Here is a 49,383-nt window from a genome sequence, read left to right as displayed (position 1 = left end):
CACCTACGCCGCCCTGCCGCCCGAATGGCTCTCGCTGGCCCAGCGGCCCAAGCCCGCCGCCGGCTTCCCGGCCGAGTTCGGCTACAACGCGCTGCGCCTGCCGCTCTATCTCCTGCGGGCAGGAGGGGGGATCCCGATCTCCTGCGCAAGCTCACGGCGGGAATGACAGACGCGAATGGCAACCTGCGGATCGTGGATCTCGCCAGTGGCGCGACCAAGGAAACGCTCAGCGACCCCGGCTATCGCATCATTCCGGCCGCTGTCGCCTGCGTGCTGGACGGAGCGCCCGTGCCGGAGAATCTGCGCGGCTTCGCACCGACGCTCTACTATCCTTCGACCCTGCACCTTCTCGCCCTCGACATGCTCAACGAGAGGCATCCCGAATGTCTGCGCTGAAGACCCTCGCCGCGTTCTCCGCGATTGCCGGCCTGTCCGTCGCCATGCATGGCTGGCGCGAGGGCTACGACCTGTCGCCGCCTACCGCGCCGAGCACCGCCATGGCAGCCGAGCCGAGCGGCGCGCTCGTCGCGCAGGCGCAGACATCGAACCCGGCGCAGGCTCTGGTTCCGGCGCAGGCCGCGTCGCCACCGCCCGCATCGTCTCAACCCGCCCCCAGTGAGCCAGCCGCCGCGCCGCCGCAGGTCGATCTGACGGCGCTGCGCTATTTCGCGCAGCAGGGCGATACGAGGCGTCTGGAAGCGGAAATCGCGCGGCTCAAAAGCCTGTATCCCAACTGGCAGCCGCCCGAGAATCCGTTCGATCTGCCGGCCGCCGCCCCGGCCGGCGACCCCGAGCTGGACCGCATCTGGCAACTCTATGCGCAGGGACGCCTGGGCGAGGTGCGCGAGGCCATCGCGGCGCGGACTGAGAGCCAGCCCGGCTGGCAGCCACCCGCCGATCTTCTGGAGCGGGTCGCGGTGGCGGAAGCGCGCCTGCAACTCGTCAACGCCTCGAACCTCCAGCAATATGAAAGTGTCATCCGCATCGCGGCCTCGACCCCGAGCCTCCTGACCTGCTCGGAGGTGGACAGCCTCTGGCGCGTGGCGCGCGCCTTTGCCGAAACCAAGCGCCCCGAGCGCGCGAAGGACGCCTATCTCTACGTCCTCACCCATTGCGACAATGCCGGCGAGCGTCTCGCCACGATCCAGATGGCGAGCCAGCGGCTGGCCCGCGCCGATCTCGAACCGCTCTTGGCGGCCGAGCGCAGCGGGCCGGACGGGGTCGGCGAGTTCGCCGCGCTGCGCGCCGATCTCGCCCGCGCGAGCCTCGCCAAGGCGGCGGACGATGCGTCGGTGCAGGTCTCCGACGCCGATCTCGCGTTGATCCGCAAGTTGGTCGATGCGCCCGAAGGCCGGGCGTCCGATGCCGAACTTCTGGGCTGGTATGCGCTGCGCCGGGGCGATGCGGCAGGGGCCTTGCCGAATTTCGAGCGAGCCCGCGCCAGGGACGACAGCGCCACGATCTCGCAAGGCTATGCCCTGTCCCTCATTCCGCTCGGCCGCTTCGCCCAGGCCGAAAGCGCGATGGCGCACGGCGTCGGACGGGGCGCGGGCCGTGTATCTTGCGGCCGCCGCCAATCTTCTGGCGGCGAGCGGGGGCCAAATCATTCAGCCCGATGTGCTCGCGCGCATCACCGCCGCCGTCGGGCAGGCGCGCGATGGCGGGAGCGCCCAGCAGCTCGGCTGGTATGCCTATGGGCTGAACCAGTTTGTGACCGCCGGCCAATGGTTCGCCGCCGCGCTCGACTTCCGGCGCGGCGACGAGCCGTCCGCCTATGGTCTGGCGCTGGTGCGCCAGCGCCTCGGCGATCAGCTGGGTCTCGCCAGCCTCCAGCGCGCCTTCGGCCCCCGCTCGCCGCGCATCGCCGCGATCGGCCGCCCCGATCAGGCGGAGGTCGCGGCCGCTCAGGCCGCGCGCGACGGCGGCACCGTTCCCCCCACGGCCTATGCCGCCGCGCAGCCGGGCGCGTCGGCGCAGGCCATGGCCGGGATGGCGGGCGCGGGGGCGTCTTATGCGGGCGCGCCATCCGGCACCTCCGCGCAGCCGGGCGGAGCGATGGTCGGTCCAGCCGGGGCGAATGCCCCCGCCGCCGGTTTCGCCACCGCGCAGCCGAGTTCCTCCATAAGCGGTGCCACGCAGATGGCGGGCTCACATCCCGGAGCTTCGATGCGTGCGGGACCTGCGGCTGAGATGTCCGGCGAAGCGGGAGCCGGTTCGTTCGTCTCCGCCTATGCGGGCGTGCCGGCCGCGGCAGTGATGGGAGCCGGTGCCGGCTCGCAGGGGATGTCCTCCACTTCGCCGCAGCCGGGCAGCAGCGCCATGGCGCAAGGCCAGACGCCGCCTGCGACACGCCGCGCCTACGTCGCGCCATCCGCCCGATCCGCGCCCGCCGCCAGCGCCCCGTCCGCCCGGCGCGTGGCATCAAAGTCCGCATCCTCAAGGGGATGCGGCGGCGCGGAGATCGATCCGTCGACGCTTTCGCCGGAGGCCGCGATGGCGCGCGGCTGGTGCCTGCTCGACCTCAACCGCCCGCGGGAAGCAGCCGGAGCGTTCGAGAGCGCGGCGCGGCGGGGCGAGGGGCGCACGCGCCAGGACGCGTCCTATGGCGAGAGTCTGGCCTATCTGCGCCTCGGCGTCGGAGACCGCGCCGCCATCGCGGCCACACGCTCGCTTCAGCCTGCCGCGCGCCGCATCGAGCTGGACACCGCCATCCTCTCGGCCCGCGCCACCAGCGCCTTCGAGGCCAAGCGCCCGGTGGAGACCTTGCAGGCGCTGGACGAGCGTGCTCGCATCGCCTCCGAGCGGCTCGACCTCATGGTTCTGCGCGGCTATGCCTATCTGGAACTGCGCCGCTGGGCCGATGCGCGGCAGGTCTTCTCGGCCGTCGCGCGCACCGGCAACCGCGAAGGCGTTCGGGGCCTCGCCGCCCTCGATCAGGCGCGGGGCCGCTTCCCGAACGACGGCTGAGGCGATGGGCTGTAGCTGATCGCCTTCGGGCGGCGGTGGGGCGCACGGAGGATGGCGGCTGGTGTCATGCCTGCTCGCCAACCGGGTGTTCGGGCCGTGAACCGCGCTCTCCTCGCGGCCGCTTCCACGCCCTTCAGGCAGCACCGGATGAAAGCCGTTCCCGGCCCTCCCTTGCGAGGGCTCGGAACAGGACGTCAGCCCCCAACCGTCTACGCGTCCGTCGCGGCGCTGCCGAGGCGATCGAGCATTCGAATGAGATCGGCCAGGGATTTCGCCTGCATCTTGCGCATGGCATGTCCGCGCCGAACCTTGACGGTGATCTCGCTGAGGCCGAGTTCGCCGGCGATCTGCTTGTTGAGAAGACCGCGACCGACCATCACCATGACCTGACGCTCGCCCGGCGACAGCGACTGCCAGTTGCGATGGAGATCCGCGAGCGCGCCGTCGGCTTCGAGCCGCGCCCGATCCCGCTTCAGCCCCTCCTGGATCGCGTCGATCAAGTCCTGGTCGCGGAAGGGCTTGGTGAGGAATTCGATCGCCCCGTTCTTCATGGCGCGCACCGACATTTCGATGTCGCCATGGCCGGTGATGAAGATGACGGGCATCCGCAGGCCCTTCGCGCCCATATCCTTCTGGAATTCGAGGCCGCTTTGGCCGGGCATTCGGATATCCAAGACGAGGCAGCTCGGGATGCTCGGCTGCTCGGCGGCGAGGAACTGCGCCACCGAGCCGAAAGAGCGCGCTTCGAGATCGACCGAGGCCAGGAGATCGGCCACCGCCTCGCGCACGCTCGGATCGTCGTCCACGATGAAGACGAGGGGCGCCTGCGGGGGCGGGGTCATGCGTGGTCCTTTTCGGGCAGGGGCAAGGTGCAGCGGAACACGGCGCCCGGTCGCGGCTCGGAGGTCACCCAGATGCGCCCGCCATGCGCTTCCACGATCGAGCGGCTGATGGTGAGGCCGATGCCCATGCCCCCTTCCTTGGAGGTCCAGAAGGAATCGAACAGATGTTCGAGCGCGTTCGCCCCGAGGCCGACGCCCGTGTCGGTGATGGAAAAGCCCAGATGCCCCGAATCCTCGCGGAAGGAGGCGATGGCGAGTTCGCGCCTGGTGGGGGGCACCGCGCTCATCGCCTCGATGGCGTTGAGAAGCAGATTGGCCGCGACCTGCTGCATCTGCACCTCGTCCGCCAGGATGGGCGGCAGCGCGTCAGTGAGATCGAGCGTCACCGCAATGCCGTTGCGCTCGATCTCGGCTTGCGCGAGATCGAGCGCCGTCAGGAGCATGGCGTTGAGGTCGAGGCGCGTCTTGTGTGGCTTCTCGCCCTTGGCGAGGCCGCGCACGCGCAGGATGACGTCGCTCGCCCGGCTGGCCGCGTCGATGACGCGATCGAGCGCCGCGCGGGCGCGCTCGGGCTCGGGCGGCTCGCGGTCCAGCCAGCGGCGCGCGGCCTGAGCGCTGGTGGTGATGACGGCGAGCGGCTGGTTGACCTCGTGCGCGATGGAGGCGGTGAGTTCGCCGAGCTGCGTCAGGCGCGCCATCTGCCCGAGCTTGGCCTGCGCGGCGAAGACGGCGGCCTTGGCGGCGACGAGTTTCAGCGAGAGATAGGTGGTGACGGCGATGGCGAGAACGCTGATCACGCAGTTGGCGAGCCCCGAGTCGAAGGCCCCGGCGCGTGTCAGAAACAGGCTCAGCACCGTCAGAAAGGCGCAGAACCAGGCGAGCGCCACGACGCCCCGCACCGACAGCGCATCCACCGCCAGTAGGATCACCGCCGTATAGAACACCGCGACGGCGATCTCGAAATGCGTGGCCGTGTCGGCGATGAAGATGAGGGCCGTGAGAAGAGCCAGCGCGGCCAGACGCCAGCGCGGCCGTCTGGCCGCCTCGCGTCTCGTCTCCTCCGCACCCGTCTGCATTGCGCCTGCCTTCATGCCAGCTTTCGAACCTCAGACGCGCTCGAACCGCCAGCGCGCGGAGGTGACGAGCGGCTCCAGGCTCAGCCGCCCGATCATCTGCTCCACCAGGCGGTCCTGCCGCTGGTCGGCGCGCATGATCGCGTTGACCTCCACCCGGTTGGAGTCTTCGATATCGGTGCTTTCGATTTCCTGAATGTGGAGATGGGTTCCCACATCGCGCAGCAGCAGGCCGCGCACATCGGCCTCCCGCTCGCCATGGCAGACGATCGAGATCGTGTAGAGACTCTTCAGATCGGGCGCGAGCGGCAGGCGCAGTTCGATGGCGCGCACCAGAGGGCGCAGGAGCAGGTTCACGCAAATGACGAAGAGCGTGCAGACGGCGGCATGCGGATAGAAGCCCGCGCCGCACAGCGTGCCGACGCCCGCCGAGCACCAGAGCGTGGCGGCCGTGTTGAGGCCGCGCACGTTCAGCCCTTCCTTGAAGATGATGCCCGCGCCCAGAAAGCCTATCCCTGAGACGACCTGCGCGGCCATGCGCGTCGGGCTGGATTCGCCCGGAAAGAGCGCGGCGAAGGTGACGAAGATCGCGGCGCCGATCGCCACCAGCGTGTTGGTGCGCAGGCCCGCCATGCGCTGGTGCCATTGCCGCTCGAAGCCGATCGCGCATCCGAGCACCAGAGCCGCGAAGAGATTGAGCGCCGTTTCCGGCAGATGGTCGAACATGGGTGTCGGTCCCGAAGAAGGGGAAGGCGGGATGAAGCTCATGGCAGAGCTTCATCACAGGCGCGTGTCAGGCCCGTTGACGCTTCCCTTCAGCTGGGATTGTCCAGGCTGAAGAGGTCCGCGCCTTCGTCATAGGCGAAGGTCTCGGCATAGCGGCCCCACTGGATGATCGACTTCAGCGTCTGCGCGGCGTCCTCTTCCGTCATCGTGTCTTCCAACTCGTCGCGGAAGCGGCGGGCGGGGGCGTGGTGGGTCGGGCGGTCGTCCAGCACCCGGCGCACATGGGCCGCCAGCGGCACGTAGCTCAGGAGATGCTGGGCGAAGATCTGCTTGCGCTGGTCCACCTCCGCCTCGACATAGCGCCGCCCGGCGACCAGCAGCCTGATGTCGCCATTGCCGAGTTCGGCAAAGCGCAGGAGCTGCAGCACTTCGGCGATCGGGAACAGATCGTCCGCCTCGTATTGCAGCTCGGCCGCGAGCCGGGGTAGATCGGCCTCTCCGTGATAGGGCGGGGCGGCGATGGCCTCCATCAACCCGGCGAGCGAGTTGGTGGAGACGCGCGGCAGCGCCATGCCGATGCCTGTGCCGGGGAAGAGCCCTTCCTTGTGATGGTCGGCCTCGTGGCGGGTGGTCATGCGCACATAGATGTCCTCGACCATAGCGCGGAAGCTCGGGTCCTGCCGGTTGCGCGGCTGCGGCAGGTCCACCTTGATCTCGGCGATGACGCGGCCGGGATTGGAGGAGAAGACGCAGATGCGGTCGCACATCAGCACCGCTTCCTCGATATTGTGCGTGACGATCAGGATCGACTGGATCGGCATGCGCCCTTCGCACCAGAGGTCGAGGAGATCGGTCCGCAGCGTTTCGGCGGTCAGCACGTCGAGCGCCGAGAAAGGCTCGTCCATCAGGAGGATCGCCGGATCGACCACGAGGGCGCGGGCAAGGCCGACGCGCTGGCGCATTCCGCCCGAAAGCTCCTTGGGATAGGCGCTTTCGAACCCGTCGAGGCCGATCAGGTCGATGGCGGCGAGCGCCCGCTTGCGCCGCTCCTCGCGTGGCACGCGCTTGGCTTCCAGCCCCGCCTCGACATTTTCGAGAACCGTGAGCCAGGGAAAGAGCGCGAAGCTCTGGAACACCATGCCGACGCTGGTCGGGCCATTGGCCTTGGGAAAGGTGACGCTGCCCACATTCGGCTGGATCAGCCCGGCGATGGAGCGCAGGAGCGTGGACTTGCCCGAGCCCGAGCGGCCGAGCAGGCCGACGATCTCGTTGTCGTAAAGAGTGAGGTTCACGTCGTCGAGGACGAGGGTTTCCGCTCCGTTCGCCTTGCCATAGGCATGGCGCACACCGCGCACTTCGACGAGGGGCTGGGTCTGGATCGCGTTCATGGCGCGCACTCCCGCTTGGAGATCAGTTGAGGCGAAGGTGCCGCTCGGCATAGCGGTACATCGGCCGCCAGACGGTGCGGTTGAAGAGGATGACGAAGAGGCTCATCATGGCGATGCCGAGCGCGACGCGCGGATAGTCGCCGGCCGCCGTGGCATTGGCGATATAGGAGCCGAGGCCCGCCGCCTCGAGTTTGGTGTCGCCCCACGAAACTGTCTCGGCCACGATGCTGGCGTTCCAGGAGCCGCCCGACGCCGTGAGCGCGCCGGTGACGAAATAGGGAAAGATCGCCGGCAGTGCGAGCTGGCGCCACCATTGCCAGCCCCTGATGCCGAAAATGCCGCTGGCTTCCTTCAGGTCGGTCGGGATCGCGGTCGCCCCGGCGATGACGTTGAAGAGAATGTACCATTGCGTGCCCAGCACCATCAGGACCGACAGCCAGATGTTGGGGTCGAGATGCAGCGTCGAGATCGCGACCACGGCGAAGGGAAACAGGACATTGGCAGGGAAGGCCGCGAGAAACTGCGCCGCCGGCTGCACCCGCTCGGCCCATTGCGGGCGCAAGCCGACCCAGACGCCGACCGGCACCCAGATGACGCTGGCGATAACCGTGAGCACCGCGACACGGGCGAGCGTGGCAAGGCCCAAGAGAAAGGCTTCTTTGATATCGCCCATCGTCAGGCTGTCGGTGATGAAGGACGCGAGTTGCCACAGCCCCCAGGCGCAGCCCAGGAGCACCAGCCCGACCCAGGCCCGGTTGATCGCCCCGGCCGTGGTGCGCCCGATCGCGGGAAGGCGGGGGTGGGGCAGGGACGGCAGGCGGAGAGTTTCGACCAAGCGGAAGGGCGCGGCGAGAACAAAGGCGAGCTTCTTCACGAGGCGCGTGCGCCGCACGAGATCATAGGCCCAGCTTTTGGGCCGGGTCTGCGAGGCCGTCTGCTCGAAGCGGAACTTGTCGGCCCAGGCGACGATCGGCCGGAACAGGAGCTGGTCGTAGAGAAGGATCACCACCGCCATCGCGCCCACGGCCAGCGCCACCGCGCCAAAATCCTTGCGCTCGATCGCGACCGCCAGCCAGGAGCCGATGCCCGGCAGCGTCACGGTCTTGTCGCCGACGGTGATGGCCTCGGACGCCACCACGAAGAACCAGCCGCCCGACATGGACATCATCATGTTCCAGACGAGACCGGGCATGGCGAAGGGCAGGTCCAGCCGGATGAAGCGCCGCCAGGCCGAGAAGCCGAACTGGCGCGACACCTCGTCGAGATCGGCCGGCACGGTGCGCAGCGATTGGTAGAAGCTGAACGCCATGTTCCAGGCTTGGCCCGTGAAGATCGCGAAGATCGAGGCGCATTCGGCCCCGAGCTGCTGACCGGGAAACAGGCCCATGAAGAAGGTCACCGTGAAGGTGAGAAAGCCCAGCACCGGCACCGATTGGAGAATGTCGAGGGCTGGAACGATGATCAGTTCCGCCTTGCGGCTCTTGGCGGCCAGCGTCGCGACCGTGAAGGTGAAGAGGAGCGAGGCGGCGAGGGCTGCGAACATGCGCAGCGTCGTGCGCAGCGCATAATCGGGCAGGCGGGCGGGATCGAGCGTGATCGGCAGCTGCTGCAACAGGTCGAGCGGCTGGCGCGCTTCCTCCGCGCCATGCACCACCATCACCGCCACACCGGCCAGCAGCACGAGCGCGGCGGTATCCGCCCAGATGCTGGCCTTGCCCAGCGACGACACGATGCCCGTCGCCCCGCCGGCGCGGGAGGGCGCGAGAAAGAAAGCCATGATCCCACCTCCTTTGGACCCCTCGCGCCCAAACGCCGGCGACCCCGCCAGCCAGCGGCCGGGGGCGTGTCACGTCAGGAATGGGCGGTTCGAGCGGTCGATTGGTCGCGAGCGCTCAGGCCGGGGCGGCGAGAGCGTCCGCGCATGAAGAGCCCGCACCGCGCGAGCCCGGTCTGCCGGAGCATGGAAGCCCTGTGCGGGCGACTTCCTTCCTCGGCACACCTGCCGGACAAGCGCGTTGCAGCTGCCGAACTCCTAGCACCGCGCCAGGCCTCGGCCGAGCGGGCATTGGGTCAATCCGACTATACGTCGGTATATCCGGCACGGCATTCAGGCGGAGGGCATCGCGCCCGGACGCCAAGGTCTCCGGCCGGCCATCCGTCCGCGAACGTGCGCTTTCAATTCCCCAGACGGCGCGCCAGGGTCTGAGCGGCCGCGCGAATGTCGGCTCCGAGCTTCCCCAGAGTCGGCGCGTTCGCCTCGCCGGGGATGAGACTTACGGCGATGCCGGCGATGGCGCGGCCGGAATGGTCCCGGATCGACGCGCCCAAGCAGATCATGCCCTCGCGCCGCGGCCATCGTCATCGCAAAGCCGCGCTGCCTGAGGAGATCGGTCTCGCCCGCGAGTTGGCTTTGGTATCCCACCGCTGATCTCGGTCCGGCCGAGGAAACCGCTCGCCCAGCGCATCTGCCAAGGGCCGGGACGAGACCGCCGGTCCGCAGCCGCGTCGCCAGCTCGAACTGAGGGCGTGGTCGCAGTCGGCCTATAGGCAGAGCTTTTGATGAAGCCCAGTTCCCACGCAATATCGGTCGCCGCGAGCGGCTTCGACGCGCTTTCCGGGGAGGCCCTGCACCTCGGCTGGGCGTCGAAGCGCCAGCGGTTGCCAGGTTGCCGGCCTGCGTCAAAGCGCGCGACCCCGGCTTGACAATTCCTTTCATGGCAAACAGTATCGGTTCACAGAGTGGAGCTTTGTTCCATTAGCCGAACTTGAGTGTCGAGTCAGCCGGAGGTTCCCTTGGTTCAGCTTCGATCTCCGCATCTCTTGCGAGACGCTTGCCTCATCGACGGCGCTTGGTCGAGCGCTTCGAGCGGTGCCACGATCGAGGTGCACGATCCCGCCGATGGGTCGCTGATTGCGCGCGTTCCCTCGCTGAGCGCGGCGGAGGTCAGCCAGGCGGTCGAGGCGGCGGGCAGGGCTTTCAAGTCCTGGGGCGGGCTCGCCGCGCAGGAGCGCGCCAGGATCCTGCGCCGTTGGTTCGAACTGATCGTGGCGAATGCCGACGATCTCGCAGCGCTGATGACGGCCGAACAGGGCAAGCCGCTGGCGGAAGCCAGGGGAGAGGTTCTCTACGCCGCGTCCTTCATCGAATGGTTCGCCGAGGAGGCCAAGCGCGTCTATGGCGAGGTCATTCCCGCGCCGCAGGCCGACAAGCGGCTGATGGTGCTGAAACAGCCGGTCGGCGTTTGCGCGGCCATCACGCCCTGGAACTTCCCCGCCGCCATGATCACCCGCAAGGCCGCCCCCGCGCTCGCGGCGGGCTGCGTCATGATCGTGAAGCCCGCCGAGCAGACGCCGCTGACCGCGCTGGCGCTCGGCGTTCTGGCCGAGGAAGCGGGCATCCCGGCCGGCGTTCTGCAGATCCTCACGGGCGAGTCGCGCACGGTCGGCGGCGTGCTGACGGGCAGCGACACGGTGCGCAAGCTCTCCTTCACGGGCTCGACCGAGGTCGGGCGCATCCTGATGGCCGAGTGCGCGCCAACCATCAAGCGCCTGTCGCTGGAACTGGGCGGCAACGCGCCTTTCATCGTCTTCGACGATGCCGATCTCGACGCCGCCGTGGAAGGCGCGATCGCCTCCAAATACCGCAATGCCGGCCAGACCTGCGTCTGCGCCAACCGGCTCTACGTGCAGGCCGGCGTGTTCGACGTCTTTGCCGAGAAGCTCGCCGCCCGCGTGGCCGCGCTTCCCGTCGGTCGCGGCACCGAGCCGGGCGTCCTGATCGGCCCCTTGATCGACGAAGCGGCGGTAGAAAAGGTCGAGAGCCATTTGGCCGACGCGCTGGCCAAAGGGGCGCGCCTTGTCACCGGCGGCAAACGCCATCCGTTGGGCGGGCTCTTCTTCGAGCCGACCGTGCTCGTGGGCGCGACATCGGAGATGCGTGTCGCGCGCGAGGAAACCTTCGGCCCGGTCGCGCCGCTCTTCCGCTTCGAAACCGAGGAGGAGGTGATCGCGCTCGCCAACGACACCGAGTTCGGCCTTGCCTCCTACTTCTACACCGAGAATGCCAAGCGCGCATGGCGCGTCGCCGAAGCGCTGGAATACGGCATGGTCGGCCACAACACAGGCTTGATCTCCAACGAGGTCGCGCCCTTCGGCGGCGTCAAGCAGTCCGGCCTCGGGCGCGAAGGCTCGCATCACGGCATCGAGGAATATCTCGAGGTGAAATACTGGTGCTCGGCGCTGCGCTGAGACGCGCCGCACCAACATCCGTTTCGAAGCGCTGCCGCCGGCCGAGCGGACGGTCGTGGCCGCGCTGAACCCATCGGTTGGGAGGCCTTGATGACCATCAACAGTTTCGAATTTCGCACCGTGCCGGCTATCCAAGTCGAATGGTCGGGCGCGCAGCATCTCGGCCAGCGCCTGGGCGACCGCTTCGCGGCGCGGCGCGCGTTTCTCGTCACCGATGCGGGGCTGGTGAAGGCCGAGCTGATCGCTCCGATCGCGGCCGATCTTCAAGCCGCCGGCTTCACCGTCACGATCTTCGACGCCGTGGTGGCCGATCCGCCGGAAGCCGTTCTGCTGGACGCCGTGGCAAAGGCCAAGGCGGCGGCTTGCGACATCGTGGTGGGGCTCGGAGGCGGCTCCTCGCTGGACGTGGCCAAGCTCGTGGCCGTTCTTGAGGTGTCCGAGCAGCCTCTCTCGGAGCTTTACGGTATCGGCAACGTGAAGGGCTCGCGCCTGCCCCTCGCCTTGGTGCCGACCACGGCGGGCACGGGATCGGAGGTCACCAATATCTCCATCCTAACCACCGGCGAGACAACAAAGATGGGCGTCGTCTCGCCCCAGCTCTATGCCGATTACGTGCTGCTCGACGGCGAGCTGACGGTCGGCCTGCCAGCGATCCACACGGCTGCCACCGGCATCGACGCCATGGTCCATGCGATCGAGGCCTATACGAGCCGGCACAAGAAGAACCCGCTCTCCGACGCGCTCGCGCGGGAGGCGCTGCGCTTGCTCGGCGCCAATCTCGTGGCCGCCTGCCGCGACGGCTCCAACCGCGCGGCGCGCGAGGCGATGCTGCTCGGCGCGATGCTGGCGGGGCAGGCCTTCGCCAACTCGCCGGTCGCGGCGGTCCACGCGCTCGCCTATCCGTTGGGCGGCCATTACCATATCCCGCACGGGCTTTCGAACGCGCTGATGCTGGGGCCGGTGCTGCGCTTCAACGCGGCAGCCGCAGCGCCACTTTATGCCGAGCTGGCCGATGTTCTCGGCGTGCCGGGCGCGGGCGATGCCTCCGCGCGCTCCGACGCTTTCGTTGCCGCCATGCAGAGCCTGATGGACGAGAGCGGCGCGCCGCGTCGCCTGCGCGATGTCGGCGTCACGCAAGACAGCCTGCCGCTTCTGGCGTCCGACGCCATGAAGCAGACGCGGCTTCTCGTGAACAATCCGGTCGAGGTCACGCAAGCCGACGCGCTCGCGCTCTACACCGAGGCGTTTTGACGCCTTTCTCCAACACCCATACATGGTCTCCAGGGAGGAAATGAATGACGGACATCCGGCTCTACATGCTTCAGTCGGGAACGCTGAAGTGCAAGGTCCACAACATCAAGATGAACCAGGGCAATGGCGCGGATTACGAGATCCCCGTTCCCTTCTTCCTGATCACCCATCCCAAGGGGCATACGATCATCGACGGCGGCAACGCCATCGAGGTGGCGAGCGACCCGCGCGGCCATTGGGGCGGCATCTGCGATGTCTATTGGCCGGTCCTGGACAAGGACCAGGGCTGCGTCGATCAGGTCAAGGCGCTGGGCTTCGACCCCGCCGACGTGCGCTATGTCGTGCAGTCGCATCTCCATCTCGACCACACCGGCGCGATCGGGCGCTTCCCCAACGCCACGCATATCGTCCAGCGCTCGGAATACGAATATGCCTTCACGCCGGACTGGTTCGCGGCGGGCGGCTATATCCGCAAGGATTTCGACAAGCCCGGCCTGAAATGGCAGTTCCTGAACGGTGAGGCGGACGATTATTACGACATCTATGGCGACGGCACGCTGACCACGGTCTTCACGCCGGGCCATGCGCCGGGTCATCAGTCCTTCCTCGTGCGCCTGCCGCAGTCGAAGCCCATGCTGCTCACCATCGACGCCGCCTATACGCTCGACCATTGGGACGAAAAGGCGCTGCCAGGCTTCCTCGCCTCCACCGTGGACACGGTGCGCTCGGTCCAGAAGATGCGCACGCTGGCCGAGCGGACCGGCGCGACGGTTGTGACGGGGCACGACCCGGACGCCTGGCCGACCTTCAAGCACGCGCCCGACTACTACGCCTAACCGGCGAAGCATCGGGCTGACCCGCCGCGTTGCCCTCTCGTTTCGAGGGGGCGATGTCGTTTGACGGCAGTGACCGCCTCACGGCTACACGCAGCCAAAGCGGCGTTCCAGCGTGGCGAGGACGCCCATCTCCGCGATGTCGGACACCGCCTCTCGAAGCGCGGCGGCGAAGCTGTCGTTCTGCATGAGATCACGGCCGAACACGGCTTCGAAGCCGAGAAAGGCCGAGGCTTCCTCAGCGGGCGCGAGTGGCTGTTTCGGGCGGCCAGCCCAGGCCATCAGCGCGGGATCGCTGACCGGATAGGAGGTGCCCGCGTCGTTGACGCCGCCGCACGATCGGACCCAGGCGGCGATGGCGCAGGTCAGCGCTTCGACGCTTTCGCCCCGCGCCAGCCGCTCGCGCAGCGGCGCAACGAGGCGCTGGGGCACTTTCAGCGAAGCGTCGGTCGCGATCTGCGCGGTGCGATGCGGCAGCGCCGGGTTGGAAAAGCGCGGCAGCAACGCCTCGCGATAGGCGCGCGCCATGGTGGGGTCGATCGAAAGCGTCGGCTCGGCCTCGGCCCAGAAGCGCGCCAGAAACGCTTGGACGGCCGGATGCCGGACGGTCTCGGGCACGGTCTCCAAACCGGCCAGCCTCCCGATCGCGGCAATCGCGGTGTGCGCGCCGTTCAGAAGCCGCAGCTTCATATGCTCGTAGGGCTCGACATCGCTCACGAAGCGCACGCCGCTTGCCTCGAAAGGCGGGCGGTCCCCGACGAAGCGATCCTCGATGATCCAGTCGAAGGCCGGCTCGGCCAGAACCGGCCAGGCGTCATCAAGCCCGGTCAGCGCGCCGATCACCTCGCGGTCGGCATCTGTCGTCGCGGGCACGATCCGGTCCACCATGGAGGAGGGGCAGGCGATCTCGCGCTCGACATAGTGCCCCAGCGCTTCGTCCTTCTCGGCGGCGAATTCGCGGAGAACGCGGTGCAGCATCTCGCCATTCTTCGGCAGGTTGTCGCAGGAAATGAGGGTGAGGGGCGGCGCGCCGGCCAGCCGACGCCGGTCGAGCCCCGCCGCGAGAAAGCCCAGCACCGTGGAGGGTATGGCGCCGGGGCGAAGATCGGCCGCGATGCCTGCTTCCGCCCGGTCCAGCCCGCCGGTCGCGCGGTCGATGCCATAACCCTTCTCGGTCACGGTCAGCGTCACGATCTTCACATCCGGGTCGGCCAGCGCGGCGACGAGCGCCTCCGGGTCTTCGGGCGCGACGAGGATGCGCAGGAGCGAGCCGATGACGCGCGCCTCGACCTTGGCCCCGTCCCTGAGAGCAAAGGTGTAGAGCCCGCCCTGGGGCGCCAGCGCGTCGCGCGTTTCGGGCGAGCGCAGCGAGGCGGCGACCACGCCCCAGCCCATCTCGCCCCGCGCCAGAGCATCGTCGGCAAAAACGGCCTGATGCCCGCGATGAAAGGCGCCGAGGCCGAGATGCACGATGCCGGCCCGCGCTGCGCCCCTCTCATAGGCGACGCGCCCGATGCCGGGCGGCAGAAGCGGCAGCGTTGCGTCGGACAGGCGGGGGCGGTCGGTCATGGCGATCTCGGCAGGATGAAGAGGAGGGAGGGCGAGCGAGCGGGCTCAGCCGAATTCCATGCCGCCGTTCATGTCGATCACCTCGCCGGTGATGAAGCCGGCGAGTGGCGAAACGAGGAAGGAGACGGCATGGGCCACTTCCTCGGGCTGGCAGAGACGGCCGACCGGGATGGCCTTGCGCTGGCGCTCCAGCGCCTCGGGCGTCAGCTGGTCGAGGATCATGGGCGAGACGACATAGGCGGGCGCGACGGCATTGGCCGTGATGCCCGAACCCGCGAGTTCGCGCGCGAGCGAGAAGGTGAGCCCGACCAGCGCCGTCTTCGACACCGAATAGGCCGTGCCGGCGGTGAGGCCGCCGGACTTCCAGGCATAGGACGAGATATTGACGAGCCGGCCCCAGCTTTTCGCCTTCATGCCCGGCACGAAGGCTTGGGAGAGAAGCAGCGCCGCGTCGAGATTGACCGCCATCAGCGCATGCCAGTGCTGGAGCGTCACCGCGTCCAGCTTGTCGGGCGAAAGAATGCCCGCATTGTTGACGAGAATGTCCACCGTGCCGAAGCGCTGGAGAATGGACGATGCGCCCGCCTGAACGGCCTCCGGGTCGGCGAGGTCCATGGCGAAGCCCTCGGCCTCGACGGGAAGCTCGGCGCACAAGGCGGCAAGGCTCGCGGCCTCGCGGTCCACCAGCGCCAGCCGCACGCCCGAGGCAGCCAGCGCCTGAACGATCGAGCGCCCGATGCCGCCACACGCGCCCGTGACCACCGCCACCTTGCCGTTGAGTTCCATAGGCTCGCGCCCTTCCTGGTTGGATGAGGTCAAGGTTCGAAATGCCGACGTTCCTCGTCGGGCATGTGTTCGAACAGGATGAAAATCTTATCGAGATGGGCGGTGAGCGCCGCCTCCGCCGCGTCGGCATCTCGCGCGCCGAGTGCTTCTCCGATGCGCCGATGCTCCTCCACCACGACGGGCAGGCGCTCCGAATTGCCGGAAAAGCGGATGAAGCGGGTGAGCTGCGCCTTGGTCGCCAGAATATGCGGCCAGACACCCTCGCGCCCGGCCTCGACGGCGATCAGCTGATGGAAGCGTTCGTCCTCGCGGTGGAACCCGTCCACGTCGCCCGCCGCGATACTGTCTTCCTGTGCGCGCAGGATGGCGCCAAGGCGCGCCCCGGCCTCCGGCGTCCAGCGCGCTGCGGCCTCGCGCACCAGCGCGATTTCCAGCGTGCGGCGCACGAAATGGCTGTCGTGGATGCCGCCGATCTTGATGCGCGACACGAAGCTGCCCTGCTGGGGGAAGACATCCACCAGCCCTTCTTCGGACAGGCGCTGGATCGCCGCGCGAACCGGCGTGCGCGACACCTCGAACTGGCGGCAGATCGAGTTCTCGCTGATCGCCGCGCCGGGCGTCAGCGACACGTCGAGAATCGCCTTGCGCAGCGCGGCATGCACCTGATCGGCCACCGAGCCGCGTCGGTCGAGCACCAGCGCGAGCTGGCCCAGGCCGCCATCCTGCGGCGCGCCCGAGGGCCGTTCGGCGACCTGTTGGCCGGCTGTCGAGCGCGTCATGAGAAAATCCCGTTGCAGCTTGGATACAAGGATACTAGGATTGCAGAGTGAGATGCAAGCCGGTTCGGTGGGCTCTGGGAGGCCGGAGTGGAACGGGGCAGCGACCAAGAGACGTCAGGGAGATCGATCATGCGCCATTTCAATCGCTGTCTCATGGGAGCGGCTTTCCTTCTGGGCTGCGGCTCGGCCGCTTTGGCCGCCGACGATAGCCGCATCGGGCTGGTGCCGGGCGGCCCTCATCCGTATTTTTCGGCCTGGGATCAGGCGGCCAAGGACGCGGCGAAGGATTTCGGTCTGGCCGGCGCGGACTACAAGGTTCCCCAGAAATGGGAGCTGAGCCAGCAGAACCAGCTGCTCGAAAGCATGTTGAGCCAGGGCTATAACGGCTTCCTGATCTTCCCCGGCGACAGCGTCGGCACGGCCTCGACGGTTTCCGAACTGGTCGGCAACGGCGCGCCCGTCGTGACTGGCGCGGGCTGCCTGAAGGACCCGTCGGAAGCCGCCTTCTGCTTGGGCACCGACACCGGCAATTCGGCCTATCTCGGCACCAAGGAGCTTCTGAAGGTTCTGGGTCCGGGCAAGCGCATCGCCCATTTCACCGGCTTCCTGGTCGACCCCAACACCCAGCTGCGCATCGACGCGGTGGAAAAGGCGGCCAAGGAGGGCGGCGCGACGGTGGTTCAGGTCATCGCCGATATCGACGCGCCCGAGCCCGCCGAAGAGAAGATCAACGCCTATCTCGCGGCGCACGCGAGCGAGGTGGACGGCATCGTGACCACCGCCTGGGTGCCCGCCGTGGTCGCCTCCAACGCGCTGCGCAAGATCGGCGACAAGCGCATCAAGATGGTCGGCATCGACCATGATGAGGTGGTGCTGAAGGCGATCAAGGACGGGTTCGTGTCGGGCACCATGCTCCAGAATCCCTATGGCCAGGGCTATATCGGCGCCTTCGCGCTCGACAAGCTGCGCAACGGCTGCACGGTCAAGGCCGACGCGCCCTTCAAGGCTAACGCCCTGACATCGAAGTTCATCGATTCCGGCACGATCTTCGTCGCCGCCGATCAGGTGGACACCTATGTCGACGCCATGCGCGACAAGACCAAGACGCTGCTCGCGGACTTCGCGACCACCTATCTGACCTGTCCCTGAGGCCAGTGCTCCGGCGGGCGGGGGAGGGGCGAATGCACCTGATCCGGCCCGCCGCCTGAAGCGGGCGATGCCAAGCGCTGTTGCCGCCGAGGCATGATCTCGCCTTCGCCGCGAGAGGCGGCGGAGGCTTGGTGAACGCGCCGCCGCCCTCCCGCTCCAAAGCTCCCAGCCGCTTTCGCCCCCGCCTTCCGGCGCGGCCCCGCCTCCCATCGGCGCGGGGGCCACCCGCCGACCGAACGAATTTTTCGCAGGAGCCACGCGATGACTCTCGACGACGCCAAGGCCTTGAGCCCCGGAAGACCGCGAACCGGCCCCGGCCTGCTTCTGTCCAACGAGTTCGGCCTTCTCGTCCTGATCCTCCTGTTCGGCTTAGGGTTCGCGAGTTTCGCCAACGGCTTCCTGTCCCCCTTCAATCTCTTTACCCTGGGGCGCACGGCCGCGGTCGGCATCGTGATCGGCCTGTCCATGATGGCCGTGATCGTGACGGGCGGGCTGAATCTCGCGGTCGGCGCGATCGGCGTCTGCGCGGCCATGAGCTTCGGCTTCGCGGTGGAGCGTCTCGGCCTGCCCTGGCCGCTGGCGGTTCTGGTCGGGCTCGGCACCGGCGCGGCGCTCGGCTTCGTCAATGGCTGGACCGTGGTGCGCACGGGCCTGCATTCCTTCATCATCACGCTGGCGACGATGAGCATCTTCTTCGGCGCGATGATCTATCTCACCCGCGCCGAGTCCTTCCGTCAATTGCCGCCAGACTTCCTCGCCCTCGGCCGCGCCAAGATCGCGGGCTCGGTCTCGCCGCTGCTTCTGGTGACGCTCGCGGTCATGCTGGCGCTCGTCTATCTCTATCGCTTCACCGCGCTCGGGCGCGAGATGCTGGCCGCCGGCGCGCGGCCCGAAGCCGCCGAGCTGTCGGGCGTGCGGGTCGGGCGCGTGTTCATTCTCTGCCATGTCCTGTCGGGCGTGTTGGCGGCCGTCGCCGCCCTGATGCTGGTCGCGCGCAACGGCGCGGCGATCCCCTCCATGGCCGGCCAGCTCGGGCAGGATTGGCTCCTGCCGGCCTTTCTCGGTCCGGTTCTGGGCGGCACGCTGCTCAACGGCGGCAAGGTCTCGGTCACCGGCACGGCGCTCGGCGCGCTGCTCGTCACGCTTCTCACCAGCGGCCTGCTTCTCCTCCAGCTCGGCGAATTCTGGATTCAGTCCTTTCTGGGGCTTCTGCTTCTCTTTGCCGTGCTGATCGACAAGTCCCGCCGCTCCTTCCTCGCGCGAAGGAATCTCGCATGAGCCTGTCCGCTGCCTCACCGCAAACCGCGGCCTCGCGCCTCCTGCGCGCCGACTGGTTCGGCCCCGCCGCCGTGCTCGTTGCGACCATGGGTATCGCCGGCGCGCTGGCCCCGTCCTTCCTGTCGCCGCTCAACATCCAGGTTCTGCTTCTCGCCGTCGCGGTGAACGCGCTGATCGCCTTTTCGCAGATGATCATCATTGCGATCGGTCAGATGAACCTGTCGATCGGCGCGATCGGGGGGCTCGCCGCCATCACCTTCGCCGGGCTGATGGACCAGTTCGGCGTTCCCGCGCCGCTGGCCGCGCTGGCGGCGCTGGCGCTCGGCCTCGGCTGCGGGCTGCTCAACGGGCTCTTCATCAACTGGACCGGCATTTCCGCCTTCGTCATCACGCTGGCGAGCCTGTCCATCTTCAAGGGCATCAATCTCGGCATCACGCGCGCCGAGCCCTTCTATGGCGTGGCCGACAGCGTGAAGAGCTTCGGTCAGGCGCTTCTGATCGGCCCGGTGCCCTGGCTGATGGTGCCGACCATCCTCGCCGCGCTCGGCCTCTGGTACGCACTTTCGCGCCTGCCGATCGGCCGCTTCATCCTGGCGGTCGGCGGCAACAGCCACGCCGCCGAACTGTCGGGTGTCTCGGTCGGGCTGACCGTGACGGTCGCCCATGCGGCCTCGGGTTTTCTGGCGGCGCTCGCCGGCGTCCTTCTCGTCGCGCGGCTTCAGATCGGCCAGCCGACGATCGGCGACGACTGGCTGATCCTCTCCTTCGCCGCGCCCGTGATCGGCGGCGCGGTTCTCTCGGGCGGGCATGTCAGCGTCGCGGCGACGCTCTTCGGCACGGCCATCGTCGCCGTCATCACGCAGCTTCTGGTTCTCTTCAACTTCGACCCGTTCCTGGTGCAGATCGTGCTCGGCGCGATGATCCTCGCGGCGGTCGGCCTCAATCGCCTGCGCGAAGCGCGCCTTGCGCGGGCTCTGAAAGGGGGCGCACGATGAGCGCGGTGTTCGAGGCGCGCGGCGTCGAGAAGTCCTTTCCCGGCGTCAAGGCGCTGAAGGGCGTCTCCCTCTCGCTGGAGACCCATTCGATCCACGCGCTGCTCGGTGAAAACGGCGCGGGCAAATCGACGCTGATCAAGATCATCACCGGCGTTCACCGGCCCGATGGCGGCGCGCTCGTGCTCGACGGACAACCCGTCAGCTTCGGCAATCCGCGCGAGGCGATCGCGAACCGGATCGGCGTCGTGCATCAGGAGCGCAATCTGATCGGGCGTTTCTCGGTGGCCGAGAACATCCATCTGGAACAGATCGCGGGCTTTCTCGTGAAGCCCGTGGACTATGCCGCCTTGAACGCCCAGGCCGAGCGCTGGCTGGAGATGCTCGGCCTCGACATCGACCCGCGCACGCCCGTCTCCCGCCTCAGCGTCGCGCAGATGCAGATGGTGGAGATCGCCAAGGCCCTGTCGTCCCGTTCGCGCGTCCTGCTCCTGGACGAGCCGACGGCTTCGCTCACCTCTAACGAGACCGACCGCTTGTTCTCGTTCCTCAAGAAACTGCGCGAGGGCGGCGCGAGCCTCGTCTTCGTCAGCCACAAGCTGGAGGAGGTGCAGGAGATCTGCGACCGCGTGACCGTGCTGCGCGACGGCGAAAACGCCTGCCCCAGCCGCTCCATGGAGGGCATGGGCCGGCAGGACATCGTGCGCCTGATGATCGGGCGCGCCGAGCGCGAAGCGCCGCGCCGCGCCGAAGCGACCCAGCGCCGCACGGCTGCTCCGCTCCTGCGCCTTTCGGGCGTGTCCACAGCGCTCGGCCATCGCGACATCGACATGGAGGTTCGGCCGGGCGAGATCGTCGGGCTTTACGGGCTGGTCGGGGCGGGGCGCACGGAACTTGCCCATTGCATCATCGGCCAGTCCGCCATTACGGCCGGCACGGTGGAAGTGGCCGGCGCGCCCGTCCATATTTCGCATGTCTCGGAAGCGATCCACCAACACGGCATCGGCTATGTCAGCGAGGACCGCAAGGGCAACGGCCTCGTTCTCGCCCATTCGGTTCTGGACAATGCGGGCATCGCGATCTGGCGCCGGCTGGCGGGGCGCTTCGGCTTCCTGACGGATGGGCGCGTGCGCGAGGCCGTCGAGCCGTTCATCACCAAGCTGGAGGTGAAGACGCCGAGCCTGTCGCAGACGGTCGGCAATCTGTCGGGCGGCAACCAGCAGAAAATCAGCGTCGCCAAATGGCTGGCGGCGGGCGTTCGCATCCTGATCGTGGACGAGCCCTCGGTCGGCATCGACATCAAGACCAAGGCCTATCTGCACGATCTCCTGCGCGAACTCGCCGATGCCGGCACGGCCGTGATCGTCATCACCAGCGACATGCCCGAGATGATCGCGCTGGCCGACCGTATCCTGGTGATGGACGCCTATCGTCTGCGCGGCGAGGTGCCAAATGACGGCGACTATTCCAGGATGAGCGGGGCGATCATGGGGCTGATCCACCGCACGGAGCCTTCACCGGGCGTCGCGGCGTAGACGGGCGCGTGGGCCGACCGGGACGACGCGCGACCTATCGCAGCTTGCCCTTTCTGGACCATGTCGGAAAGCCGAACCGGTCCTTGCCGCGCTCGACCTTTGCCGAGCGCACGCCGGGGCGCGTGGCGAGAACGGACGTGCGGTCGCGAATGGCTTGCGGCGCGACACGCACGAGATGCAGGAGGAGATCGTCCTTGCCATCCGGCCCGAGTGTCTGGGTGATGCGCTTGATCTGGCCGTTGCGCACGCGCAGACATGTCTTGATGTCATGCAGCGACAGGGCGTCCCGATCGGCCCGGATATGCACGAAGCAGGCTTGCAGCCTTGTGCGGTACATGTCCTCCAGCGGCTTGATGCCGGCAAGGATGATGAGAATGATGGCGGTCGCCATGAAGGCCGCCACATAAAGACCGCCGCCCGCCGCGAGCCCCAGCGCCGCAACGGCCCAGATGCTGGCCGCCGTGGTCAGGCCGCGAACGACATTCCCTTTCAGAAGGATCGCGCCCGCGCCCAGAAAGCCGACGCCCGAGACGACCTGCGCGGCGATGCGCGAGGGATCGAGCGTGACATGCTCCATCGCGGTGGCGTTCTGGAAGCCATAGGCTGAGACGATCATGATCAGGCAGGCGCCGACGCAGACCAGCATATGGGTTCGGATGCCTGCCGACCATAACAGGCGCTCGCGCTCCAGTCCGATCAGGCTGCCGAGCGCGGCGGCTGCGAGAAGCCGCAGAAGGATGTCGCCGTTCGAAATCATACCTTGCTAATGGTCACGGGTTCGTGAGGTTCCGAGCCGGGCGCTCAGGGGAAGAGCTTGTGCTTCTCCCACTCTCCCAGCGGGATCGGTGTCTTCGAGATGACGTCGTAATGGAGGTTTTCGACCTGGAGGCGGTCCGGCGTCACCGCGCACCGGAAGCGAAGCCGGAACCACTGCCCTTTGTCCCGGAAGGCTGCGCCGTCGGCGCGCAGCGAACGCCCGTCGATCTCGCCGCGCGAGAAGGCGTCCATCATGACGCGGTCGACATTGCGATAGGCGGTTTCGCGGGAGATGCGGTCTTCGAGCTTCAGAAAGCAGACCTGGATCATGCGGTCGGTGGGGGTCAGCTGTTTCATCTCAGCCAGCTCCCGCGCGCTCAGCGCGTAGGCCGGGGAGAGGCTGATCAAGAGAACGAAGCCAGTCAAAGCGAATGCCGAACGGACGGTTCGGCGGGCAAGAGCGGAGTTTGAAGTCATCCGCTTTAATAAGCGAGGCAAAGCAATAGGGGCAACCCCTCGCCGTTCCAACACAGCGCGAGAACAGGGCCGCGTCGCCCCGCCAGTCGCGCTGCCGGCCAGATCGAAGCGAGGAATGGGGCGGCGCGCAACAGTTGGTTGCTGCGCGACAGTATAGTTTTCCAGAATTCAGATGATCGGAATGTCACTTCTGCAAAGTAACTTTAATGGAATGGTAATGAAACTCGGTTTTTGCGCCGATGTTATTCCCTCGAACTCGATGACCACGGAATTGCTGGTCGCAACGGAGTAACCACGGGTTCAAGTCATTCGATAGGAGAAGCACGATGAAAGCGTATCAGATTGTTGCCGCCGTTCTGCTGGCCAGCACCGCCGTTGGGGGCGCTTATGCCGCCGACCAGGCCGCCAAGGCCGAGCCCGCCGCCGTTGTCGCGGCGGAAAAGACGGCGGACAAGGATGTCGGCAAGCTGTCGGCAGACGGGGCGCAGGCCTTCCGGGATATGCATGACGCGCGGCTGGCCATCTTCAATGCCGATCCGAAGGACGCCAAGACCCTGATCGCCAAGGCCGAGAAAGCCATCGACAAGGCCAAGACCGACGATGCGGTGTTCTGGAAGGCCGAGAACAAGCTCGACGCCAAGCTGAACCAGATCGCCGAAAAGACCAAGGGCTCCGCCAAGACCGCGACCGACGATGTGACGCAGGAGGTCGCCTGGTTGCCGATCGACGGCCAGCTCGTCTTGGGCGAGGATTTCGTGGCGACCCCTGAAAAGGCCGCAGCCATCAAGAAGGCCAACGAAAGCGTCCAGAAGGGCGACCGCAAGGCCGCGCTGGAAACGCTGAAGCTGGCCGATGTGAATGTCGGCTTCTCCATGGCGGTGCTGCCGCTGGACAAGACAGCCCATGACATCGGCGAGGCGGCCAAGCTGATCGACGGCGGCAAGTTCTATGAGGCGAACGCCCTTCTGAAGGGGACCGAAGAGCGCATCCGTTTCGATGTTCTGGACGTGAACGCCGTGCCGGTCGCGCATCAGGCCAAGGCGACGACGGCCGACACGAAGGAAACCACGTCTTCGACGGTTGCCACCACAACCAAGTAAAGTTCCGCCTCGCTCCAGGGGGCTGACAAAGAGGGCGCGTCCGCCTCGCGCTCTCCTGAAAACCGCTCTCGTCAGCCGGTCGCAGTTCCCCCCTGCGGCCGGCTTGCGGCGTTGAGATCGGTTGCAGGCCGCGCTGCCGCCGATGCAGGGGCCTGCGAGTTGGCCTCTGACAACTCGCGCTCCGCTGGCGAGCGCAGCGCGCTCGTCAGACGGTGGCCATGGCTGTCGCTTCGACCCTTTGGCCCGTCGCACTGTCGAAGAGGTGAGCCCGTGCCGGGTCGCCCGCCACCGACAGGCGCTCGCCCACCTGAACCGAGCTGTCGCGCGGGAACTCGACCGTGATCGGGCGTTCGCCGCCCGCTTCGAGATAGCCGAAGGTCTGGCTACCCAAACGCTCCACCATCGCCAGCTCGCCGGTGAACCACGCCTCGTCGAGCGAGGACAGGCGGAGGTCTTCCGGGCGGATGCCGAGCGTCAGCCGCTCCGGCGCGGGGGAGGCGAGGGCAAGCGGCAACTGGATTTCGCGCTGGGGAAGACGCAGGCGCAGCGCGCCCGGCCCCGCACTCGGCGCGCCGCAATCCAGCGTGTTCATGGTCGGGCTGCCGATGAAGCGGGCGACGAAGAGCGTCTTCGGCCGGTGGTAGAGTTCGAGCGGCGGCCCGACCTGTTCCATATGGCCGCCATTCATCACCACGATCCGGTCGGCCAGCGTCATCGCCTCGGTCTGGTCATGCGTCACGTAAACCGTCGTCGCCTTCATGCGTCGGTGCAGACGCGCAATCTCGAGGCGCATCTCGACACGGAGCGCGGCGTCGAGATTGGAGAGGGGCTCGTCGAACAGGAAGGCATCGGGTTCGCGCACGATGGCCCGGCCCATGGCGACGCGCTGCCGCTGGCCGCCCGAAAGCTGCGCCGGGCGTCGGTCCAGAAAGGGCTCGATCTTCAGGATGCCGGCCGCGCCCTTCACCTTGGCGTCGATCCCGGCTTTGTCCGCGTCCCGCATCTTCAGGCCGAAGCCCATATTCTCCTCGACGCTCATATGCGGGTAGAGCGCGTAATCCTGGAACACCATCGCGATATTGCGCTCGGCCGGGGGCAGATGGCCGACCGCGCGCCCGCCGATCCGCAATTGCCCGCCCGAAATCTCCTCCAGGCCCGCGATCATGCGCAGAAGCGTGGACTTGCCGCAGCCGGACGGGCCGACCAGCACCACGAACTCCCCGCTCGCGATCGACAGATCGACGCGGCGGATCACGTTGACCGAGCCGTAATCCTTGCGCAGCCCGTCAAGCACGATAGCGGACATTCGTTTCCTCCCCGGCCTCTCCCAGGCCGCTTGATCTTTCCCTAATTATCAATAATGATATTGATAGTTTGAGGCAAGGAGGTCGATGTGGAAGAGGTGGAACAAAGGGACGCGCGCCCGTCCGGCTCGGCCCGTCGCCCCGCGACAAGCAAATCCGCGCTCGCCTTCACCGCGCTCAAGCGGGAGATCATGCTGGGCGAGCTGCCCTCCGGTCGACTTCTGGTCGAGCTGGAGCTCGCGACGCGTTTTGGATGCAGCCAGGGCACGGTGCGCGAGGCCCTGCTTCAGCTTCAGGACGAAGGGCTGGTGCAGCGCAACGGCTATCGCGGCACGCAGGTCTCGCCCTGCACACCGGAAGAGGCGGTGGAGCTGTTCCGCATTCGCCAGTCGATCGAGTGTCGCGGCATCGTGCATGTGTTGCGCCATCCCAGCCGGACGCTGGTTTCCGATCTGAAGGAGATGCTGGCGGGCATGGTGGAAGCGGCGGGGCAGGGCGACGAGTTGCAGCTGGCCGCCATCGACCGCGATTTCCACGCCCGCATCTTCGCGGACGCGCGGCTCGACGCGCTGGACCCGATCCTGCGCCGCTGCCTCATTCACAATCACCGCTTCAAGATTTCGCGCAGCCTGGAGCCGCGCGACCTTTCGCAGACGGCGCGCCGGCACGAGCCCATCGTCGCCGCGATCGAGGCGCGCGATCTCGAAGCCGCCTCGTCCGCGCTTTTCCACCACATCGCGACGATCGTCGATTTCGGGCCGAACGTCTTCCCGGAGCAGCTGCAATGAGCGCCCTGTCCACCGACCTCGCGCCCGACATGGCGGCGCTGATGGAGCGCATGGCGCGCGAGGACGGGCCGCAGCCCGACCCGACGACCTTGCCGCCGGAAGAAGGGCGCGCCTTGGCGGAGGCGGGCAACCGACGCTGGAACGTCGATATGCCCGAGATGGCCGAGCGTGCCGAAGCCTTCGTGCCGGCTGACCCGGCGCTCGGCTCGGCGCACACGCGGCTTCTGGTTCTCGTGCCGCCGGCCGCACGCGAGGGCGCGATCCTGTTCGTGCATGGCGGCGGCTTCGCCTTTTGCAGCCCCGAAACGCATGAGCGCTGCGCGCGTGTGCTCGCCGCCGAAACCGGCCTGCCCGTGATGCTGCCCGATTATCGCCTCGCGCCCGAGCATCCGTTTCCGGCGGGGCTTCTGGATGTGGTCGCCACCTGGCGTGGATTGTTCGAGGCGACGCGCGCGCTCGGCCTGCGCAAGGGGCCGCTGGTTCTGGCCGGGGACTCCGCCGGGGCCGGGCTCTGCCTGTCGGCGCTCGTGCATGAGGCGGGCCGCACACAGGCCGACGCCGCGCTCCTCTTCTACGGCGTCTATGCCGCCGATTTCGAGACGGAAGCCTACCGGACCTTCGCGGACGGGCCGGGCCTGACGCGCGGCAAGATGCAGCGCTACTGGGACTTCTATGTGAAGGACGAGGCCGCGCGCGCCGATCCGCTGGCATCGCCCGCGCTCGCCGGGGAGGCCGCGCTTAAAGCGCTGCCGCCGCTCCATCTCATGGCGGCGGGGGTCGATCCGCTGCTCGGAGACAGTCTGGACCTGGAGCGCCGCCTGCGGGCGCTGGGCCGGCCGGAGCGGCTGGAGATCGTGCCGGGGGTCGTTCACGGCTTCCTGCAGATGACGAACGAACTGCCCCAGGCTCGGGAGGCACTGGGGCGGACCGCGCAGTTCGTGCGCGGCCTGATCTGAACGAAAAACGGGAGGAACAACCATGACCAAGCTGAAGGCGCTCGCCAGCGCGCTCGCGCTTATCACCACGCTCGGCGCAACCGGGGCACAGGCCGAGACGGTGCGCTTCTGGTACCATTTCGACAATCCCGAGAACCCGATGTCGGCGCTCGTGGACAAGTTCCAGAAGGCCAATCCGGGCGTCACGATCGAGGCCGAGAACGTTCCCTGGAACAGCTATTACGACAATCTCTACACGGCGCTGGTCGGCGGCAACGCGCCGGACGCGGCCATGGTGAAGCTCTTCGCCCAGCCGCGCCTTCTGGAAATGGGCGCGCTGGAGCCGCTGGGCGCGCGGATCGACGCCTGGGCCGGCAAGGCCGAGCTTCTCGACAACCTCTTGAAGCTGAACGCCGGGCCGGACGGGCAGAACTATTACCTGCCGATCCAATATGTCGTTCTTTATCTCTATTATCGCACGGACCTGTTCCAGGCCGCCGGCCTCCAGCCGCCCAAGACCTGCGAGGAATTCCGCACCGCCGCCAAGACGCTGACCAAGGCGCCCGAAACCTATGGCTTCGGCTTCCGGGGCGGCAAGGGCGGCTGGGACCAGTGGGGTACGTTCGTCTTCTCGCGCGGGGCCGAGCTCAAGCCCGGCGGGCTCGACAACCCTCAAGCCATCGCCGCCAATCAATGGCTGATCGACATGTTCGCGCAGGACAAGTCGATCCCGCCCTCCTCGCCCAATGACGGGTTCCAGGAGATCATCGGCGCGTTCAAGTCCGGCAAGACGGCGATGACGATCCACCATATCGGCTCGTCCAAGGATCTGGTGGCCGCGCTCGGCGACAAGGTGTCGGCCGTGCCCGTGCCGGCCTGCGACGGCAAGGCGTGGACGTCCTACGGCGACGAGTCGCTCGCCATCTTCTCGCAGTCCGAGGCGAAGGACGCCGCGTGGAAGTGGATCTCGTTCCTGGCCGAGCCCGAAAACAATGTCGAGTTCGTGAAGGCTACCAACCAGCTTCCGGTGACCAAGACCGGCTCGGCGGGTTGGACGGGCCATGAGAAGCGCTTCGTGGACGCAACGCTCGCCTCGCTGCCCTTCGCGGCCGTTCTGCCGCAATCCTCCGCGACCGCCGACTTCGTCAACACGACATGGCAGCCGATGATGCAGCAGGCCATGACCGGGCAGATTAGCTCGGCCGAGATGATGAAGCGCCTGCAATCCTTGTTTCCGCAGTAAAGAGTCCGCTCGTCGACGGGGGAGGGTGCTGTCTCCGGCTCGCCGCCAAGCGTGAGCCGCGAATAGCCCCTCCGCCCGCATCGACCCGTTCGGGTTGCGAGCCTCCGGGGCTCGGCCGCGCCGCCCTCCGTGCGATCCGCGTTCGGGCGGCGGCGCGCCTTTTCTTCGAGTGCCGTGGGCGGTGATCCGCCGGGCCAGCGAGGTTTTCCGATGTCCAGTCTTGACGATCTGGCCGCCCTGGAGGGCGCGCCCCGCCCCCGCCGAGCCTTCTCGCGGGCGCGGCTCATGCCCTATGCGCTGCTGGCCCCGGCGGTTCTCGTGGTGCTCGTCGTCGTCTTCCTGCCGATGATCGAGGCGGTGGTGACGAGCTTTACCGATCTCGTCCTGTTCAAGCCCAATGCCAGCCGCTTCGTGGGGCTTGCCAATTACGTCAAGCTCTTCGCCGATCCCGTCTTCTGGGAAGCGCTCGGCAACACCGCGATCTGGATCGGCCTGACCGTGCCGCTCCAGATGGGGCTCGGGCTGCTGACCGCGCTGCTTCTCAATCAGGAATTCGCTTGGCGGGGTCTGGCACGGGCGCTCGTCATCATCCCCTGGGCGCTGCCGAGCGTCGTGATCGCGCTCATGTGGCGCTGGATCTACGATCCCAATATCGGCGTCCTCAACGATCTGCTTCTCTATCTCACCGTCATCACCACGGCCGTTCCCTGGCTGGCCGATCCCGGCGTCGCGCTCTACGCCATCATCGCGACACTGACCTGGCAGGGTTTTCCCTTCTTCGCGGTCATGATCCTCGCCGCGCTCCAAGGCATTCCGAAGAGCCAGTACGAGGCGGCCTCGATCGACGGGGCGAGCGCCTGGCGTCAGTTCCGCCACATCACGCTGCCCGGCATCGCGCCGGTTCTGGCGACGGCTGGCCTCCTGCGGGTCATCTGGGTGGCGAATTCGATGGACGTGATCTTCGTCATGACCGGGGGCGGGCCGGGCTATTCCACCACGACCCTGCCGCTCTACGCCTTCGTCAAGGCGCGGCAGAACCTCGACTTCGGCTATGGCTCCTCCATCGCCGTCACCTTCACTCTCATCCTCGGCTCGATCGTCGCGGTGTATATCGCGCGCACCATGCGGGAGGTGGAACGATGAACCGCTCCAGCTTTCTGAAGCGCCTTCTCACCATCCATCTGCCGGCGGCGTTCGTCGTGCTGCTCGCCGTCGGCCCCTTCGCCTGGATGGTGCTGACCTCGCTCACCCCCTCGGCCGACATCGCGGCCCGGGGCGTGTCGCTGACGCCGGCGGGCTGGAGCTCGGACAATTACGCCCGGCTTCTCGGGCGCACCTCGTTTCTCGCCAATATGGGCCACAGCCTCATCGTGGCGCTCGGCACGGTCGCGCTCGGCCTTCTCGTCTCGGTCTCGGCGGCCTATGCCTTCTCGCGCTTCCGCTTTCCGGGGCGGCGCTTGTTGATGCTGCAATTCCTGCTCGTCAACATGTTCCCGATCGTGCTCCTGATCCTGCCGCTCTTTGTCCTGATGCGCCGGTTCGGCATTCTGGACACGCATCTCGGCCTCATCATCGCCAATGCGACGACCGCCATTCCCTTCGCGGTCTGGATGCTGACGAGCTATGTCGGGGCGATCCCCAAGAGCCTCGACGAGGCGGCGATGATCGACGGCTGCTCGCGCCTGTCCGCCATGCGCCGGGTCGTGCTGCCGCTGGCGTTGCCGGGCATCATCTCCACCGGCATCTACATCTTCATCACCGCCTGGAACGAATATCTCTACGCCCTGACGCTCGGCGGGCGAAACGTGCGCACCGTCACGGTCGCGATCCAGACGCTGATCGGCGAGTTCCAGATCGAATGGGGCCTGCTGGCCGCTGGCGGCGTCTTCGGCGCGCTGCCCGTCACCATCCTCTTCCTTCTTGTTCAGCGCCGGCTCGTCGGCGGCCTCACACAGGGCGCGGTCAAGGGCTGACCCATCCGCACCCCTCCCTTTCACGTCGCAGGAAAGACGCTTCCATGAACCCGGTCGGGTTGATCTCCATGCAATATGCAAGGCCCTTCGGGCCTGAGCATTTCCCGCTCTTCGCCAGGATGAAGGCGCTCGGCTTCGATTTCGTCGAACTGCTGGTCCCTGAGCCGGGCGAACTCGATACGAAAGAAACCGCCAGGGCGCTCGCCGACGCCGGGCTCGGCGTGGTGCTGGCCGCCCGCGTCAATCTCCAGCGCAATCTCTCTTCAGCCGAGAAGCCGAACTGGCAGGGCGGCGTCGATTATCTCCGCTATGCTGTGGATACCGCCGTGGAGCTCGGCGCCACGATCGTTGGCGGCCCGCTGACCGGCAATCCCCTCGTCTTCGCCGGGCGCGCGCCCGCGCCGGTCTCGGAAGACGAGCGCCTGGGCTGCAAGGCGCGCTGCGTCGAAGGGCTCCAGATCGCGGGCGCGCACGCAGCGGGCTCGGGCGTGACGCTCGCCGTCGAGCCGCTGAACCGCTTCGAGAGCGATGTCCTGTGCACGACGCAACAGGCCATCGAGCTTCTGAACGCGGTGGACCATCCCGCCATCCAGCTCATGCTCGACACGTTCCACATGGCGATGGAAGAAGCCTCCATCGCCGAGGCCATCCGGCTCGGCGGTTCGCGGCTGAAGCATTTCCAGGCCAACGAGAACCATCGCGGCTTTCCCGGCACGGGCTCGGTGGACTGGGTCTCCGTCTGCCGCGCGCTGCACGAGGTGTCCTACACCGGCCCCGTCTCGCTGGAGCCCTTCCGGCGCAATGACGATCGGTTCGGCGTGCCCTTCGCGCAGTGGCGCGCGCCGCACGAGGACGAAAGCGCCCGGCTGGAAGCCAGCGCCAGCTTCATCAAATCCCATCTCGCTTTGACGGAATTCAGACGATGACACTTCGGATCGGTTGGATCGGCTGCGGCATCCACGCGACGCAGATGCTCTTGCCCCAGCTTCTGCGCCACGATGTCGAGATCGCGGCGCTCTGCGACATCGACGCCACCAGGCTTGCCTCCGCCGGGCGGCAGTTCGGCGTTCGCACGCTGACGCAGGACGCCGAAGAGTTGATCGCAACGCCGGGGCTGGACGCTGTCGGCATGGCGGTCGGGCCGGACCAGCATCTGGCCTTCGGTGTGAAGGCGCTGAAGCGGGGCCTGCCCGTCTTTATGGAAAAGCCGCCGTCCGGCTCAGCCGAGGGCGCGCGCCAACTCGCCGCCGCGTCCGACCGCGCGGGCAAGCCGCTTCTGGTCGGCTTCATGAAGCGCTATTCGGTCGGCAACAAGATCGCCCACAATGTCCTGAAGTCCGGCCGCTTCGGCGATGTGCTGGGCCTCACCGGCTATTACATGACCGCGCCGGGTTACTTCGAAGGCAATGTCGATTACACCGGCTTCCTCTTGCATCACTGCGTCCATTACATGGATCTCGTGTCGCATCTCGTCTCGCCGGTGACGAGGATCGCGGCGCGCAAGGTCGAGAAGACGCCGGGCCGCATCCTCTTCCATGTCGGCTTCGACTTCGAATGCGGGGCGATCGGCACGGTGGTCATGGGCACGGTGCAATCACGCGGCACGCCGGTGGAGCGCATCGAGATCATGGGCGATCATCAGCGGCTGGAGGTCGAGGACGTGGTGGAAGTGCGCTGGCACCGCAACCCGCCCTTCAAGGTGGCCGACCCCGCCGCCACGCTTCTCGACAACGAAGACACGCTGACCTGGAAGCCGAACTTCACCGCGGCCGCCAACGAGGACTACAAGGGCTATCACTCGCTCCTGGCCGATGTCGTCCCGGCCTTGCGGGGCGAGGCGACGCCCGCGCCGACCATTCATGACGGCGTGGTGGCGATGGAGCGGCTGGAAGACATGCGCCGGCAACTCGCCATCTGAGACCGGAAAGGCCGCGCGGTCGACCCAAGGATCGTGCGGCCGAACTTCAGCCCCGGTGCGGACTGCCCGACGCCACGCCCGGCTGGAAGGGCAGGAACTGCACATGCGGACGCGAATGGTGCGGCGAGGCTTCGACCCGCGCATCCACCGCGAAGACATCGCGCAGCAGGCGTTCCGTCATCACCTCCTCCGGTGACCCCGAGGCGACGATACGGCCTTGGTTCATGACGATCAGCCGGTCGCAGAACATGGCCGCGTGGTTCAGGTCGTGCAGCGACACGATGCAGGTGAGCGACAGGCTGGAGATCAGCTGGAGCAGGCTGATCTGGTGATGAATGTCGAGATGGTTGGTCGGCTCGTCCAGAAGCAGTTCCGTCGGCGTCTGAGCCAGCGCGCGTGCGATATGAACGCGCTGCCGCTCGCCCCCCGACAGGCTCTGCCAGCGGTCATGGCGCTTGTGCTCGAGGCCCGCGCGCGAGATCGCCTGGTTCACCGCCGCCTCGTCGGCCGCGCCCCAGCCGGCAAAGGGCGAGCGATGGGGAAAGCGGCCGAGCTTGACCACATCGATCACGCAGAGATCCGCCGTGGTGTTGGCGTGCTGTTCCACGAAGGCGATGCGCTGGGCCAGCGCGCGGCGGCCGATGCTGCGCATCTCCGTGCCGTCGAGGCGCACCGACCCTTCGTGCGGCTGTCGAAGGCCCGACAGGATGCGCAGAAGCGAGGTCTTGCCCGAGCCGTTGGGGCCGAGAAGTCCCAGGACCTTGCCGGGCTCGGCCCGGAGCGACACGCCGTCCACCACGGTCTTCTTGCCGATCCGCCAGGAGATGTTGTCGGCAAGGATGCTCATGAGGGGCGCTGGAACCGATAGAGGATGAGGGAGAAGAAGGGCACGCCGACCAGCGCCGTGACGACGCCCACGGGCAGGACCTGATGCGGGATCAGGGCGCGCGAGGCCGTGTCGGCCAGAACCATGAAGATCGCGCCCGTGATGGCGCAGGCCGGCAGAAGGCGCGTGTGGAGCGGGCCGGCGAGGAAGCGCGCGGCATGGGGCACGACGAGGCCCACGAAGCCGATCGAGCCGACCATGCTGACGATGGTCGCCGCCATCAGTGCCGTTCCCGCGAACAGGATGATCCGGGTGCGGCCGACATGGATGCCAAGCGAGGCGGCGGCGTCATCCCCGAAAGCGAACGCGTCCAAGACGCGCGCATAGAGAAGGCAGAGCACGAGACCGGCCAGCACCACGACCGAGACGAGCTGGACATCGGGCCAGCGCACGCCGCTGAAATTGCCGAGCAGCCAAAACATGATGTCGCGCGCCTGCTGCGCGTCGGCCGCCGTGGTGACGATATAGGAGGTCAGCGCGTTGAAGAGCTGCGAGGCGGCGACGCCAGACAGGATCGTGCGATCCGTGCCCCCGCGCGTGCCGTTGGACAGGAGCGCCACGAACAGAAACGCCACGAAGGCCCCGACGAACGCGCCCATGGAGAGCGTCAGCGCCCCCGCGCCGAGCCCGATCACCACGACCGACACCGCGCCCGTCGATGCGCCGGCCGAGATGCCGAGCACATAGGGCTCGGCCAAGGCGTTGCGCAGGAGCGATTGCAGCACCGCGCCGCACAGCGCCAGCCCCGCCCCGCAGAAGGCCGCCGCGAGCGCCCGGCTGAGGCGGTAGTCCATCACCACGCTTTCGTGGATACGATTGAGCGGGACATGGCTCCAGCCCAGGCTGTTGGTCACGGCATAGAAGGTCGTTTCCGGCGAAATCGGCAGGTCGCCCGTGCGCACGCTCAACGCGATCGCGGCGAGCGTCAGCACGGCGCAAAACGCAAGAAGCAGGCCGAAACCGGCCTGCCGTCTCAATCCTGCCAAGGCGGATGAAATCACTTCGAGTCTGCCGACAGGGCTTCCAACTGCTTCTCGACCTGCTCGGCGCCCCGGATCGTGCGGATCGTGGGGTTCATGGCCTGTCCATCCATCACCACGATGCGCCCCTTCTGGACCGCGTCCAGCTGGCTGACGGCCGGATCGGTCTTCAGGAACTCGATCTTGGCGGCCGGCTTGTCGAGCGCCCAGCGGTTGCGGTCGAGATCGGCCACGACGATCACGCCCGGATTGGTGGCGATGATGCCCTCCCAGCCCATGGTCGGCCATTCGGCTTCGCTCTCGACGGCGCTATGTCCACCCAGAAGATCGGCGATATAGCCGCCGGGTCCGAGCTTGCCGGTGAGATAGGCGTCGGCCGACGGGGAGGGACTGGAGAACCAGAATAGGTACGAATAGTCCTTACCGCGCGCCTTGGCCTTCTCGCGCAGCGCCGCCTCGCGCTGCTTGAAGTCGGCGATGACGGCCTGTCCCTTGTCTTGAACGTCGAAGATCCGCGAAAGATCGTCGATCTCCTTGTAGACCGCGTCCATGTTCCAGAGTTCGGAACGGCTGCCGTAGATGTCCTTGGTGTCCTGCTTGTTGGCGCAGGTGCTGGGCGAGAGGTAGGTCGGAATGTTCAGCTTGGCATAGTCCTCGCGCTTGGCGACCTTGCTCTCGGGCCCCATCAGAAGCACGGTCTGCGCGGCGACGAAATCGGGCTCTTCGGCCAACACGCTCTCGAAGGTCGGGATCTCGACCGTCAGCACCTTCACCTTCTCGTTGGCGGCGGCCAGCTCCGGCATGACCTTGCTCGGCCAGAAGGCGCTGGCGACGAGCTTGTCCTGCAGGCCGAGAAGGAGCAGGATTTCGGCGCTGTTGGCGCCCAGCGCCACGGTGCGCGTCGGGGCCTTGTCGAACGTGACTTCGACGCCGCAATTCTCGATCTTCAGCGGGTATTGCGTCTGAGCGGCCAGGGCGGGGGACGCGGCGGCGCTCAGAAGCGCAAGTAGGCTCGATACGGCGGCGAGGGACGTCCGGGAGACCAAGGTTCGATTCCTTGAGAAGATAAGGTGCGTCCGCTCCCTAAAGCATAGCCCCGCCCCAAACAAGAGTAGCTGGCTCAGGTTCTTTGTTTGTTTTGGAAGAAAGCAAAGGCCTGTGGCGCCTATATTAGAAATCTTCTAATCTTTCTTTTTACTATCAGGCTGCGGGAATTTCAGGGACGGGATGGATCGATCATCCGGCCGGTGATCCTCCGTCCGTTCCGGCCCGCGGAAGGGCTGCGGGGGGCCAATCCCTCCGCGCCGAAGCGGCCCCGCTCTTGCCCACTCAGGAAGGGTCGACCCCGTTCAGCCCACGCTCCAGCCACAGGGCGAAGCGCGGGTCGAGCCTGGCTTCGCCGCTGTCGCGGACGCGCGTTCGAAATTCCAGCGGCGAGAGGCTGAAGCGCTGTCGAAACAAGCGCGAGAAATGCGCCGGCGACGCAAAGCCCGACGCGAGCGCGACGTCGGCCACAGCGCGGACCGGGCCCGATGGATCCATGAGAAGCATGACGGCGTGGCGCAGCCGCGCATCCTGCCGCATCGCGCTGACGCCGCCTTCGGACGTGGCCAGGCGATACAGGCCCGTCCGTGACAAGCCGAGCGCCGCCGCCATGCGCCCCGGAGGCCACTCGGCATTGCTGGCGCAAGCGTCCAGAAGCGCCCAGAGATCGGTCAGCCGATCCGGTGCGTCCGGCGGCGGCGCTTGAGCCAGAAGCGCGATCGCATCGATCAAGGCGCTGGCTTCCGTTGGGGACAGGGGGGCCGGACCGTCGGCCAGCAAGCGGATCGGAGGCACGATCAGCCCATTCATCACATCCTCCGCCGGAAGATGCCGGCCATGCGGCGGCAGGCTTTCGAGCGGCGTGCTTCGCGGCAGAAAAAGGAGAACGAGGCTGGCGGGGCGTTGGATGCTGAGCCGAAAGGACCGCGCCATGTCGAACAAGGCGATGTCGCCCGAGCGCAGCGGCTGGACGTGCTCCCGCACGGTGCTGTCGCAAGACCCGGCCGACGCGAGCAGCACGAGGCGATGATCCCAGCCGCCGCGCCGCGCCGCGCCCACGGCGCGCTCGAGTTCGAGCGATCCGGCGTCCAGACGGACCACAAGCCCGCCGCCCGTGGCGCGCGCGTGGCAGCTTATGGAAACGGGGGCGTCGTGCATCAGGGTGAGGTCGAACAGGGGCGCGAGAAAGGCCCGCAACGCCTCGGCTTCGCCTGGGGTCTCGAATTGTCCCCGACGTTCCATCAAGACGGGATGATTCATGCGCCGTCCCAGGGGACACACCGAAAAGAACCGTTGGACAAAGGTCTATCGTTCGGCCGGGTTTCCGCAACGGATCGGCCGTCTCGCTTCGTCTTCACGTTCGGCCTTTCGACGCGCGCTTCCAAGGATCGGCGCAGCCGCTGGAGGCCGGCTTCTCCCAGTGAGCATGGAGCCAATCGCGGGAGATGTCGATCACGTCTTTTGATGTGTCGGCCCGAACAAGCGTTGGACGCTTCCGGTTTCGAGAACTGCGCTGGCGACCCAGCGTCCTTGTGCCCTGGAATGGCGGGCTCATTCCCTGAACTGGGGGGCTGCGACTGGCCAAGGGTAGGATAACGTGGTCAGGGCGTCGACACCCGCGCGAGAAACCGCGGGCAGACACATAACGCCGCGCCATGCATGGCTGCTCCGACCGAATGATCGTATCGCGCAACTGGTCAGGGCATCGCCGACAAGGAGTCGCCGATCTATTCTTAAGATCGTGAGGCCACGATCATAGCCACGACAGGCGATGTCGAACGGGAGACCAAGAGAATGCCTCGTTGATCATCGTTGTCATCTACATGATTTTCGTCGTTTCAGCCATGCTGCTCATCGGCATATGGGCGTGGCGGAATTTTCGCGACAGTAGCATCCCTGTTCCCGCCAAGAATGAAGCCGTCGCGATATATGCCGGCGGTTCGATATGGCTTGGCTTCCTGGCGCATGTCATCTTTACCATTATGGTGATCTATGCCGTTGTTTCAAAAATTCATACGAATAGAATTTTCCTCGATTTCGTTCTGTTTTGCGCTCTCGTCGCCGCCGTCTGCGCTCTCCATACGCTCCCTCCGGCCAAGGCCCTCTTGAGGGAGTTCCTTTTCTACGTGCAGGGACGGCCGATCCTGTTGATGGGGCAAACGTTCCTCACTGACCTGCGAGATGGCAGAACACTCAATTTTGCAGACTATGATCGATACTATTCGTATCGCTCTCTCTGGAGGTTTCGCTCTTCGAAAGACAGCGCTTCGAAGCCGGTTGCCATCCAGATTGACAGTCTCGGCTATCGCGACAGTATGATAATGGTTCGCGTCTTGCGCGAGGCTCATATCGAACGGGAGAACGGTCGCCCAACGCGGGCGCGCCGATAAGTTCGACGAGAGCGCGAGATCTCCATCACGCATCCAACAGACAGCGCTCACGCTTTGAGCGCAAGGCCCGCGCGCTCGAAGTTGGCTTGACGCGACGGGCGGGGCGTCGCGCCAGCCGGCTAGGATTTCCGCGTCTCAGCGAGGTGCCGAGGCCCGTTGACGAAGCGGCCGCTGAGGGACCAAAGGTAAGCGTGACGGACAGATCGCGCGGGGCCAGGGGGCCGGCGCTCTGCCGCCTGGTATCCGAAGAGAGCGATCATGAGCGATATGGCCCTGCCCTCGAAAGCGTCACCCGATCGGGCGACCTTCTCGATCCTCGTGGCGATGAGCGGCTGCCACATGCTCAACGACATCATGCAGTCGCTGCTGCCCTCGCTTTATCCGCTGCTGAAGCAGAACTACGCGCTCGACTTCGCACAGATCGGGCTCCTCACCATGGCCTTCCAGATCACCGCCTCGCTGATGCAGCCGGTGGTCGGTCTGGTGACGGATCGCTGGCCCATGCCCTATTCGCTGCCTGTGGGCATGACGAGCACGCTCTTCGGCCTCATCCTGCTGGCCCACGCCCACAACTATCCGCTTCTGGTGGTGGCCGCCTGTTTCGTCGGCCTCGGCTCGGCCGTCTTTCACCCGGAATCCTCGCGCGTCGCGCGGCTGGCTTCGGGCGGGCGGCATGGCTTCGCGCAGTCGCTGTTTCAGCTCGGCGGCAATGCGGGCACCGCGATCGGCCCACTGCTCGCGGCCTTTATCGTTCTGCCCTTCGGCCAGTCGAGCATCGCCTGGTTCGCGGCGATCGCGCTTCTGGGCATCGTTATCCTGTCCTGGTCCGGGCGCTGGTATGCGGCCCATCGCAAGGCTCATGCGGGTCGCCCGGCGGCGAGCCGGACGCTGCCCCTGCCACGCGGCAAGGTGCTCTGGGCCCTGGCGATCCTGATTCTGCTGACGGCGACCAAGAACGTCTATCTGGCGAGCCTGTCGAGCTATTACACGTTCTTCGTCATCGACAAATTCGCGCTGACGGTGCGCGAGGCGCAGCTGATGCTCTTCCTGTTCCTGGGCGCGGCGGCGGTCGGCACCTTCGCGGGCGGGCCGATCGGCGACAAGCTCGGCGCGCGCTTCGTGATCTGGTTTTCGATCCTCGGCGTCATCCCCTTCGCGCTGATGCTGCCCTATGCCAACCTGCCCATGACCGCGCTTCTGACCGTCGTGATCGGTCTCGTTCTGGCCTCGGCCTTTCCGGCCATCGTGGTCTTCGCGCAGGAGCTTCTGCCCGGCCGGGTCGGCCTTGTCGGCGGTATCTTCTTCGGCTTCGCCTTTGGCGCGGGCGGTCTCGGAGCGGCGTTCCTCGGCAATTTCGCCGATACCCGAGGCATCGAATTCGTGTATCGCGTCGCCTCCTATCTCCCGCTTCTGGGCCTTGCCACCATCTTCCTGCCGCGCCTGAAACGCTGACGCGCTTCGGCTTCGACCGGCGCGTCTCCGGGAGGGGCCGGGGAAGACGCTTCGCGCTCCCCGACGCACAACGGCGCCCACCCGGAGAAGACGTCTCGCATCGACCTCGCAAGGTTTTCGTTCGGTTCTGTTCAGTCTCGTCCGCCGTATCCAGTCCGCTTCGAAACGGTCTTTTAGCGGAAAGGGCATAGGGTTCGGGGCCGGAAGAGGAGGGACGGGCATGGACAATGGGTTGGTGATGTCGTCGGTCCCGGCCGACCCATACGCAGGCACCACGCGGGCTGGCCCGTCGATGCGGCGCGGCGTTTGGCGCTTCCGCAGTCCGCGCCTTTGTTTCGGGCGCTGGGACCGGACGGGCCCTGCTCGGCACGACCGGCGTCCGCCCGCCGCCCTGATCGCTCATCCGCTCGGTGAGGTCGAGTATGGGCGATAGGGGAACGTGCGGCGCTCGTTCCTTCGTGTCACCTTCGGGCCGCGCCCGAAGGGCCGCGCCGGTCGCCGTCTCGATCCTGGCTGCCATGCCGCCTCGCCCGACCGTCTTGCCGTCGCTTCTGGTCGCCCTCGCGCTCCTGCTCACTGTGGAGGCGGCCGAGGCCGTGCCGAGCGGCGCTTGGGATTTGCGCGGCTCGCTTCCGCTCGAAATGGCGGCGCATGGCGGCGCGGCGAGCGCGCTGTCCGGCTGGTCGTTGCCGCCCGTCGAACTCCGTTCGCTCCTGCGCATGGTGCATCTGATCGGCCTCTGCCTTGGCTTGGGCACCACGCTTCTCTTGGACGGGAACCTTCTGGGCTGGATGCGCGCCGGGCGCGCGCCCGATTATGCGCCGAGCATTCTCGGCGCAGGCGGGCGTGTGGTGATGGTCGGCTTCGGCCTCCTCTGGGCCTCGGGCGCGGCTTTGACGGCGCTCGCCGTATCGAGCGATCCGAGTTTCCTCGCGAGCCCCAAACTCTGGGCCAAGATCGTGGTGGTGACGGCGCTGACCGCCAACGCCTTCGTGCTGCACACCCGTGTCCTGTCGCCCTTTTCCCAGTCCCTTGCCCGCGCCATCGACGGGCGCTGGCGCGGGCGCGAGCGGCGCCTGTTCGTCGCGTGCGGGGCCGTGTCCGCGACCTCCTGGCTTGTGGCCTTCGCGCTGGGCGTGCTGCGCGAATGGAACCAGGGCGCGGGGTTCGGCGCGATACTGCTCGTCTGGTTGATCGGGATGCTGGCGGCCGCCCTCGCGATTCGGCTTCTCCTGCCTGCCCCCGCGGCCGCCGCCCCCTATCGCGGCCCCGATCGCCGGCAGCGATCCGCCGTTTAAGGGCTCGTTCGCGTCAGCTCGGTGAAACGTGGCAAGACCGTCTGGCGGACGCCCGACGCTTGTCGTTCGTCACCGCCGCCGCGCCGGCTCTTTCCTGCCGACCGCCCACTGCGGGTTCGAAACTGCCAATCCTCATAGGGCCGTGGGCCACAGACCGGGAATGTCGCCTCGAATGTGATCGGGGGCCGCGCGCCTCCAATGTCGTTGATCCGACACGAGTTTTGCCCCAAGGCCTACAGCAAGCCTAAGGCTGTCCGACTGCCGTCTCGCGGATAAGGCTGTTCCAGGCGCGGGCTAGCACGGGGAAGTTCCAGCGCGTCCTCCCTAATGACATCTGCTCAACCAAAGCCCGCTCGATCTGCGTGCAAACCAAAGGCTCCGCTGATCATCCCGGCGCGTTTTGGCAGAGTCCTCGCTGTGCATTGTGGAGGATATTTCGTCGCGACCGCACCGCCGATGCGCCGTCGCCTCACGCGCGCCTCGCCTAAAACACATCATCATTCTCGGCCCGGTGGTTTGGCCGGGAACTCGAAGATCGGCGACGGCGGCGGTAGGCGAGCGCTCGAGCGACGGATCGGAACGATTTTCGGGACGGGGGCTAACGTTGGAACGCGATCGGTCGAAGCCAAGGCGACGACCGCCGTTCCCGCCCTTCATTGCGAATGAACGGCCTTCGCTCGAATCCGCTTCGGCTCCGCCTATCAAGGCCCCGAAATATCGGCGTCCTCGCCCGTGCCGCCGGGTGCGCCATCGCGGCCGAGCGAGACGATGCGGAAGCCGCCGGGAGACACTTCGTAGGCATAGGGTCGGCCCCATGGGTCGGTCAGGCCGCTCTGGTTCTTGAGATAGGGGCCGTTCCAGCCGGGCGAGCCGTCATTCGTCATGAGGGCGGCCAGGCCCTTGTCGGCTTGCGGATAGGCGCCGGTGTCGAGGTAGTAGAGTTCCACGGCATTGGCGAGATTGTGCACCTGCGTGCGCGCCGTGTCGGCCTTGGCGGTGCCGATATAGCCGAGCACGCGAGGGCCGACGAGCGTCGCAATCATCGCGATGATCGCCAGAACCACGAGAAGCTCGACCAGCGTGAAGCCGGCATCGGCGCGATCGTCCCGTGACAGCGCTTCGGCTGTCCGATCCTCGTTGCGTGCCATGACTCGTCCCTCGTCGGTCTCGATGCGGCCGACCTTAGGCTCCATCGCTTTGCGATCCGGTAAAGCGCGTCGGCTCGAATCCGCCGGTTCCCCAGATCCGGGATCGGGCAGGGGGACGCACCCCGCCGTCCGGGCGGAGGCAAGCGCTTCCCGTTATGCGATCGCCCCCGGCGCGGCGAGATCGGCCCTCGCCGCTTTCCCTGCTCAGCCCGCCGCCGCGAACCGCTTTGGAGCAAGGGGCGGGCGGATGGCGCGCCCGTCCGCGCCGAAGAAACGCAGCTTGTCCGCGCTGGCGGTAAGGCGCAGGTTCGCGCCGCGCTGAAGGTTGACGCTGCCGGGCAGCTTGGCCACAACAGGCTCGTCCGTCAGTCCGACATCCACATAGACCAGCGTTACCTCACCCAGATCCTCGGTCAGCGCCACCTTCCCTTCGATCAGGGCGATCTCTTCCGCGCCCGCGAGCGACAGGTCCTCCGGCCGCACGCCGAGATGGAACTCGCCGCCTGCCCCGGCGGGGGCCGAGACGGGCACCCGCAAGCGGCCTCCTTTCAAGACCCAGCCGCCGCTACCATCGCTACCATCGGCCGCCAGCGGCAGGATGTTCATGGCGGGCGAGCCGATGAAGCGCGCGACGAAGAGATTGTCGGGATCGTTGTAGAGTTCCAGAGGCGTGCCGACCTGCTCGACATGGCCCTTGTTCAGCACCACGATCCGGTCCGCCAGCGTCATCGCCTCGACCTGATCGTGGGTGACGTAGATCATCGTCGTGTTCGGCATCCGCTCGTGCAGGCGCGCGATCTCGATGCGGGTCTGCACGCGAAGGGCGGCGTCGAGATTGGACAGCGGCTCGTCGAACAGGAACACCTTCGGATCGCGCGTGATCGCCCGGCCGATGGCGACACGCTGGCGCTGACCGCCCGACAGGGCCTTGGGCAGGCGGTCGAGATAGGGCTCGATCTGCAGCATCTTCGCTGCTTCCCGCACCCGCCGATCGATCTCGGATTTGGCCTGTCCCTTCTCCAGCGACAGGCCGAAGGCCATGTTGTCGTAGACCGTCATGTGCGGATAGAGCGCGTAGGACTGGAACACCATGGCGACGCAGCGCTGCTTGGGCGTTTCCTCGTTGACGACGCGCCCGTCGATTTCGAACGTGCCGCCCGAAATCTCCTCCAGCCCCGCGATGGTGCGCAGAAGCGTGGACTTGCCGCAGCCGGACGGGCCGACAAAGACCACGAACTCGCCCGAGGGAATGTCGAGATTGATGTCGTGCAGAACTTCCACCGCGCCATAGCGCTTCTGCACGCCGCTCAGCTTGAGATGGGCCATTGGTCGTCCTCCCCCTGTCGATCAATCCAGCTGCAAGAAGGCGGCGCCATGCCGCGCGAGCGCGAGGCGGCCTGTCTCGAACCGCGCGCCGAACGCGCCCGCTTCGCTCAGGAGACGCGCCCCCGGGAAATTCCCACCCATGTCGATCTCGGCTTCGCGACGCGACAGGTTGAAGACGCAGAGCAGCGCGTCCGATCCTTGCCGGCGCGTGAAGGCGAGGCAGTCCGAGCCGAGATCGTGGAAGGCGATGTCGCCTTTCACCAGCGCCGGATGGCGGCGACGGAAGGCAAGGAAGTTGCGATAGGTCTCCATCAGAGAACCCGCCACGCCCTCCTGCGCATCCACCGCCAGCGGCAGATGCTCCGGCGGCACAGGCAGCCAGGGGCGTGCGGCCGTGGTGAAGCCGCCATTCGGCGCGCCGGCGGTCCAGACCATGGGCGTGCGGCAGCCGTCGCGGCCCTTGATCGTGGGCCAGAAGCGCTTGCCCCAGGGGTCCACGATATCCTCGAAGGGAATCTCGGCCTCGCTCAAGCCCAGTTCCTCGCCCTGATAGAGGCACACCGAGCCGCGCAGAGAAAGAAGAAGCGCGGCGGCGAGCCTGAGCACCGCGTCCCGGTCGTCCTGCCCGTCCGCCCAGCGCGTCGCGTGGCGCGTCACGTCATGGTTGGAAAAGGCCCAGCAGGCCCAGGCGTCCGTGCCCCCGTCCAGGAACCGCTCGATCACCGGGCGGATGTCGTCGATCGCGGGCAGCTCCGTGTTCAGGAAGTCGAAGGCATAGCTCATGTGGAGCCGGTCGCCGCCTTCGGTATATTCGCGCATCAGCTCGACGCCGCGGATCAGCTCGCCGACTTCCCCCACCGCCGTTGCGGCCGGATATTCGTCGAGCAGGGCGCGGAAGCGCTTGAGGAAGCCGAGATTTTCCGGCCGGTTCTTGTCGTAGAGGTGGTCCTGCCGGTTGTAGGGCCGGTCGCGCGGGGCGGTGCGCTCGTTCCAGTCGTCGGGGTGCAGCGGCGGGTTGTCGCGAAGCTCGGCGTCGTGAAAGTAGAAATTGACCGTATCCAGCCGAAATCCGTCCACGCCCCGGTCGAGCCAGAAGCGCACGACATCCAGCATCGCGTCCTGAACGGCCGGATTGTGGAAGTTGAGGTCGGGCTGCGAGATCAGGAAGTTGTGGAGGTAATATTGCTGGCGTCCGGCGTCCCACTCCCAGGACGAGCCACCGAAATTCGACATCCAGTTGTTGGGCGGCGAGCCGTCGTCCTTGGGCTCGGCCCAGACATACCAGTCCGCCCGTGGGTTGGTGCGGTCCTTGCGGCTTTCCACGAACCAGGGATGGCGGTCGGAAGAATGGGAGAGAACGAGGTCGATCATGACCTTGAGCCCGAGCCGATGGGCTTCCGCCACCAGCGCGTCGAAATCCTGGAGCGTGCCGAAGATCGGATCGACGTCGCGATAGTCCGACACGTCGTAGCCGAAATCGTCCATTGGCGAGGTGAAGAAGGGCGAGATCCAGAGCGCGTCCGCCCCGAGCTTGGCGATATGGGGCAGGCGCTGGGTGATGCCGGGCAAGTCGCCCACGCCGTCGCCGTTCGAGTCCTGAAACGAGCGGGGATAGACCTGATAGATGACAGCCCCGCGCCACCAGTCGCGATCGGGAGTCGCCGTCGGCTGGATCGCCGGGCTCTCGGTGGAGGTCGCTTGAACTTTATCGAGCATCGGGACTAACCCTTCACGCCGCCTGCGGTGAGGCCGGAAATGATCTTGCGTTGGAAGATGAGGACGAGAACGATCAAGGGCACCGTGACGACGACGGAGGCGGCCATGATCGTGCCCCAGGGCGTTTCCTGTTCGGACGCGCCCGACAGAAGCGCGATGGCGACGGGCACCGTGCGCGTGTCGTTGTTGGCCACGAAGGTCAGCGCGAAGAGGAACTCGTTCCAGGCCGCGATGAAGGCGAGAAGCCCGGTCGTCACCAGCGCCGGCCACATCAGCGGCAGGAAGACGCGGCGGATGATGGTGAAGGGCGAAGCCCCGTCCACGATCGCCGCCTCCTCGATCTCGACCGGCAGATCGCGCATGAAGGTGGTCAGGACCCAGACCGTGAAGGGCAGCGTGAAGATCATATAGGCGAAGATCAGCGAGAAGAGCGTGTTGTAGAGGCCCATGGCGCGAACCATCTCGAACAGGCCCGCCAGCACCGCGATCTGCGGAAACATCGACACGGCGAGAATGGTGAGCAGCAGGAGCCCGCGTCCCCGGAACGAGACGCGAGACAGGGCGTAGGCGGCGGTGACGGCCAGAAACAGCGAGATCGCCACCACCGAGACCGCGACGATCAGCGAGTTCAGGATGTTGCGCAGGAACGTGCCGGTGGACAGCACGCCCTCGTAATTGGCGAGCGTGATCGCGCGCGGCCAATAGTCGATGCGGAAGAGATCGGTGCCGCTCTTCAGGCTGGTCAGGATGGCGTAGTAGAACGGGAAGACCGAAAACACGACGATGGCAATGACGAGGGCGTAGAAGCCGATCCGCCCGGCCGCGCGCTGGAGGGTTCGAGTACTCATCACTGGCCTCCTGCAAGATTGAGCCGGGCGGTCTTGATGTAGAGCAGGGTGATCATCGCGATCACCAGGAAGAGCATGGTCGAGGCGGCCGAGCCTTGCGCGAAATTGTCGAACTGGAACAGGTTCTCCTGCGCATAGACGCTCATGGTCTTGGTCTGCGGGTTGTTGGGCGTCAGCACGTAGATGAGGTCGAAGACGCGCAGCGCATCCAGCGCGCGGAAGATTACGGCGACCAAGATCGCCGGGCGGATCAGCGGCAGCGTCACCTTGAAGAAGACCTTGACCGGGTTCACGCCGTCGATCTTCGCCGCCTCGTAGACGTCGCCCGGCACCATCTGAAGCCCGGCGAGGATCAGCAGCGCCATGAAGGGCGTGGTCTTCCAGACGTCCACGATGATCACGGCGATCATGGCCGTGTCGGGCGAGGCAGTCCAGGCGATGGGCGCGGAGATGAGGCCGAGCTTCACGAGCATGTCGTTGAGGATGCCGAACTGGTCGTTCATCATCCAGGCCCACATCTTGGCCGAGACGATGGTCGGGATGGCCCAGGGGATCAGCACGGCGGCGCGCACCAGGGCACGGCCCTTGAACTCGGCGTTCAAGACGAGCGCGAAGATCAGACCCAGCACCGTCTCGATCGACACCGAGATGATGGCGTAGCGCACCGTGTTCCAAACCGCCTGCCACCAGATGGGATCGGCGAGCAGGCCGAAGGCTTCACCCTCTCCGCCTCCATAGTCCACCCACTCGTAATAGTTGGCGAAGCCGACGAACTGCGCGCCTTCGAGGTCGGACAGGCGAGCGTTGGTGAAGGAGAACTGGATGGTCTGGAATAGCGGCCAGGCCGCGACCAGCGCCAGAACGAGCAGCATGGGCAGAAGGAAGAGCCAGGCGGCGCGCCGGCGCTGGCGCGTCAGGGCCGAGCGGCCTGCCGGAGCGGATGGCGCGCTCGGGGCGGGCAGGCCGGCTTTGGGCTCGGCCTCGAAGCTTTTCCGGGTGGGGGGGGCGCCGGGTGTGGCGTTGGACATCGCAAGCGCCTCGCAAAGGGGAGAGGTCGAGCCGGCGCGCGGCCGGGGTGGCGGCGCGGCGTCGAAAGGGCTCATGCCATGTGCCTTCGCCTCGGGGGCGAAGGCACCGTTCTCTCAGCGGCGGAAGCTTACCAGGCGTTACGCTTCAGACGGCGCAACTGGCGCTCGAGGTCCTGAAGGTTGGCCGCACCGTCGCCTTGGCCGGCCAGCGTCTTGTTGGCCGCCGTCCAGAACTGCTGCGAGACTTCGTTATACTTGGCCTTGGTGGGCGCGGAGGGGCGGGGCGTCGCGTTTTCGAAGACGCTCTTCCACTTGGCCACCAGCGGCTGCTGCGCCACGATCTCGGGGTCCTCGTAGAGCGAGGGAATGGTGGGCAGGCGCGCAGTGCCGAGCGCGCGGGACTTCTGCGCCTCGGCCGAGGTCAGGAACTTGACCAGCTCGATCGCGGCGTCCTTGTGCTCGGAATATTGCGAGATGGCGAGGTTCCAGCCGCCAAGGCACGCGGCGGACTGGCCGCCCTCGCCCGCCGGCAGGGGCACGGCGTCGAACTTGCCCTTGATGGGAGAGTCGGCCGCGTTGCCCAGCGGATAGGCATAGGGCCAGTTGCGCATGAAGACGGCGTTGCCGGTCTGCCAGACGCCGCGCGACTCTTCTTCCATGTAGCCCAGTACGCCCTGCGGGGCGATCATGCCGACCCAGCCATGCGCCATATCGAGCGCGGCGGCAGCCTTGGGATTGTTGACGGTGATCTCGCCTTCGGGCGAGACGATCTGGCCGCCGCCATTGGAGGCGATCCATTCCAGCGCGTCGCAGGTCAGGCCCTCATAGGCCGCGCCCTGGAACACGAAGCCGTTCATCTGCGCGTTGCCGCCCTGTCGCTCGGCGTCCTGCACGAACTTGGCGGTTTCTGTCAGCTCGGCCCAAGTCTTGGGAACTTGGCGCCCGTGCTTCTCCAGAAGGTCCTTGCGGTAATAGAGGGCCGGCGCGTCCGCGAAGAGCGGCATGGCGACGAGCTTGCCGTCCACGGTCTGCGACTGAATCACCGCGGGCAGATGCTGGCCGATTACGTCCTTCATCGGGCCGGACAGGTCCACGAGATTGGCGGCGAGCTGGGGCGCCCAGATGACGTCGGTGCGATAGACGTCCACATCCTTGTTGCCGGCCGAAAGCCAGAGCCGATACTGGCCGAACTGGTCCGTCGTGGAGGCTGGCATGGTGACGATGGTCACCTTGTGGCCCGACGCCTTCTCGAACGCGTCGAGCTGCCCGCGCATCTCGTCCACGTCGCGCCCGACCGAGCCGAGCGCGATGCTCAAGGTTTCGGCGTGCGCGCCGGCGCTTCCCAGAATCGTGGCGGCGATGAGCCCTGCGGCGAATGCTTTCAGCATATGATGTCCTCCCGTTTCGTTCCGATCAGCGCCGCCTTCCGCCCCGTCGCCCTCCCTGGCGACGATGCGGCGGCTCATGGTTTCCGCCGGTTCCGCTCCGGTCCTGCATGATCCCGCAAATTTGCGTCCCGGCACTGTTTAAAGCGCTTTCATTGAATTTGAAGCGCTTTAAACTCTGTGTCAACATGGCATGGATCGGTTTGTCGCTTGCAGGTTGCGCTCGGGCGGCGTTGATCGTGGAACGGGATAAGTGGCGGGATGATCCGCAATCTCAAGGACCTCGCAGACTATCTCGGCCTGTCGCCGGCGACGGTGAGCCGCGCGCTGAACGGCTATCCCGAAGTCAACGCGAAGACGCGCAAGCGTGTTCTGGACGCGGCCAAGCGGCTGAACTACCGCCCGAACCTTTCGGCCCAGCGCCTCGCCACAGGCCGCGCGGACGCGATCGGTCTCCTGTTCGGCATCGCCGACAATATGCTGGACAATCCGATCGTCACCGATCTCCTGACCGGCATCGCGGAAACGGCGGCGGAGCGAGGCATGGCGATCCATCTCTTTCCGACCAAGAGGGGAGAGGAGCGGGCGGCCTGCGAGCGGATCGTGAGCTCGGGCGCGGTGGATGCGCTGGTGCTTCTGTCGCCCATTCTCGACCGGCCCGACACCGCCGATCTCGCCGAGATCGACTTTCCCGTCGTGTGCCACGGGCGACCGCTGCTCGGCCAAGCCGTCGCCTCGATGAGCGTCGACAATCTCGGCGCGTTCTTCAAGGGCACGGCCCATCTCATCGCACTCGGCCACCGCCGGATCGCGCTCCTCAACGGCGAGGAGCTCTATGCCTACGCGGTGGACCGGCGCGAGGGCTATGTCCGCGCCTTAGCCGAAGCCGGCCTGGCGCCGGACCCCGACCTGATGGCACAGGGGCCGCAAACCTTCGCGCAGGGCTTTGCGGCCGCCAGCAGGATGCTCGCCTTGGGCGCGCGGCCAACGGCGTTTCTGTGCTCCTCGGTTCTGATGGCGACGGGCGCGGCCCGCGCTATCGCGGCGGCGGGCCTGCGCGTGCCGGACGACATTTCGCTGATGGCTCATGACGACGTGATCGCCGCCCTGCCGAGCGAGATCGCCGCGCCCGGCCTCACGGTTCTGCGCTCCAGCGTGCGCTTGGCGGGGCGGCGTCTTGCGGATATGGCGATCGAGCGCCGTCAGGGCACGCCCGCCGCCGACCTCGTGGAGGTCTGGGACGTGCCGCTGATCGAAGGTCGATCCACAGGGTCGGCTCCCGTGGATGCGGGAGGAGACATCGGATGAACGGACAGGAAATGAACGGACTCGCCCAAGGCATCTGGCTGAACGAGCCGCCCGCCCATGCGCTCGAACACGGCGTTCTCGATCTGACCACCGGCCCCTCGACCGACTTCTGGCGCGAAACGCATTACGGGTTCACGCGCGACAGCGGCCATCATCTCGGCCTCGACACATCCGATGGCTTCACCGCGCAGGTCCGCGTGCGCGCCCGTTTCGAGAGCCTCTATGACCAAGCCGGTCTCATGGTGCGGCTGGATGCCGAGCGCTGGGTGAAGTTCGGCGTCGAAGTGTCCGACGGGCGGGCGATGGCGGGCAGCGTCGTCACCGACGGGCGCTCCGACTGGGCAACCGGCCCGTTCGAAGGAGACGCGTCGGATTTCTGGCTGCGCGTGTCGCTGAAAGCCGGCGTGCTGCGCCTCCAGATTTCGCCCGATGGCGAGCGCTGGCCGCTCCTGCGCCTTTGCCCGTTTCCGCGAGCCGAGCGCTACAGCGTCGGTCCGATGGCCTGCACGCCGGAGCGCGGCGGTCTTCAGGTCCGCTTCTCGGACTGGACGCTCCAGCCGCATCTGGGCAAGGATCTGCACGACCTGTCATAGGCTGGCGGGGCTTGCGGGCCGGTCCATCCGCCCCTATCGCTCGGGCGTGGCGGCCCCCCGCCAAGCCGCTT

45 protein-coding genes are annotated in these 49,383 nt (G+C 66.9%); 23 read left to right on the top strand and 22 right to left on the bottom strand.

What is annotated here, in order from left to right:
* Positions 1-162 precede the first annotated feature (162 nt).
* The 3 genes from AUL36_RS23695 to AUL36_RS23685 are packed head-to-tail and all read left to right on the top strand — an operon-like array spanning position 163 to position 2,967.
* Positions 163-396: a hypothetical protein gene (locus AUL36_RS23695; protein WP_156418293.1), complete on the top strand. Its 234-nt coding sequence runs from the start codon at positions 163-165 to the stop codon at positions 394-396.
* A complete protein-coding gene (locus tag AUL36_RS23690) occupies positions 384-2,189 on the top strand; it encodes a hypothetical protein (RefSeq protein WP_156418292.1) in 1,806 nt (601 codons plus the stop codon). Before AUL36_RS23695 ends, AUL36_RS23690 begins: the two co-directional genes overlap by 13 nt.
* The gene (locus AUL36_RS23685; RefSeq protein WP_156418291.1) at positions 2,167-2,967 is read left to right on the top strand and encodes a hypothetical protein; all 801 of its coding nucleotides are present in this window, start codon (positions 2,167-2,169) and stop codon (positions 2,965-2,967) included. The genes AUL36_RS23690 and AUL36_RS23685 overlap by 23 nt, the downstream gene beginning before the upstream one ends.
* Positions 2,968-3,176: 209 nt before the next feature.
* On the opposite strand, the gene AUL36_RS06720 is transcribed toward AUL36_RS23685, so the two are convergent.
* From AUL36_RS06720 to AUL36_RS23680, 6 genes are all read right to left on the bottom strand, one after another.
* Positions 3,177-3,809, bottom strand: coding sequence for a response regulator transcription factor (locus tag AUL36_RS06720; RefSeq protein ID WP_062219175.1), 633 nt, complete (start codon positions 3,807-3,809; stop codon positions 3,177-3,179).
* Positions 3,806-4,900 (bottom strand): sensor histidine kinase, encoded by a 1,095-nt coding sequence (locus AUL36_RS06715; RefSeq protein ID WP_244497059.1) that lies wholly within the window; start codon positions 4,898-4,900, stop codon positions 3,806-3,808. The genes AUL36_RS06720 and AUL36_RS06715 overlap by 4 nt, the downstream gene beginning before the upstream one ends.
* Before the next feature lie 15 nt (positions 4,901-4,915).
* Complete coding sequence (locus tag AUL36_RS06710; RefSeq protein WP_058598679.1) at positions 4,916-5,608, bottom strand: MgtC/SapB family protein; 693 nt, start codon at positions 5,606-5,608, stop codon at positions 4,916-4,918.
* 89 nt (positions 5,609-5,697) lie between these two features.
* A complete protein-coding gene (locus AUL36_RS06705; protein WP_062219196.1) occupies positions 5,698-6,996 on the bottom strand; it encodes an ABC transporter ATP-binding protein in 1,299 nt (432 codons plus the stop codon).
* A gap of 22 nt (positions 6,997-7,018) precedes the next feature.
* Positions 7,019-8,773, bottom strand: a complete 1,755-nt coding sequence (locus AUL36_RS06700; protein ID WP_082655666.1) for an ABC transporter permease — start codon at positions 8,771-8,773, stop codon at positions 7,019-7,021.
* Positions 8,774-9,171: 398 nt separating this feature from the next.
* Positions 9,172-9,324: a hypothetical protein gene (locus tag AUL36_RS23680; RefSeq protein WP_192843798.1), complete on the bottom strand. Its 153-nt coding sequence runs from the start codon at positions 9,322-9,324 to the stop codon at positions 9,172-9,174.
* Between the two features lie 465 nt (positions 9,325-9,789).
* On the opposite strand from AUL36_RS23680, the gene AUL36_RS06695 reads away from it, so the two are divergent.
* From AUL36_RS06695 to attM, 3 genes are all read left to right on the top strand, one after another.
* On the top strand, positions 9,790-11,244 hold the full coding sequence (locus tag AUL36_RS06695) for an NAD-dependent succinate-semialdehyde dehydrogenase (RefSeq protein WP_062219173.1): 1,455 nt from the start codon (positions 9,790-9,792) through the stop codon (positions 11,242-11,244).
* A gap of 90 nt (positions 11,245-11,334) precedes the next feature.
* The gene (locus AUL36_RS06690; protein ID WP_062219171.1) at positions 11,335-12,495 is read left to right on the top strand and encodes an iron-containing alcohol dehydrogenase; all 1,161 of its coding nucleotides are present in this window, start codon (positions 11,335-11,337) and stop codon (positions 12,493-12,495) included.
* Between the two features lie 44 nt (positions 12,496-12,539).
* Positions 12,540-13,331, top strand: coding sequence for an AttM family quorum-quenching N-acyl homoserine lactonase (attM, locus tag AUL36_RS06685; RefSeq protein WP_062219169.1), 792 nt, complete (start codon positions 12,540-12,542; stop codon positions 13,329-13,331).
* Between the two features lie 84 nt (positions 13,332-13,415).
* Here the strand turns inward: attM and AUL36_RS06680 are convergent, their stop codons facing one another.
* From AUL36_RS06680 to AUL36_RS06670, 3 genes are read right to left on the bottom strand one after another with little or no spacing between them, the layout of a single operon-like run.
* Positions 13,416-14,897 carry a mannitol dehydrogenase family protein gene (locus AUL36_RS06680; RefSeq protein ID WP_062219167.1) on the bottom strand — a complete coding sequence of 494 codons (1,482 nt, stop codon included), beginning with the start codon at positions 14,895-14,897 and terminating at the stop codon, positions 13,416-13,418.
* A 45-nt stretch (positions 14,898-14,942) separates the two neighbouring features.
* A complete protein-coding gene (locus AUL36_RS06675) occupies positions 14,943-15,716 on the bottom strand; it encodes an SDR family NAD(P)-dependent oxidoreductase (protein WP_244497058.1) in 774 nt (257 codons plus the stop codon).
* A complete protein-coding gene (locus tag AUL36_RS06670) occupies positions 15,713-16,462 on the bottom strand; it encodes a GntR family transcriptional regulator (protein ID WP_062219163.1) in 750 nt (249 codons plus the stop codon). Before AUL36_RS06670 ends, AUL36_RS06675 begins: the two co-directional genes overlap by 4 nt.
* 129 nt (positions 16,463-16,591) lie before the next feature.
* Between AUL36_RS06670 and AUL36_RS06665 the strand changes: the two genes are divergently transcribed.
* From AUL36_RS06665 to AUL36_RS06650, 4 genes are all read left to right on the top strand, one after another.
* Positions 16,592-17,611, top strand: a complete 1,020-nt coding sequence (locus AUL36_RS06665; protein ID WP_062219161.1) for a sugar ABC transporter substrate-binding protein — start codon at positions 16,592-16,594, stop codon at positions 17,609-17,611.
* Positions 17,612-17,872: 261 nt separating this feature from the next.
* A complete protein-coding gene (locus tag AUL36_RS06660; protein WP_058598689.1) occupies positions 17,873-18,889 on the top strand; it encodes an ABC transporter permease in 1,017 nt (338 codons plus the stop codon).
* Entirely contained in the window at positions 18,886-19,884 is a 999-nt protein-coding gene (locus tag AUL36_RS06655; protein WP_058598690.1) for an ABC transporter permease, read from the top strand. The genes AUL36_RS06660 and AUL36_RS06655 overlap by 4 nt, the downstream gene beginning before the upstream one ends.
* Positions 19,881-21,416 carry a sugar ABC transporter ATP-binding protein gene (locus tag AUL36_RS06650; RefSeq protein WP_062219159.1) on the top strand — a complete coding sequence of 512 codons (1,536 nt, stop codon included), beginning with the start codon at positions 19,881-19,883 and terminating at the stop codon, positions 21,414-21,416. The genes AUL36_RS06655 and AUL36_RS06650 overlap by 4 nt, the downstream gene beginning before the upstream one ends.
* A gap of 34 nt (positions 21,417-21,450) precedes the next feature.
* Here the strand turns inward: AUL36_RS06650 and AUL36_RS06645 are convergent, their stop codons facing one another.
* Positions 21,451-22,173, bottom strand: coding sequence for an MgtC/SapB family protein (locus AUL36_RS06645; RefSeq protein WP_062219157.1), 723 nt, complete (start codon positions 22,171-22,173; stop codon positions 21,451-21,453).
* 44 nt (positions 22,174-22,217) lie between these two features.
* The gene (locus AUL36_RS06640; RefSeq protein WP_192843797.1) at positions 22,218-22,529 is read right to left on the bottom strand and encodes a DUF930 domain-containing protein; all 312 of its coding nucleotides are present in this window, start codon (positions 22,527-22,529) and stop codon (positions 22,218-22,220) included.
* Between the two features lie 446 nt (positions 22,530-22,975).
* Between AUL36_RS06640 and AUL36_RS06635 the strand changes: the two genes are divergently transcribed.
* Positions 22,976-23,749, top strand: coding sequence for a YfdX family protein (locus tag AUL36_RS06635; protein ID WP_062219155.1), 774 nt, complete (start codon positions 22,976-22,978; stop codon positions 23,747-23,749).
* A gap of 205 nt (positions 23,750-23,954) precedes the next feature.
* Here the strand turns inward: AUL36_RS06635 and AUL36_RS06630 are convergent, their stop codons facing one another.
* On the bottom strand, positions 23,955-25,055 hold the full coding sequence (locus tag AUL36_RS06630; RefSeq protein WP_062219153.1) for an ABC transporter ATP-binding protein: 1,101 nt from the start codon (positions 25,053-25,055) through the stop codon (positions 23,955-23,957).
* Positions 25,056-25,142: 87 nt separating this feature from the next.
* Here AUL36_RS06630 and AUL36_RS06625 point away from each other — a divergent pair, with 87 nt between their 5' ends.
* The 7 genes from AUL36_RS06625 (at position 25,143) to AUL36_RS06595 (ending at position 31,910) form a co-directional block, all read left to right on the top strand.
* Positions 25,143-25,841, top strand: a complete 699-nt coding sequence (locus AUL36_RS06625) for a GntR family transcriptional regulator (RefSeq protein ID WP_082655662.1) — start codon at positions 25,143-25,145, stop codon at positions 25,839-25,841.
* Positions 25,838-26,797, top strand: a complete 960-nt coding sequence (locus tag AUL36_RS06620; RefSeq protein WP_082655660.1) for an alpha/beta hydrolase — start codon at positions 25,838-25,840, stop codon at positions 26,795-26,797. Before AUL36_RS06625 ends, AUL36_RS06620 begins: the two co-directional genes overlap by 4 nt.
* A 22-nt stretch (positions 26,798-26,819) precedes the next feature.
* Entirely contained in the window at positions 26,820-28,019 is a 1,200-nt protein-coding gene (locus AUL36_RS06615; RefSeq protein WP_062219151.1) for an ABC transporter substrate-binding protein, read from the top strand.
* A 285-nt stretch (positions 28,020-28,304) separates the two neighbouring features.
* Positions 28,305-29,162: a carbohydrate ABC transporter permease gene (locus AUL36_RS06610; RefSeq protein ID WP_306302825.1), complete on the top strand. Its 858-nt coding sequence runs from the start codon at positions 28,305-28,307 to the stop codon at positions 29,160-29,162.
* Positions 29,159-29,992: a carbohydrate ABC transporter permease gene (locus AUL36_RS06605; RefSeq protein WP_062219147.1), complete on the top strand. Its 834-nt coding sequence runs from the start codon at positions 29,159-29,161 to the stop codon at positions 29,990-29,992. The genes AUL36_RS06610 and AUL36_RS06605 overlap by 4 nt, the downstream gene beginning before the upstream one ends.
* 44 nt (positions 29,993-30,036) lie before the next feature.
* Positions 30,037-30,918 (top strand): sugar phosphate isomerase/epimerase family protein, encoded by an 882-nt coding sequence (locus AUL36_RS06600; protein ID WP_062219145.1) that lies wholly within the window; start codon positions 30,037-30,039, stop codon positions 30,916-30,918.
* On the top strand, positions 30,915-31,910 hold the full coding sequence (locus AUL36_RS06595; protein WP_062219143.1) for a Gfo/Idh/MocA family protein: 996 nt from the start codon (positions 30,915-30,917) through the stop codon (positions 31,908-31,910). Before AUL36_RS06600 ends, AUL36_RS06595 begins: the two co-directional genes overlap by 4 nt.
* 46 nt (positions 31,911-31,956) lie before the next feature.
* On the opposite strand, the gene AUL36_RS06590 is transcribed toward AUL36_RS06595, so the two are convergent.
* From AUL36_RS06590 to AUL36_RS06575, 4 genes are all read right to left on the bottom strand, one after another.
* The gene (locus tag AUL36_RS06590; RefSeq protein ID WP_062219141.1) at positions 31,957-32,757 is read right to left on the bottom strand and encodes an ABC transporter ATP-binding protein; all 801 of its coding nucleotides are present in this window, start codon (positions 32,755-32,757) and stop codon (positions 31,957-31,959) included.
* A complete protein-coding gene (locus tag AUL36_RS06585; protein ID WP_374700742.1) occupies positions 32,754-33,773 on the bottom strand; it encodes a FecCD family ABC transporter permease in 1,020 nt (339 codons plus the stop codon). The genes AUL36_RS06590 and AUL36_RS06585 overlap by 4 nt, the downstream gene beginning before the upstream one ends.
* 20 nt (positions 33,774-33,793) lie before the next feature.
* Positions 33,794-34,822 carry an ABC transporter substrate-binding protein gene (locus AUL36_RS06580; protein WP_058598701.1) on the bottom strand — a complete coding sequence of 343 codons (1,029 nt, stop codon included), beginning with the start codon at positions 34,820-34,822 and terminating at the stop codon, positions 33,794-33,796.
* Between the two features lie 283 nt (positions 34,823-35,105).
* A complete protein-coding gene (locus AUL36_RS06575) occupies positions 35,106-36,080 on the bottom strand; it encodes a helix-turn-helix transcriptional regulator (RefSeq protein WP_062219139.1) in 975 nt (324 codons plus the stop codon).
* Positions 36,081-36,622: 542 nt separating this feature from the next.
* Between AUL36_RS06575 and AUL36_RS06570 the strand changes: the two genes are divergently transcribed.
* The 3 genes from AUL36_RS06570 (at position 36,623) to AUL36_RS06560 (ending at position 39,960) form a co-directional block, all read left to right on the top strand.
* Positions 36,623-37,210, top strand: a complete 588-nt coding sequence (locus AUL36_RS06570) for a hypothetical protein (protein ID WP_062219137.1) — start codon at positions 36,623-36,625, stop codon at positions 37,208-37,210.
* Positions 37,211-37,477: 267 nt separating this feature from the next.
* Complete coding sequence (locus tag AUL36_RS06565; RefSeq protein WP_062219185.1) at positions 37,478-38,662, top strand: MFS transporter; 1,185 nt, start codon at positions 37,478-37,480, stop codon at positions 38,660-38,662.
* A gap of 518 nt (positions 38,663-39,180) precedes the next feature.
* Positions 39,181-39,960 (top strand): hypothetical protein, encoded by a 780-nt coding sequence (locus AUL36_RS06560; protein ID WP_062219135.1) that lies wholly within the window; start codon positions 39,181-39,183, stop codon positions 39,958-39,960.
* A gap of 701 nt (positions 39,961-40,661) precedes the next feature.
* On the opposite strand, the gene gspG is transcribed toward AUL36_RS06560, so the two are convergent.
* The 6 genes from gspG to AUL36_RS06530 form a co-directional block, all read right to left on the bottom strand.
* Positions 40,662-41,108, bottom strand: a complete 447-nt coding sequence (gene gspG / locus AUL36_RS06555) for a type II secretion system major pseudopilin GspG (protein ID WP_058598804.1) — start codon at positions 41,106-41,108, stop codon at positions 40,662-40,664.
* A 204-nt stretch (positions 41,109-41,312) separates the two neighbouring features.
* The gene (locus AUL36_RS06550; protein WP_062219134.1) at positions 41,313-42,434 is read right to left on the bottom strand and encodes an ABC transporter ATP-binding protein; all 1,122 of its coding nucleotides are present in this window, start codon (positions 42,432-42,434) and stop codon (positions 41,313-41,315) included.
* A gap of 21 nt (positions 42,435-42,455) precedes the next feature.
* Positions 42,456-44,150 carry an alpha-amylase family glycosyl hydrolase gene (locus tag AUL36_RS06545; protein ID WP_062219132.1) on the bottom strand — a complete coding sequence of 565 codons (1,695 nt, stop codon included), beginning with the start codon at positions 44,148-44,150 and terminating at the stop codon, positions 42,456-42,458.
* Between the two features lie 5 nt (positions 44,151-44,155).
* Positions 44,156-44,998, bottom strand: a complete 843-nt coding sequence (locus AUL36_RS06540; RefSeq protein WP_062219130.1) for a carbohydrate ABC transporter permease — start codon at positions 44,996-44,998, stop codon at positions 44,156-44,158.
* Positions 44,998-46,026 (bottom strand): carbohydrate ABC transporter permease, encoded by a 1,029-nt coding sequence (locus tag AUL36_RS06535; RefSeq protein ID WP_082655668.1) that lies wholly within the window; start codon positions 46,024-46,026, stop codon positions 44,998-45,000. The genes AUL36_RS06540 and AUL36_RS06535 overlap by 1 nt, the downstream gene beginning before the upstream one ends.
* Positions 46,027-46,154: 128 nt before the next feature.
* The gene (locus AUL36_RS06530) at positions 46,155-47,414 is read right to left on the bottom strand and encodes an ABC transporter substrate-binding protein (RefSeq protein WP_062219183.1); all 1,260 of its coding nucleotides are present in this window, start codon (positions 47,412-47,414) and stop codon (positions 46,155-46,157) included.
* A 258-nt stretch (positions 47,415-47,672) separates the two neighbouring features.
* Here AUL36_RS06530 and AUL36_RS06525 point away from each other — a divergent pair, with 258 nt between their 5' ends.
* Together AUL36_RS06525 and AUL36_RS06520 are read left to right on the top strand one after the other, a co-directional pair.
* Positions 47,673-48,719, top strand: a complete 1,047-nt coding sequence (locus AUL36_RS06525) for a LacI family DNA-binding transcriptional regulator (protein ID WP_062219128.1) — start codon at positions 47,673-47,675, stop codon at positions 48,717-48,719.
* Entirely contained in the window at positions 48,716-49,312 is a 597-nt protein-coding gene (locus AUL36_RS06520; protein WP_244497057.1) for a DUF1349 domain-containing protein, read from the top strand. The genes AUL36_RS06525 and AUL36_RS06520 overlap by 4 nt, the downstream gene beginning before the upstream one ends.
* Positions 49,313-49,383: the final 71 nt, after the last annotated feature.

This window comes from Aureimonas sp. D3, from assembly GCF_001463805.1.
GTDB classification, from domain to species: domain Bacteria; phylum Pseudomonadota; class Alphaproteobacteria; order Rhizobiales; family Rhizobiaceae; genus Aureimonas; species Aureimonas ureilytica_A.
This window is presented reverse-complemented; position numbering and strand designations above follow the sequence as displayed.

Bases quoted from the DNA above. Each gene is read 5' to 3' on its own strand.
- AUL36_RS23695 (WP_156418293.1), top strand. From the start codon at position 163: ATGACAGACGCGAATGGCAACCTGCGGATCGTGGATCTCGCCAGTGGC.
- AUL36_RS23690 (WP_156418292.1), top strand. From the start codon at position 384: ATGTCTGCGCTGAAGACCCTCGCCGCGTTCTCCGCGATTGCCGGCCTG.
- AUL36_RS23685 (WP_156418291.1), top strand. From the start codon at position 2,167: ATGCGTGCGGGACCTGCGGCTGAGATGTCCGGCGAAGCGGGAGCCGGT.
- AUL36_RS06720 (WP_062219175.1), bottom strand. From the start codon at position 3,809: ATGACCCCGCCCCCGCAGGCGCCCCTCGTCTTCATCGTGGACGACGAT.
- AUL36_RS06715 (WP_244497059.1), bottom strand. From the start codon at position 4,900: ATGAAGGCAGGCGCAATGCAGACGGGTGCGGAGGAGACGAGACGCGAG.
- AUL36_RS06710 (WP_058598679.1), bottom strand. From the start codon at position 5,608: ATGTTCGACCATCTGCCGGAAACGGCGCTCAATCTCTTCGCGGCTCTG.
- AUL36_RS06705 (WP_062219196.1), bottom strand. From the start codon at position 6,996: ATGAACGCGATCCAGACCCAGCCCCTCGTCGAAGTGCGCGGTGTGCGC.
- AUL36_RS06700 (WP_082655666.1), bottom strand. From the start codon at position 8,773: ATGGCTTTCTTTCTCGCGCCCTCCCGCGCCGGCGGGGCGACGGGCATC.
- AUL36_RS06690 (WP_062219171.1), top strand. From the start codon at position 11,335: ATGACCATCAACAGTTTCGAATTTCGCACCGTGCCGGCTATCCAAGTC.
- attM (WP_062219169.1), top strand. From the start codon at position 12,540: ATGACGGACATCCGGCTCTACATGCTTCAGTCGGGAACGCTGAAGTGC.
- AUL36_RS06680 (WP_062219167.1), bottom strand. From the start codon at position 14,897: ATGACCGACCGCCCCCGCCTGTCCGACGCAACGCTGCCGCTTCTGCCG.
- AUL36_RS06670 (WP_062219163.1), bottom strand. From the start codon at position 16,462: ATGACGCGCTCGACAGCCGGCCAACAGGTCGCCGAACGGCCCTCGGGC.
- AUL36_RS06665 (WP_062219161.1), top strand. From the start codon at position 16,592: ATGCGCCATTTCAATCGCTGTCTCATGGGAGCGGCTTTCCTTCTGGGC.
- AUL36_RS06660 (WP_058598689.1), top strand. From the start codon at position 17,873: ATGACTCTCGACGACGCCAAGGCCTTGAGCCCCGGAAGACCGCGAACC.
- AUL36_RS06655 (WP_058598690.1), top strand. From the start codon at position 18,886: ATGAGCCTGTCCGCTGCCTCACCGCAAACCGCGGCCTCGCGCCTCCTG.
- AUL36_RS06650 (WP_062219159.1), top strand. From the start codon at position 19,881: ATGAGCGCGGTGTTCGAGGCGCGCGGCGTCGAGAAGTCCTTTCCCGGC.
- AUL36_RS06645 (WP_062219157.1), bottom strand. From the start codon at position 22,173: ATGATTTCGAACGGCGACATCCTTCTGCGGCTTCTCGCAGCCGCCGCG.
- AUL36_RS06640 (WP_192843797.1), bottom strand. From the start codon at position 22,529: ATGAAACAGCTGACCCCCACCGACCGCATGATCCAGGTCTGCTTTCTG.
- AUL36_RS06635 (WP_062219155.1), top strand. From the start codon at position 22,976: ATGAAAGCGTATCAGATTGTTGCCGCCGTTCTGCTGGCCAGCACCGCC.
- AUL36_RS06630 (WP_062219153.1), bottom strand. From the start codon at position 25,055: ATGTCCGCTATCGTGCTTGACGGGCTGCGCAAGGATTACGGCTCGGTC.
- AUL36_RS06620 (WP_082655660.1), top strand. From the start codon at position 25,838: ATGAGCGCCCTGTCCACCGACCTCGCGCCCGACATGGCGGCGCTGATG.
- AUL36_RS06615 (WP_062219151.1), top strand. From the start codon at position 26,820: ATGACCAAGCTGAAGGCGCTCGCCAGCGCGCTCGCGCTTATCACCACG.
- AUL36_RS06610 (WP_306302825.1), top strand. From the start codon at position 28,305: ATGCCCTATGCGCTGCTGGCCCCGGCGGTTCTCGTGGTGCTCGTCGTC.
- AUL36_RS06605 (WP_062219147.1), top strand. From the start codon at position 29,159: ATGAACCGCTCCAGCTTTCTGAAGCGCCTTCTCACCATCCATCTGCCG.
- AUL36_RS06600 (WP_062219145.1), top strand. From the start codon at position 30,037: ATGAACCCGGTCGGGTTGATCTCCATGCAATATGCAAGGCCCTTCGGG.
- AUL36_RS06595 (WP_062219143.1), top strand. From the start codon at position 30,915: ATGACACTTCGGATCGGTTGGATCGGCTGCGGCATCCACGCGACGCAG.
- AUL36_RS06590 (WP_062219141.1), bottom strand. From the start codon at position 32,757: ATGAGCATCCTTGCCGACAACATCTCCTGGCGGATCGGCAAGAAGACC.
- AUL36_RS06575 (WP_062219139.1), bottom strand. From the start codon at position 36,080: ATGAATCATCCCGTCTTGATGGAACGTCGGGGACAATTCGAGACCCCA.
- AUL36_RS06565 (WP_062219185.1), top strand. From the start codon at position 37,478: ATGGCCCTGCCCTCGAAAGCGTCACCCGATCGGGCGACCTTCTCGATC.
- AUL36_RS06560 (WP_062219135.1), top strand. From the start codon at position 39,181: ATGCCGCCTCGCCCGACCGTCTTGCCGTCGCTTCTGGTCGCCCTCGCG.
- gspG (WP_058598804.1), bottom strand. From the start codon at position 41,108: ATGGCACGCAACGAGGATCGGACAGCCGAAGCGCTGTCACGGGACGAT.
- AUL36_RS06550 (WP_062219134.1), bottom strand. From the start codon at position 42,434: ATGGCCCATCTCAAGCTGAGCGGCGTGCAGAAGCGCTATGGCGCGGTG.
- AUL36_RS06545 (WP_062219132.1), bottom strand. From the start codon at position 44,150: ATGCTCGATAAAGTTCAAGCGACCTCCACCGAGAGCCCGGCGATCCAG.
- AUL36_RS06540 (WP_062219130.1), bottom strand. From the start codon at position 44,998: ATGAGTACTCGAACCCTCCAGCGCGCGGCCGGGCGGATCGGCTTCTAC.
- AUL36_RS06535 (WP_082655668.1), bottom strand. From the start codon at position 46,026: ATGTCCAACGCCACACCCGGCGCCCCCCCCACCCGGAAAAGCTTCGAG.
- AUL36_RS06530 (WP_062219183.1), bottom strand. From the start codon at position 47,414: ATGCTGAAAGCATTCGCCGCAGGGCTCATCGCCGCCACGATTCTGGGA.
- AUL36_RS06525 (WP_062219128.1), top strand. From the start codon at position 47,673: ATGATCCGCAATCTCAAGGACCTCGCAGACTATCTCGGCCTGTCGCCG.
- AUL36_RS06520 (WP_244497057.1), top strand. From the start codon at position 48,716: ATGAACGGACAGGAAATGAACGGACTCGCCCAAGGCATCTGGCTGAAC.